Here is a 57,671-nt window from a genome sequence, read left to right on the forward strand (position 1 = left end):
GGACGTTGAGCTGGTGCCGGGGCACAAGACCGAAGCCTGGGCGTTCGGCCCGTCGGCGCCGGGTACCGAGTTGCGTGTGCGTCAGGGTGAATGGCTGCGGGTGCGCTTCATCAACCATCTGCCGGTGGCGACCACCATTCACTGGCACGGCATTCGCCTGCCGCTGGAAATGGACGGCGTGCCGTACGTGTCGCAACTGCCGGTGTTGCCGGGCGAATACTTCGATTACAAATTCCGCGTGCCCGACGCCGGCAGCTACTGGTATCACCCGCACGTCAGTAGCAGCGAAGAGCTGGGGCGCGGGCTGGTCGGGCCGTTGATCATCGAAGAGCGCGAGCCGACCGGTTTCAAATACGAAAAAACCCTTAGCCTGAAAAACTGGCACATCGACGAGGAAGGCAATTTCGTCGAGTTCAGCATTCCCCGTGAAGCCGCGCGCGGTGGTACGGCGGGACGCCTGTCGACCATCAATGGCGTGCCGTTGCCGGTGATTGATTTGCCGGCCGGGCAGATCACCCGCGTGCGTCTGCTCAATCTCGACAACACGCTGACCTATCGCATCAACATTCCCGGTGTCGAAGCGCAGATCTATGCGCTGGACGGCAACCCGGTCGAACCGCGGCCGCTGGGCAAGGAATACTGGCTCGGCCCGGGCATGCGTATTTGCCTGGCGATCAAGGCCCCGGCAGCGGGCGAAGAACTGTCGCTGCGCAACGGTCCGGTACGGCTGGGTACGCTACGTTCAGTGGCCAACTCCGATGCACCGACCGAGTGGCCGCCCGCGCTGCCGGCCAACCCGGTGGCCGAGCCCGATCTGGCCAATGCCGAGAAACTCAACTTCAATTTCGAATGGGTCGGTTCGGTGTCGGTCAACGTCGACAACGGCAGGCCGCCGAGCCTGTGGCAGATCAACGGCAAGGCCTGGGACATCACCGACAAGACGTGCGCCGATCGACCGATTGCCAGCCTGAAACTGGGCCAGAGCTATATTTTCGAACTGAAGAACATGACCCAGTACCAGCACCCGATCCACCTGCACGGCATGAGCTTCAAGGTGATTGCGTCGAACCGCCACAAGATCATTCCGTATTTCACCGACACGTATCTGCTGGGCAAGAACGAGCGTGCGCAAGTGGCGCTGGTGGCGGATAACCCGGGGGTATGGATGTTCCATTGCCACGTGATCGACCACATGGAAACCGGCCTGATGGCCGCCATCGAGGTGAAGTGATGCGCCAGATTCGCCCCGCGGCGATCATCGACCGCAGCCGTGATCGTGATTTCATGCGCGAAGCCCTGGCCCTCGCCGCGCAAGGCGCAGCCCTCGGCGAAGTGCCTGTGGGCGCGGTGCTGGTGCAGGATGGCGAGATTATCGGGCGTGGCTTCAACTGCCCGATCACCGGAAGCGACCCCAGCGCCCACGCAGAAATGGTCGCGATCCGCGCTGCTGCGCAAGCCGTGAACAACTATCGCCTGCCGGGCAGCACGCTGTACGTGACGCTGGAGCCGTGCAGCATGTGCGCGGGGTTGATCGTGCATTCTCGAGTGTCGCGCGTGGTGTACGGCGCGCTGGAGCCGAAGGCCGGGATTGTGCAGAGCCAGGGACAGTTTTTTACCCAGGGCTTTTTGAATCATCGGGTGTTGTATGAGGGCGGGGTGCTGGCGGAGGAGTGTGGCGCGGTGTTGACCGAGTTCTTCCGGGCTCGCCGAGCCAAAGCCACTGAATAAACACCAACCCCAAAGTGGGAGCGAGCAAGCCCGCTCCCACAGGAGGATCTCCTTTGTAGGGTAGATCGGACTACTTCTTCGCGACGATCACCGCCCGCATCGGCGCCGGCAGTCCTTCGATCGTCTTGCTGTGATCCTCAGGATCCAGGAAGTCACTCAGCGACTGATACTTCATCCACTCGGTGCCGCGCTGTTCCTCGACCGTTGTCGTGCTGACATCGACGCAACGAATGTCAGTGAAACCGGCGCGGCGCATCCACAACTCCAGCGCCGGCACCGACGGCAGGAACCACACGTTGCGCATTTGCGCGTAACGATCTTCCGGCACTAGCACTTGATGCTTGTCGCCTTCGACCACCAGGGTTTCCAGCACCAGTTCGCCGCCCTTGACCAGGCAATCCTTCAGCGCCAGTAAATGCTCGATCGGCGAGCGACGGTGGTAGAACACGCCCATGGAAAACACCGTGTCGAAACCTTCAAGGTTCGGTGGCAGGTCTTCAAACGGGAACGGCAGGTGCCAGGCATTCGGCTCCGACAGGTAACGCTGCACAGCCTGGAACTGGCAGAAGAACAGCCAGTTCGGATCGACACCGATCACGCTGTCCGCGCCGGCGCCGAGCATGCGCCACATGTAGTAACCATTGCCGCAACCGACATCGAGAATGCGTTTGCCTTTCAGATCCAGATGCGGGGCGACGCGCGACCACTTCCAGTCCGAACGCCATTCGGTGTCGACATGCACGCCAAACAGATCAAACGGCCCTTTGCGCCATGGCGACAGGCCCATCAGCGCGGTGTGCATTTGCGCACGGGTTGCGTCGTCGCAATCGGTGTCGAGCTTCAGACCGTCAAGCAGATCGACTTCGCTCGGCTGGATCTTCGGCAGCGCATCCAGTGCACTTTGCCAGCGCTCCAGATCGCCGTGGCCTTTCTCCATTTTTTTGTCGAGTTGCGCTTGCAGGGTGTTGGCCCAGTCGGCCAGCGGTGTACCGGCCAGACGGCGGGCGAGGGGGGACAGATCAATCATGGCAAGGCAATCAACGAGGCAAAGTTAAGACACTGGAACCACGGCACGACTTTCGAGAAACCGGCGGCCAGCAGGCGTTCGCGGTGTTCTTCGAGGCTGTCGGGCTTCATGACGTTTTCGATGGCGCTGCGCTTCTGGGCGATTTCCAGTTCGCTGTAGCCGTTGGCGCGTTTGAACGCGACGTGCAGATCGGTGAGCAGCGCGTGTTCTTCGGCATCGTTGAAGCGCAGCTTCTCCGACAGAATCAGCGCGCCACCCGGCAGCAACGATTGACGGATGCGCGAGAGCAACGCGGTGCGCTGATCCGGGGCGATGAATTGCAGGGTGAAGTTCAGCGCCACCACAGAAGCAGGCTGGAAGTCGAGCGCGAGGATATCGCCTTCGATCACTTCGACCGGCAGCAACTCCTGGAACATCGAATTCTGACCGTTAAGGTATTCGCGGCAACGCTCGACCATCGCCGCCGAGTTATCCACAGCGATCACCCGGCAACCGTCGGTGCGGACATGGCGGCGCAGCGCTTGGGTCACCGCACCGAGCGAGGCGCCGAGGTCGTAGAGCACGCTGTTTGGCTGGGCAAATTGCGCAGCGAGCACGCCGAGATTTTCAACGATGGTCGGGTAACCCGGCACCGAGCGCTTGATCATGTCCGGGAACACCCGCACCACGTCTTCGTTGAAGGCGAAGTCAGGCACCTGGGCCAAAGGCTGGGCGAAAATGCGATCGGGTTCTTTGCTCACGGCGGTGTCCGGCGGTGTCGGTGGAAAAGGCCGGCATTTTAGCCAAAGTGGCGCGGGGATGCGCGGGTTGTCTGATAAAGCGTTTTTTTGCCGGTGATCGTTCCCACGCTCTGCGTGGGAATGCCGCCCCGGACGCTCCGCGTCCCTGCGCAAATGACGCAGAGCGTCACAGGATGCATTCCCACGCGGAGCGTGGGAACGATCAGATCCGTTTAGTCTGGGAGAACGCCGAGGCCGCGATGCCCCATTGGCCCAGCCAGTAGCTGAGGATGATGACGTAAGGTGCGGCGTGGAAAGGGGCGACGAAACGGTCGATACCGATCACGCTATCCGAAAATACAAACGCCAGCGCACCACCCGCCGCGAGTAGCGCCGAACGTTTCGGCACATCGGTGCCGAGGCGAGCGAGGGCGCGCCAGAGCATCGCACTGATCGCGGTGCCATAAACAATCACTGGTATCAGCAACGGCCCGAGACCGCTGGAAATCAGAATCCCCAGTAAGACCGCGCCAACACCGAGCGCGAGCACTAAGGGCAGCACCGCCAGACGCTTGCAGTCACTCAGATAAGCCTTCAGATACGCCAGATGCGCGATCAGAAACGCGCCGAGGCCGAACACAAACAAGTCCCCCGGCCATGCCAGCAACACGTCGCCGAGCAGCGAGAAAATCAGACCCAGGCTGATCCAGCGGCGATAGTCACTGGGCGGGGCGTCGTGTAGCCAGCCGAGCAGCGCCAGCACCGGTAACGGTTTGACCAACAGGCAAAGCAGCGCCGCGTGGGTGCTCACACCGTAGAGAAAAGTCACCGCGCCCATCAGCGCCAGGATCAGCCAGCCCACGATCAGTTCACCGAAATGGCGCAGTCAAAGGTTTCCACCGGCAACACTTCCGGCGCCCACGGCTGTTGCGAGGTCAGGCGCAGACGCCCGGTGCCGGGGGCAAATGCTTGAAAGCGCCAGGTCGATACGCCCGCCGCGCCGACTACGCCAGCATCCTCCGGATTGCTATAGACCTCGGGGCTGAGGGCGCGCAATACACCGCCTGCCGAATCCTGAATGGCCCAGCGGTAGCCCGTGGTCGGGTTGCTTGGCAGCGTCACAATCAGGTTTTGCCCGTTGCTGAGCTGGACGGGGCATTCGCTTTGTTTTTCCACGGTCACGTTGTGTTTCGGCTGCGTGGCGCAAGCGGCCAGCAAGGAAAGGGCGAGGGGGACAAACAGGCGAGTGGGGGACATGGTGTCAGCGGCTCCGGCGTTTACGACGAACGGCGAGCATAACTGAAGATGAGACAAAGTGTGACAGTCAGGGGGGGTGGGTGTCAGGACTGACGCCTTCGCGAGCAGGCTCGCTCCCACAGTGGGCAACGGTGTTCACAATTTCTGTGTTCACTGCACAACCCTGTGGGAGCGAGCCTGCTCGCGAAAGCGGTAGACCCGGCGCTATCGAGTTATCAGAAGAGCACCTTCGCCACATCCGCAAATTTCTTCGCAAAGTGCACAGTAATCCCTTCCTTCAAATAATCCGGCAATTCCTCAAAATTACCCCGGTTCGGCTCCGGCAGAATCAGTTCGAAAATCTTCTGCCGACGCGCCGCAATCACCTTCTCGCGCACCCCGCCAATCGGCAGCACATGCCCGGTCAGCGTCAGTTCGCCGGTCATGGCCACGCCTTTTTTCGGCGCTTGATTGCGTGCGAGCGAGAGCAGGGCGCTGGCCATGGTCACACCGGCGCTTGGGCCGTCCTTCGGCGTTGCGCCTTCCGGCACGTGCAGGTGGACGAAGGCCTCGTCGAAGAACTTCGCGTCGCCGCCGAACTGTTTCAGGTGCGAGCTGACGTAGCTGTAGGCGATCTCTGCCGATTCCTTCATCACATCACCCAGTTGCCCGGTTAGTTTGAAACCGCGATTGAGTGTGTGAATCCGCGTGGCCTCGATCGGTAACGTCGCGCCGCCCATGCTGGTCCACGCAAGGCCGGTAATGACACCGGTGCCGGACAGCACTTGTTCGTTGCGGAACACCGGATGACCGAGCGAGGCCTCCAGGTCTTTCGGCCCGAGCTTGATTACCGCTTTCGGGTCGTCGATCAGCTTCATCACCGCTTTGCGTACCAGTTTGCCCATTTGCTTTTCGAGCTGGCGCACGCCGGCTTCACGGGCGTAACCGTCGATCAACGCCTTGAGCGCGCTATCGTTGATGCTCAGGCTGCCCTTGGATACGCCGGCCTTTTCCAGCAGTTTCGGCCACAAGTGACGCTTGGCGATGGCGACTTTTTCTTCGGTGATGTAGCCCGACAGACGAATCACTTCCATGCGGTCGAGCAGCGGGCCGGGGATGGAATCCAATGTGTTGGCGGTGCAGACAAAGAGGACTTTCGACAAGTCCATGCGCAGGTCGAGGTAGTGGTCGAGGAATTCGACGTTCTGCTCCGGGTCGAGGGTTTCCAGCAGTGCCGAGGCCGGGTCGCCCTGATAGCTTTGGCCCATCTTGTCGATCTCGTCGAGCATGATCACCGGGTTCATCACTTCGACGTCTTTCAGCGCCTGCACCAGTTTGCCCGGCTGCGCGCCGATGTAGGTGCGGCGGTGGCCCTTGATCTCGGCTTCGTCGCGCATGCCGCCGAGGCTGAAGCGGTAGAACGGCCGACCGAGGGATTCGGCGATGGATTTGCCGACGCTGGTTTTACCCACACCCGGCGGGCCGACCAGCAGCACGATGGAACCGCTGATCTCGCCTTTGTAGGCACCGACGGCGAGGAATTCGAGGATGCGATCCTTGATGTCATCAAGCCCAGCGTGGTGTTTGTCGAGGACTTTGCGCGCGTGCTTGAGGTCGAGTTTGTCTTCGCCGTATACGCCCCATGGCACGGACGTCGCCCAGTCGAGATAGTTGCGGGTGACTGCGTACTCGGGTGAGCCGGTTTCGAGGATCGACAGTTTGTGCATTTCTTCTTCGAGGCGTTTCTGCACCTGCGCCGGCAGGACTTTGCCTTCCAGGCGTTGCTCGAACTGTTCGATGTCCGCACTGCGGTCGTCCTTGGTCAGGCCGAGTTCCTGCTGAATGACTTTGAGTTGTTCCTTGAGGAAGAACTCGCGCTGATGCTCGCCGATCTTGCGGTTAACTTCTGCCGAGATCTCTTTTTGCAGGCGCGCGACTTCGACTTCCTTGCGCAGCATCGGCAGGACTTTTTCCATGCGCTTGAGCATGGGCACGCAGTCGAGCACTTCCTGCAATTCCAGGCCGGTGGCGGAGGTCAGGGCGGCGGCGAAGTCGGTCAGCGGCGACGGGTCGTTGGGGCTGAAGCGGTTGAGGTAGTTTTTCAGCTCTTCGCTGTACAGCGGGTTGAGCGGCAGCAGTTCCTTGATCGCGTTGATCAGCGCCATGCCGTAGGCCTTGACCTCGTCGGTCGGCTCGGTGGGCTGGTGCGGGTATTCGACTTCCACCAGATACGGCGGGCGATGGTGTTTGAGCCAGGTCTTGATGCGTACGCGGCTCAGGCCCTGGGCGACGAACTGGAGTTTGCCGTTTTCGCGGCTGGCGTGGTGGACTTTGACCAGGGTGCCGTATTGCGGCAGGGCGTCGGTGTTGAAGTGGCGCGGGTCTTCCTGAGGCGTGTCCATGAAGAACAGGGCCAGGGAGTGGTGTTCGGATTTGCTGACCAGTTCGAGGGTTTCGGCCCAGGGTTCTTCGTTGACGATGACCGGCAGGACTTGCGCCGGGAAGAACGGGCGGTTGTGGATCGGGATGATGTAGACCTTGTCCGGCAGGTTCTGGCCGGGCAGGGCGAGGCCTTTGCCGGAGGCGGTGTGTTCGATGTGGTCTTCGCTGGCTTCGGTGTAGTCGTCGGAATTATCGGGGAATTCTTGCTGGTCGCTCATGGGGCACCTGCGCAATGGGGTATGGGTCTTAGATGGGGCAGGGTTTGGGTGGTTTCAATGGGGGTGGGTGTTTCTGGTTGTGTGTTCAGGGTTTTGACAGGGGGCACGCTTTTGGGCTTGGCGGCCTTTGGGCCGACCAGGTTCTTGGGGGGGGTGAGAGTGTCAGATTTTTTGTGTGCGGGCCGGTAATGGCCTGCCGTCAGGCAGGCCGGGTTTTACCAGGTCGGCCTGATAAATCGATCTCCGTACAGAATCGCAAATTGGTTCATCGCACTCTTCCAGTCATGAGCCGCCGAGCCCCAGTTTGCCGTGATGTTACGCAGCCCAAGCCAGATCAGCTTGGTCGCTGCGTCATCCGTCGGGAAGTGGCCCCGGGTCTTGATGATCTTGCGTAGCTGAGCGTTGATGCTTTCGATAGCGTTGGTCGTATAGATCACTTTTCGAATGGCAGGCGGGAAGACAAAAAATGGAATCACTCGATCCCAGGCTCGTCTCCAGGCCGCCACCACCGTTGGGTATTGCTTACCCCAAGGGCCATTTTCAAAGGCATCCAGTGCTTCCTCAGCCGCTTCTGCGTTGATGGCTTGATAGATCGGTTTTAGCGCCTTGGCCAGCTCACGGCGCTTGTCCCACGCCGCGTAATCGAGGCTGTTGCGGATCAAGTGGACGATGCATGTTTGCAGCGTTGTTGCCGGAAATACTGCGCTTAGCGCCTCTGGCATGCCTTTGAGACCGTCAGTCACGGCGATCAGCACGTCCTCTACGCCGCGGGTCTTGAGGTCGTTGAAGACCTTCATCCAGAACTTCGCACCCTCGGTGTTTTCGATCCAGATACCAAGAATATCGCGCGTTCCATCGGGTAAAACACCCAGCGCCAAGTAAATCGCCTTGTTGCGGACAAGGCCTTCTTCTCGGATCTTGACCCGCAGCGCATCGAAGAAAATGACTGGGTACATCGGCTCAAGCGGTCGCTGTTGCCACGCACCAATTTCCTCCATCACCTCGTGCGTGACTGAGCTGATGAAGTCATGGGAAACGTCCGTCCCGTATTGCTCAGAGAGGAAAGCGCGGATTTCTCGAACGGTCATGCCTCGGGCATACATGGCGATGATCTTGTCATCAAAACCGGTGTAACGCCGCTCATGCTTGGGGATCAGAATGGGGGCAAAACTGCCATCCCGATCACGGGGAATCTCCAGCCGCAGCGGGCCATCCCCCGTCAAAATCGTCTTGCCCGTTTTGCCATTGCGCTGGTTGGTTTCATCCTCTGGGCGCTGCGCGCCCGGCGGATACCCCAGGTGGTGACCGAGCTCGGCACTCAATGCTCGCTCAATCAAGGCCTTCTTGAAGGCCGCAGAAGCGTCTTCAATAGCCTCTGCGGTAATCAGCCCCTCACCGAACTCTTCGAGCAGCTCCTTGGGGATTTTTGGTAGGTCACGCAGGGGTTTCTTTTTGGTTGGCATACATGCACCTCTTACTCATGTTATGCCCGAACACAAAATTTCTGACACCCCCAAGGTATCCCGCGTACAGCCACCATAAAACAAGCACTCGGGGTGCTGCTGTTAAGCGGCGGCAATTATGCCTCAGAAGTCGGGCCGCGACGCCCGTTCGCTGAATTTGCAGCGACCACCAGAGCCTATCCAGCCAATTTCCGAGGCACAACCGACGCGACTTGTCGGAAAACTCCGCGCCACTTTCAACGTCTGTAGGACGAGCACATTTCCCACAGATAAACACTTTTCAACCTGTGGGAGCGAGCCTGCTCGCGAAAGCGGTGTGTCAGGCACCGTAGATGTTGAATGTGCTGACGCCTTCGCGAGCAGGCTCGCTCCCACAGGGTTCCAGGTGTATGCAGAAATGGCGTGCACAAAAAAGGCGATGTCCCTCACGAGACATCGCCTTTGTTTTACCGCCGCTAAAGCTTATTCCGGCAGTTTGTACGCAATCACATAGTCACCCATCTTGGTGCCCAGCGAGCCGTGGCCGCCGACAACGAGCAGCACGTATTGTTTGCCGTCCTTGCCGGTGTAGGTCATCGGAGTCGCTTGACCACCTGCTGGCAGACGCGTTTTCCACAACTCTTTACCGGAGTTGACGTCGTAGGCGCGCAGGTACTGGTCGAGGGTGCCGCTGAGGAAGCCAACGCCACCGGCCGTCACGATCGAGCCGCCCATGCTAGGCACGCCCAGGTTGAAGCCGATCGGGATTGGCGAGCTGTCGCGGCTGGTGCCGTTCTTGCGTTTCCACACGACTTTGCTGGTGGTCAGGTCGATACCGGCGACGTAGCCCCAGGCCGGAGCCTGGCACGGTACGCCGAGTGGCGACATGAACGGGTGCATGATCACCGCGTAAGGCGCGCCGGTGTTCGGTTGCACGCCAGCGGTTTCGCTTTCGCGTTTGCTACCGGCGGCGACTTTCTCGCGCGGCACCATTTTCGAAACGAAGGCCATGTAGTTCGGGCTGGTGAACAGCATTTGGCGAACCGGGTCGACCGACACGCCGCCCCAGTTGAACACGCCAACGTTACCCGGGTAGATCAGGCTGCCCTGTTCCGACGGAGGGGTGTACTGACCTTCATAACGCAGTTCCTTGAACTGGATGCGGCACAGCATCTGGTCGAACGGGCTCGCGCCCCACATGGCTTTTTCGGTCAGTTCCGGGGCCAGCAGGTTGAGGTCCGAACGGGCCTGGGTCGGTGCGGTGAAGTCGCCTTTGACGGCGCCTTGCGGTACCGGGATTTCCTTGATCGGGATGATCGGCGTGCCGTCACGACGGTCGAGGACGTACAGGCTGCCCTGTTTGGTCGGGGCGATCAGCGCAGGTTTCACACCATCGGCGGTTTTCATGTCGAGCAGGGTTGGCTGGCTGCCAACGTCCATGTCCCACAGGTCGTGGTGGGTGAACTGGTAGTTCCAGCGCACTTTACCGGTGGCCAGGTCCAGCGCAACGACACCGGCGCTGAATTTCTCGGCGCCCGGGGTGCGGTCAGCGCCCCATTGGTCTGGGGTCTGGTTGCCCAGTGGCAGGTAAACCATGCCGAGTTTTTCGTCGACGCTGGCCAGCGACCACATGTTGGCCGAGTTGCGGCTGTAGGTTTCGCCCGGAGCCAATGGTTCGGTGGCGTCTGGCTTGTCGCTGTCCCAGTTCCACACGAGGTGGCCGTCGCGCACGTCGAAGGCGCGGATCACGCCCGATGGCTCGTTGGTCGACTCGTTGTCGGTAACGTGACCGCCCATGATCACCAGATCACGGGTAATCGCCGCTGGTGAGGTGGAGTAGTAACCACCGGCGGTGAACGGGCCGATGCCTTGGGTCAGGTCAACCACGCCGTTTTTGCCGAAGCCTTCGCAGATTTTGCCGGTGTCGGCGTTCAGTGCGATCAGGCGAGCATCAGCGGTTGGCAGGTACAGACGACGCGGGCAGGCCTGAGCAACGGCTTTGCCAGCTTCGGAAATTACGGCGGAGGCAGCGTTTTCAGACTTGGCGTAAGCGGCTTCGTCGTAGTACGACACGCCACGGCAGGTCATGTGGGCGAAGCCTTTGAAGCCGACCGGGCTCTTGATCTGCGGGTCGAAGCGCCACAGTTCCTTGCCGGTGTCCGGGTCCAGCGCCAGCACTTTGCTGTGCGCGGTGCAGGCATAGATCATGCCGTTGGCTTTGAGCGGGGTGTTTTCGTTGGTCAGCTCAACCGGGTCATCAGCGGTCGGCAGGTCGCCGGTCTGGATGCGCCAGGCTTCTTGCAGCTTGCCGACGTTTTCCGGGGTGATCTGCTTCAGTGGCGAGTAACGGTCGCCGAATTCGCTGCGGCCGTAGGCCTGCCAGTCGCCATCCGGCATGGCTGGCGCGGTGCTGGTCATGTCGGCAGTGTCGCGGCCCAGTTCGCCGAAGGTTTCGCCCGGGTGGGTGAACAGGCTGGCCAGAGCGGTGACGCCGGCCAGAACCACGGCCACGGTCAGACCGCCGGTGCCCATTGGCGCAGGGCCGGCGAGCAGCAGTGGACGACGGAACCACGGCAGCAACATCACGAAGCCGAGGACAAACCACAGCGCCAGACGTGGCACCAGTTGCCACCAGTCCAGACCGACTTCCCACAGCGCCCAAACGGTGCTGGCAAACAGCACGATGGCGTACAGGCCCAGCGCCGCACGACGGCGCAGCAGCATCAGAATGCCGGTCAGCGCGATGCCGATACCGGCCAGCAGGTAGTACAGCGAGCCGCCGAGCATGCTCAGCTTGACCCCACCGGCCAACATGGCCAGGCCCATCAGTAGAAGCAGAATGCCGAGCAGGCTCGGTAGCAGACGGCCCCGACTCGAAGCACTTTCGGTGCTCATAGTGTGATTCTCCGTGACGTTTATGTAGTCCCGCGCTGTAGTCACTTTAGATGACGATTTGGCGTGGGCATGGTTCAGATAAAACTTGTTTGGCTAACTAAATTCTTGCGTGGGAGGGGGCTTGCTCCCGAAAGCGGTGTGTCAGATGGCTGGTGTGTTGGCTGATACGACGCATTCGGGAGCAAGCCCCCTCCCACAGGGGTACAGCGGTGTCAGTTAGAACGAGGACTGGATCTTGATCCCGCCGATCAGCGCGTCATCGACCTTGTCCACGCCGCCCGGATGGCGGATGTATTGCAGGTTCGGGCGTACGGTCAGCCAGTTCGTGACGTGCACGCCGTAATAGAGCTCAGCGCTGTATTCGGTGTCTTGCGGCGGCAGGAACGACGGATCGTCGTAGTTGTACACGGCGTTGGCGCGGTTGCTCGCTTCGGCGTTTTTACGGAAGGCCGGGTTGACGTGGACGCGGGCGAGGGCGAAGCCGATGTCGTCCTTGGCGCGCGCATCGAACGGGCCTTTGTAGATGAGGCCGGCCTGCACATAGTTGTCGATGGCGTTGGTTTTCTTGTCGTGCATCGTGGCGTTGGCGAACACGCTCAGGCCACGGGAGTTGTCGCTGGCCATGCTGGTGATTTGCTGTTGCACACCGAGCCACACGCCGTGTTTGCTCGACGCACTGCGATAGGCTTCACCGCTCAGCGCTGCCGGTTGGCCGTGGCTGTCTTTATAGACGTCGTTGGCCTTGGCGTTGCTGTAGTAGTAACCGGCACGGTATTCGCCCGGCAGGCCATTGAGTTTCGGCGTCCATACCACTTCAATCGGCAGAATCGCGCCTTGGGTGCCGCTACCACTGAGTTTGAAGCCGTTGCCGCGATCGAGGTTCGACGGGTTCTGCTCGTAGGCGCCGACCTGTGCGTACAGCTCCGGCGTCAGGTGATATTTGACGCGCAGGGCCCACTGGCTGACCGGCCAGTTGTACCAGATGCCGCCGACCCAGTTGCCGACCTGCGAACCGCAGAACGCCAGGTTCTGGAAGTCGCAGGGGAAGCTGTTGAAGTCTTCGCCTTCGCCGAAACGGCCGACCTTGATGTCGAGTTTCTGATCGAAGAATTTCTGCTGATACCACATCTGCGTCAGACGCGTGGTCTGGCCACGGCCCCAGACTTCCTGGGCGGAGGTAAAGCCGCCAACGCGCGGATCGTTGATGCGGTCGTTGCTGATGTTGTTGCCGCTGCGCTTGGTGATGGTCAGTTGAAACTCGGCGTCGTCCCAGCCGAGGATCTTCTGCAAGTCCAGATGCGTGCCGAGGCCGAACTGGTCGCTGTAGCGTGCGGTGCGGTCGTGGTCGTAGCCACCGTGCAGGTTGCTGCCCATTTCGCCGGTGTAATCGAGCTTGAAGTCGTAGCCTTTTTCCGCGAGTTCGGTGCGCGTGCCGTTCCAGTCACCGAGCATGTACGGTGATTCACTGTCGAACGCGGGAGCCGCTTGGGCGCAGGTGGCGAGGCCAAGGGCGGTGCAGCCGCCGATCAGGCGCAGGGATGAGATAGCGCTGTCTCGGAAAAACGGAAAATCGGGCATAAAAAGGGTCTTTCTTGATCTTTTTTTGGGGGTGAGCTGAGCGCTACGATTTGACGCAGGCAGTGAAGCGATTCAGCGGAAAGGCGGCAGGATAATGATCTGTAACAAAAAGACAAAGGGGTTTTGCTGACATGAACCGTTTCGGATTCGGTAACAGTGCGGCAAACGGGCGCATTGTGGGACCGTTCGCAGGCTGCGATCTTCTCGGGTTGGCCTACATTTGCAGGAAGGCCTTCCACCCGATCACCCCCTCGGCTAAGGTGCGCGGCTTCTGCATTTCACTTCGCCCAAAGGCCTGGCATGAACGAACAATCCCCCGATCCGCTGCACGGCGTGACCCTCGAACAGATCCTCACCGCCTTGGTGGCCCACTACGAATGGTCGGGGCTGGCCGAGCGTATCGACATCCGTTGCTTCAAGAGCGATCCGAGCATCAAGTCGAGCCTGACGTTTTTGCGCAAGACCCCATGGGCGCGGGAGAAGGTCGAGCGTCTGTACGTGAAGCTTGCGCGCACCAAGCGACCGCTCTGAGATGGACGCCGTGTGGCGGCGCCGCCTGACTACCCTCGCCGCCGTGCTGGGCTGGGCGGGATTGGCGATTCAGCTGTACCTGATTTTTTTTGCGCGCTTGAGTGTCGGCGCCAGTCTGTTGGGCGGGCTGGTGAGTTTCTTCAGTTACTTCACGGTGTTGACCAATACGCTGGCGGCAACGGTGCTGACCTGCTTCGTCACGTTGCGTGAATCCGCCGCACGGCGCTGGCTCCTGCAGCCGTGGGTGAGCAGTGGCGTTGCTGTGAGCATTGCCGTGGTCGGCCTCGCCTATAGCGTTCTGCTGCGGCATTTGTGGCACCCCGAAGGCTGGCAATTTATCGCCGACGAATTGCTCCACGACGTAATGCCGCTGCTGTTTCTGGGCTATTGGTGGTTGTGCGTACCCAAAGGCACGTTGCGGTTGTGGCATCTGCCGTTGTGGCTGATTTATCCGCTGGTGTATTTCATCTACGCCTTGCTGCGCGGGCATTTGCTGGGCGCTTATGCGTATCCGTTCATTGATGTGGCGGTGCTGGGTTATCCACAGGTGTTTATCAATGCCGGGGGGATATTGGTGGGGTTTGTGGTGATTGGGTTAGCGGTGATTGGCATAGACCGCTGGCGATCTGTACGACGTTGAATTCCTGTGTGGGAGCGGGCTTGCTCGCGAAGGCGGTGGGTCAGTCAACCTTTTTCAACCTGACCCACGGGGGTGTCAGAAATTTTGTGTTCGGGCATAACATGAGTAAGAGGTGCATGTATGCCAACCAAAAAGAAACCCCTGCGTGACCTACCAAAAATCCCCAAGGAGCTGCTCGAAGAGTTCGGTGAGGGGCTGATTACCGCAGAGGCTATTGAAGACGCTTCTGCGGCCTTCAAGAAGGCCTTGATTGAGCGAGCATTGAGTGCCGAGCTCGGTCACCACCTGGGGTATCCGCCGGGCGCGCAGCGCCCAGAGGATGAAACCAACCAGCGCAATGGCAAAACGGGCAAGACGATTTTGACGGGGGATGGCCCGCTGCGGCTGGAGATTCCCCGTGATCGGGATGGCAGTTTTGCCCCCATTCTGATCCCCAAGCATGAGCGGCGTTACACCGGTTTTGATGACAAGATCATCGCCATGTATGCCCGAGGCATGACCGTTCGAGAAATCCGCGCTTTCCTCTCTGAGCAATACGGGACGGACGTTTCCCATGACTTCATCAGCTCAGTCACGCACGAGGTGATGGAGGAAATTGGTGCGTGGCAACAGCGACCGCTTGAGCCGATGTACCCAGTCATTTTCTTCGATGCGCTGCGGGTCAAGATCCGAGAAGAAGGCCTTGTCCGCAACAAGGCGATTTACTTGGCGCTGGGTGTTTTACCCGATGGAACGCGCGATATTCTTGGTATCTGGATCGAAAACACCGAGGGTGCGAAGTTCTGGATGAAGGTCTTCAACGACCTCAAGACCCGCGGCGTAGAGGACGTGCTGATCGCCGTGACTGACGGTCTCAAAGGCATGCCAGAGGCGCTAAGCGCAGTATTTCCGGCAACAACGCTGCAAACATGCATCGTCCACTTGATCCGCAACAGCCTCGATTACGCGGCGTGGGACAAGCGCCGTGAGCTGGCCAAGGCGCTAAAACCGATCTATCAAGCCATCAACGCAGAAGCGGCTGAGGAAGCACTGGATGCCTTTGAAAATGGCCCTTGGGGTAAGCAATACCCAACGGTGGTGGCGGCCTGGAGACGAGCCTGGGATCGAGTGATTCCATTTTTTGTCTTCCCGCCTGCCATTCGAAAAGTGATCTATACGACCAACGCTATCGAAAGCATCAACGCTCAGCTACGCAAGATCATCAAGACCCGGGGCCACTTCCCGACGGATGACGCAGCGACCAAGCTGATCTGGCTTGGGCTGCGTAACATCACGGCAAACTGGGGCTCGGCGGCTCATGACTGGAAGAGTGCGATGAACCAATTTGCGATTCTGTACGGAGATCGATTTATCAGGCCGACCTGGTAAAACCCGGCCTGCCTGACGGCAGGCCATTACCGGCCCGCACACAAAAAATCTGACACTCTCTGACCCACCGCATTCGCGAGCAAGCCCGCTCCCACAGGGATATCACTCTTCTTCGGATCCTTCGGCGCGCCAGTAGCCGACGGCTTTCACCAGCTTCTCGTCGAGGCCATGCTCATCGAGCAACACCCGCCGAACCTGCCGGGAAACCTTGGTCTCGGTGGCCACCCACGCATACAGATTGCCTTTAGGCACCTGCAACTGCTTGACGGTGGTCAGCAGGTTGTCCTTCCCGCCTTCGCGCAATACCCAGATCACATTGACCTGCGCTGCACTTTCCAGCACTTGCTGCTCGCCGCCGTTTGCCACTTCGATCACCACCAGCGCCTTGCGATTGGCCGCCAGGCCTTCGAGGCGGCGGGCGATGGCGGGCAGGGCGGTTTCGTCGCCGATCAGCAGGTAGCTGTCGAAGATGTCCGGCACGATCATCGAGCCACGCGGCCCGCCGATGTGCAGGAACTGCCCGGGTGTAGCCTGTTCGGCCCAGGTCGAGGCAGGCCCGTCACCGTGCAGGACGAAATCAATGTCCAGCTCAAGCGTGTCGAGGTCGTAGCGGCGCGGGGTGTAGTCGCGCATTTCGGGCATCGGGCCTTCGTTCTTGCCGCCGAGCACCATCGTCTCCAGGGCAGCGGTTTGTTCGGCGTTCTGCGGGAACAGCAGTTTGACGTGATCGTCGGTACCGAGGCTGATGAAGCCGGCCAGTTCGGGCCCGCCAAGGGTGATACGGCGCATGCGTGGGGTGATATCGACCACGCGCAGCACTTCGAGGCGACGGCGTTTGATTTCGTGCATCACACGGTGAATGGTTTGAGTATCGACTGCAGTCATTCGGCTTTCTCCGAGGCAAGTTGAACGGCGGGGCCGTCGACGATGGCTTTGGCGGTGTCGTTGAGCAGATCGCGTACACGCAGGATTTCTTCCGCGCTCCAGCGCCCGTGGTGCAGTTGCAGGGCATGGCGCAGGTTATGCACCGCCTCGTGAATTTCTGGCGGCCGGTCGTGGCCGCGCAGTGAACGTTTGCTGACGTCGATACGCATGCGCACGCCATCCAGCGCCACCGCTTGCTCGCCCAGGGACAGGCGCCCGGCGTCGGTCACGCTGTAGCGTTTTTTGCCGCCCTCGGCATCGCCCGTGATCAGTTCGCTTTCTTCCAGAAAGGTCAGGGTCGGGTAGATCACGCCGGGGCTCGGGCTGTAGGCGCCGTCGAACATGCCTTCGATCTGGCGGATCAGGTCGTAGCCGTGGCAGGGCTGCTCGGCGACCAGCGCCAGCAACAGCAATTTCAGATCGCCGGGGGCAAACACCCGCGGGCCACGGCCGCCGCGTTCGCGGCCGGGGCGTTTCTCGAAGCCGTCACGGCCGTCACCGTGTTCGCGGTGGGGGGAATGAGGGTCTCTCATTTTTGCTTTCTCTCTCTCGTCGTATTTAGATACAACTTAAGATATATCTTAAGGCGCAGGCAAGGCGTTTTTTGTCGGAACCTGCCTTCAGTCGACGAGCGGCGCCCGCGCTGAAAGCGGCGTAATGCCGTCGATGCACATTTTTTAACGCTAAATTTTCGCTGATAAAAACAATGTCCGGAAAGTTAAAGCTATCACTCTATTAATCACCGGCTTATATTCTTTAGCCGGTTTAAGTCCCGTATTAATTAGTTGTATTCGCTGTATGGTTTTATTACAGAAACTGTATGTAAGGCATAACTTACAGTCGCTGTTTTGTATTTTGATTTTTTGTTCTTTTTTCTTGCTGGTCGTGGGGTGGTTTAACTACGCGGTCATCGGAAGTTGCCTGCTTACTTTCAAGAACCAACAGCCGATCATGCCTCGGCGTTGAGAGTTCAAAGCAACACGGCTCCCCTTCAGGCAGACGTTGTTTGAACTTTCAATGACCTAACCACTATCAAGCAAACAGGTACTGAACGATGTTCAAGAAACTCGCAATCGGCGCTTCACTCGCTGGCCTGGCCATGAGCTCTTCCATGGCTTTCGCTGTCGATCCCATCAGCCAGAGCATCAGCATCAAGGCGTTCGTGCCGACGTCGCTGTTCGTGATCAAGCCCCAGGATCCGAACTTCGGTCGCGACGAAGTCATGAGCCAGCTCGACAGCGGTGAAATGAGCACCATCGACCACATTTTCAACCTCAAACACACCGATCCGAAGGGTGCGATCAACGCTTTGATTGAAGGCACTCCGGCGCTGTACAACGGCCGTGACAGCCTCCCGCTGACCGTTTCGGTCGGTGGTGTGGAACTGGGCAGCACCACCACTGAAATCGTTAACGAAACCGATTCGGTACCGGGGGTTCAACGTTCGCTGCGCATCAAGGCCGCGACCCCGTCAGCGACCCAGAGCGGTAACTACAGCGGCAGTTTCTCGGTGATCTTCGAGCCGGTCATCAAGTCCTGAGCCAGTACGCTTCTGAATAAGAAGTTATTTGTTCAATAGTCTTGCCCCACTGACCATCATTGATGGTCGGTGGGTGTCGGCTTCTTTAGTTACCTGGATATTACGATCATGTTTCCGATGACTCCCATCGCGGCTGCGCTCGCACTTTTTTTATGTGCCGGTGCCTGGGCTGCGCCCAATGACAATGCCACGACGCCCCGCAGTCTGCTCGCTCAGGCCAAAGGGTTGCCGGCGGATTTCGAAGAACACTTCTTCGATGTGCCATTAGCCGTTCGGGTGGAACGTGATCAACAATTTCTCGGTGAGGCGATGATCGTGCTGGGCAAAGATGATCGCGTCACCCTGCTGGAATTTACCGACACGGCCGAGAGCACGATTGCGGCCAGTGAGCGCGAAACGTGGGCGGCTTATTTACAACAAGGCGTGCTGTTGGGTGCCTGCCAGAGCAGTTGCCCGGCGCAGATGATCGCCGTGCATTACAACCTGCAGAGTTCGCTGCTGTCGATTGCCACGGAAAATGCCGAGCGCGACGCCGAAGCCAAGCGCTACTACGACGTTCCGGAGAACGGCAGCACCGGGCTGATCGTGCGTAATCAGTTGAACCTCAACGGTGGTCAGGATCAGGACCTGGGCGGACGTTATGGTCTGGAAGCCAGCAGCAGCCTGGGTAACTGGACGCAGCGGGTCAATTTGCAACTGGCCAAACTCGGCGATCCGGACGACAAGCTCTATCACGCCGTGCATGAGTTGTATGGCCAGCGTGAAATGCCGGGGACGTTTCTGCGCATGGGTTATTTCACGCCCAACTCCGAAGGCTTGAGCCGCCAGCTGCGCACCTTTGGCGCCAGCCCCGATACGGCGGTGGGCCTGATGTACGGCAGTTCCGACAGTCTGGCGATCAACAGCCCCCGGCCGAGTGTCTATCCGATCTACGTCACGGCCAATCGGCAGGCCTCGGTGGAGATCTACCGCAATGGCGTGCTGGTCAATACCCAAGCGGTCGCGGCCGGTTTGCAGACCCTCGATACCCGGCCGCTGCCGGGGGGCATTTACGAGGTCGAAGTGCGCCTGATCGAAGATGGCCAGATCACGTCGACCACGCAGGAGCTGGTGTACAAACCGACCAACTGGCGCAACCTCGATGAGCGCTGGCGCTACAGCCTGTTTGCCGGGCAGGAAAGCAAATTGCTCAGCAACTGGGATGAACAGTCCAGTGGCGACATGACGGCCGGGGCGGCGGTCAATTACCTGCTGCATCCGCGGGTGATTCTCGGGCTGTCGGCGCGGCAGATTCAGGGCAAGCAGCAATATGGATCGTCCATCGACTGGAGCGTGGTCGACAACGCCAGCCTGTACGCCAACGTCTATCAGACCGAGGAACACGGCACCGGCATGGACCTGCAGGGCATCTACAGCTATGGCTCCGGCAACCTGTTCGCCACGCACAACCGCAGTTGGCTGGACACCACCAACACCTACGAAACCCTGCCCGATGGCACTCGTGTGCGCCAACGCAACGTGTTCATTGGCCAGACCAGCAGTTCATCGCTGGCGATCAATCATCGCCTGAGCAGCAAGAACTCCATCAACGGCCGCGTCTCCTACAGCGAAGGCAATGTCAGCGGTACCGCGCTCGATCTGGGGTGGTCGCAACGCACCGTGCTGTTCGGCAGTGACGCCAACTGGCGCCTGTCGCTGTTCGACCGGCCGGGCAGCTACAGCAGCGGCGATGCACGCAATCGCGGGGTCGACCTGAGTGTCAGCGTGGCGCTGGGCGGGCCGGGTGAGCAATGGTCGGGCAGCATCGGCACGCGCACGGCGCGCGAGGGCGGGCGTGACAACAATGGCTCGCTGTCGTACCGCAAAACCCTTGAGAACCATGTGCTGCAAAGCGTCTCGGTCACCGCACTGGCGGATACCTATGGCGTCGGGTTATCCGGCCTCAGCAGTTTCGAGGCCGAGAGTTTCAATGGCGATGCATTCCTCCAGCGTTCTTCCTACAACGGTAATTACACCGGTGGCTTGAACCTCGACAGCATCGTGGCGGTGGGCGGCGAGCACATGGTCATGACCAGCCAGCAACATGGCGGTGGCGCCGGGATGATCGTTGATGTCGAAACCGATCTCGATGAGATAACCCTGCGCGCCGACGACCTCAGTGGCGGCAGCGCGACGCTGCGCCCAGGGCGCAATTACATACCGCTCACCGCTTATAAAAACAGTTCGGTCAGCTTCGACTTCGAAGGCAACCACGCGCCTTCGGCGAGCATCCAGCCGGCACGGGCGCGCTACCACTTGAACAAGGGCGGGGTCGACTACCGCAAGATCACCGTGAGCAAGACCCTGACCGTGCTCGGGCGTCTGCTCGACCCGCAGGGCAAGCCGCTCAAGGGCCATCACGTCATCAACCACGCCAGTCGTGGGGTGACCGAGGTGGACGGCTTCTTCTCGATGGAAATGAACGCCGGTGCTCCGACGCTGGAAGTGCGTCGCGGTGATCAGTTGCTCTGCCAGTTCCGCCTTGATCCTGCCAATGCGCGCAGTGAGAACAACGTGCTGATGATCGGTGATTTGCGTTGCTCGCCCGACACCCTGGCAGAGACCACCACGCAGCCGGCACTCGCAGGTTAATGGCATGATTTGGGATTACACGATGAAACGTTTGCGTTCGCTCAAGCCCGGCCTCGGGCGATACCTGTCAGCCCTGCTGCTGGCGACATTACCGCTGTGCTCAGAGGCTGGCATTGTTGAAGTCACCGCGGTGTTTCGCCCGGATCCGGGCAATCCGATGGTCAACAGATTCAAGAACACCAAGCCCAGCGAAGGTTACTGCGCGCATTTCGCCGCGTACTGCGAAAGCCGCGATCTGTTCAGCCTGACCTTGCCTTTGGGTGGTTTTCCGCAGACCACCGGGATGAGGGTGCAGGCCAACCATACCGATCCGCGCCAAGGCGCTTTTCTGAAGGTGCCCTCTGACTGGCGACGCCTGACGGTTACCAATGAGAACGGCGATACAGATGAGCTCGAAGTGCGTATTTCAGGTGTCGGTGGCCGCGCCGATCACGGTGGCGACGTGGTGGAGATGACCGGGGGCGGTAACTACGAGCACTTGTGGAGCACCGGCCGGTGGCACAAGGCGCCTTTTCCGTGCATTGCAGGCGGCGGGCTGAACGGCAACAGTTATTACGTCATTTTCATGTGGATGGTGCCGGAAAATGCCGGCGCCTGTGCCACAACGGCCTTGTTTGATCTGCCGCACTTCGAATACCGCTATCTGTTTTTCGGTTACGAACTGCGCACGCCCAACCCGCTGAAAATGCCCACCGGGACTTATCGCGGCAGTATCCATTACAGCGTCGGGCCGGGCATGGACTTTGACATTGGCGATGCGGTCCGGCCCCACGATTCGGCGGTCACCATCGATTTTGTCTTGAGCGTCGAACACACCCTCAAGGTTGAAGTGCCGCCGGGCGGCAACCGCATCGAATTGCTGCCGCAAGGTGGCTGGCAGGGCTGGTTGCAGCGCAATCAGCGTCCGGAGCGGTTGTTCCGCGACCAGACCTTCAATCTGTCGACGTCCAGCCGTTTCAAAATGCACCTGGAATGCGAGTACAGCAATGGCGGCAACGACTGCTCGTTGTATGAGCCATTGAGCGGCCACGGTGTGCCGTTGAGTGTCTTCGTCAGCCTTCCCGGCGGCCTTACCGATGCCTCGGGGCAACCGGTCACCCGCCGCCGACTGGCCCGTGATGGCAGCGGCACCGAGTTGTTCATGCCGGGCTACTACCTGGATCGCCAACCGGGAGCCCTGCACTTCGAAATCGCCAGCAAGGATGTCGAGCAAATGCTCACCGGGACCGGCAAAACCTACAGAGGCAATGTCACGGTGGTCTGGGACTCGGAAGTCTGAGGCGCCGACCGTTCACTGTTTATCCATCAGAGGGCAGAAAATGAAACTTCGCTGGGCACTGCTGTTTACCGCCGGGTTGCCGTTGTTGGGCAACGCCTCACCGGCGATCAATGTCGGGGTGGTGTACGACTATCTTGATGCCGACAAAAGCACCTACCTCAAGCGCGTGTTCAATGGCGGCGCCTCCACGGCTTTCGTCAAGGTCAACATTCTCGAGATCGTTTATGACGCCGATGGCAACCCGCAGGAAATCCCCTTGCTGTCGCAGAGCGAAAACGCCGCACGCAATGGCCTGATGGCCAGTCCGGCGCGTTTGATCGTCCCGGCCAATGGCATGCAGGGCACCCGTCTGGTGTACATGGGCAAGCGTGATCAGGAACGCTATTTCCGTGTGCGCTTCGTGCCGGTGGTGCCGGAAAAGGAAGACGAATTCGTGGTCTCCAGCGAGGAGCGCGAGGAATACAAAAAAGGCCTCTCCGCTGGCGTCAACGTGCTCGCCGGTTACGGCACGGTGTTCTTCGTCAGGCCTGCGCAGACGCAGTTCGACAGCGTGATCAATGACGGTGCCGGGCAATACCGGATCCGCAACCGCGGTAATTCGGTGGTGGTGATCGATGAGTTTCGCGACTGTTCGGTAAAGAATGAAAGCGACTGCCAGCCAACCACCAAGCACCACATTTTGCCGGGACGTACGTTCGAGTTCGACAAGCAGAACGGGCGTGAGTACAGCTTTACGCTGATCGAAGGCAAGGACAGCAAACCCCTGGAAGTCAAGGGATGAGCGCGCAACCAGAGCGTTTCAGGTGATCACCATGTTCAAGGCAAAACGTTTAATCCGATGGCTGCCGCTGCTGCTGGTCAGTGAAGGCGTGCAGGCCATCACCGAGCGCGAAACGTTCGAGGTCTCGGTGACCATTCCCACCGCACAGTTTTATGTGATCCCGTCAGAACCTGACTGGATTCATCTGGAGCAAAGCCTGCCGTTCAACACGCAGTCGGGGCAATTCACGCCGTTGCGCAAGTTCTTCGATGTGAAGAACAGCAATGGCGCGATTGCCGCGCGGATCAGTGCCGAGCCGTTTCTGAGCAACGGCCGTGACAGCGACAACATTGCGCTGATCGTGACCTTCAATCACAAACGCCTGACGGTCGACTCTGACCTTGTGGTCTCGGAACTCGATGCCCGCCCGGGCAAGCGTGTCGGCTTGCAAGTGGCTGCGGCGCCAGCGCCGGAGGGCTACAGGCCGGGCAACTACTTTGGCAGCGTACACATGATTTTCGAGGCGCTGGCGCCTTGATTCTCCAGAGGTTCAACATGTTCAATCGCAAGGTTTACACGCAAGTGTTACTTGCCGCAGCGTTGAGTTATAGCGGGGGAGGGGCTCAGGCGGCAGTCGATGAAATCAGCGCCGTGTTCAAGCCTGATCCCGCCAATCCGATGTCCAACAAGTTCGTAAACACGACCCCGGAAAGCGGTCTTTGCGCCTGGCACCCACCGGCTACGGTGCAGTGCAAAGCGCGCAATATTTTCAGCCTGCGCAACACCGCGATCAGATTCCGTAACAGTGGGTCGATCATCGGTGGGCACGCCACGCCGCAGGAAGGCACCATGTTTAAAGTGCCGTCCGAATTCAGGGATGTTCAGGTCACGCATACCGCGACTGGAAAAGTCGAGACGCTGCAGGTGCGGATCGCGGCGATCGGCACGCGTATGGATTTCCCCAGACCACCGGGGCAGGACGCTTGGGTGGGCGGCGGCAATATGTTCAGGGACGCGCCCAGCCCTTGCATTGGCGTGAACTACCTGGCAGCGGGCATCACGATGATGCTGTGGTTCTGGATCGTTCCGGAGAATGCCGGCCTGTGCTATCGGCAAGTCGGTCAGACGCTGGTTTCGCTGGTATATCAGCACATGGAATATGCCTACGAGTTGAAGACGCCCAACCCCTTGGGCATGGAGACCGGCGAGTACCGTGGAAACATCACTTACTCCATCGGTCCCGGCGCCGACTTCGATATGGGCAATTTTATGATCCCCAGTGACAATAGCCTGACGCTGAGCTTCACCCTTGACGTGCAGCATCAGCTCAAGGTTGAAGTCCCGCCCGGCGGCAACCGGGTGGAACTGTTGCCACAGGGTGGCTGGCAATCCTGGCTGAATAACAATCGCCAGCCGGCACGCCTGTTTCGTGATCAGACGTTCAATATTTCGGCCTCGTCGCGTTTCAAGATGAAGCTTGAATGCGGGCAGGAGATGGGCGACACCTGTGGCCTGCGCAATGCCGCCAATCATCAGGTGCCGATGCAGATCAGCGTGAGCCTGCCCAACGGGCTGACCCGCGCTGACGGCACGCCGGTCAATCGCCAGCCGTTGTTGCTCAGTGGCGCGGGCACGGAGTTGTTTCAACCGGGTTTTTATGTCGATCGCAAACCCGGCATCTTGCATTTCGAGGTGGGGCGCGAGGATACCAAAGAGATGCTCAAGCATGGCGGTAGCCAGTATTCCGGTACCGCCACGGTGGTCTGGGATTCGGAAGTCTGAAACAACACCCTGACGGCAGCACGGCTACCGTCAGGGCGTCTTTATTCCTTGGCCTTTTTCAGCGCTGCCCGGGTCAGTCGCCGACCCAGTTCCTGCTCGTTGTACCCCAGCTCGCTGATCAACCGTTCGTAGGTTTGTTCGGTCATGGCCGCACCGGTGAACACCTCGTTTTGCGGCAAGGGGAACGCGTCTGCCAGGGTTTTCAGCTGTTGTCGGATCGGTGCTTTTTGCGCCTCCGGCAAGGTTTTGGCGTCTGCCCAGGCCTTTTGTGCCTGACGCAACTGGTCGAGCAGATCGGCTTTGCCTTCGTAAGTGAGGGCGTTGTTCCTGAATGCGGCGGGCCAGGTTTCGCGCAAATAATGACTCCAGAACGACTGGTCGAGCATGCCATTGACCAAACCATCGCCCTGTTCCAGCTCGATGACCGTGTCGTAAGCCTGGGCGATCGCTGCGTTGGAAACCCCGGCCACCTGACGGGAAAGCATGCGTTGCGACTGCCAGGGCAAATTCAGGCGCACCGCCAGTCCGGTTTCATAGGCCAGATGCACTTCCACCTCATCCGGCGTGCCGTCGCGTGACGCAATGTCGGCCTCGGCGATGGCATTGACCCGTTCCAGGCGGGCGGCCCCCGTTGCCAGCTTCACCAGTTCGCCCTGCAGTTGTGCGTGGGTGGTCGAGGCAGAATAGGCCTCGGAGACGAGGACTTTGATGCCCATGTTGTTGAACAGTTGTGCACCGGCATCCGCGCAAGTCACGGGGGCGGTGGACATGATGTACAGCTCTTCGCGCAGTCCGGCGTCGAGATAGGCCGCATCGATCAACCGCCACACCCGGTCGGCCAGCTGTTGGCGTGCCTCACCGCCCCGTTGATAGTCCGCCGACAGGTGCAGTTTTTTAATGACTTTGAACAGGCCCTCGGATTCGACATCCATCTCCAGGTCGGACCAGGCTTCCGGTCTCAGCGCACCCAGACCCGGCGGTTGGCTGTTCCAGAGCACGTCATGGTCGGGTGTCCACCAGCGCATTTCCTCGCCAGCCGCTTTGGAGTAGTAAATATTCGGGTCGATACCGACTGATGTGCGGTAAGCGCGGTAAGCGATCCGGTTCGCGTCGGAAAGGCTTTCGGTGAAAATGCGGGTGCGGGCGATGATCAGCGCCTGATCCGAACCGGCCACCACTTGCGGCAAACGGCTGATGGGGTTTTGCTGCATATCGAGGAAAAAGCTTCGCGGCCGACGCTTGTCGAACAGGCCCTCCGGCCAGGTTTCGATGCCGGTGTTGTTCAGGCTCAGAACCCTGAGTCGCGGCATGCGCCCGACATTCACCGAACTCCCCAGCGGGTTGTTGTCCAGCCTGATGATTTCCAGGCGGGTCAGGTTGCGCAGGCGCTCGACATCCGCCGCGGCCAGGTGGATCTGGTTATCGCTCAGGCGCAGGGTTTCGAGCACATGCATGTTGCCGATGCTTTGCGGGATTTCGCTCAGCCCACATTGTCTGGCACTGAATTGACGCACATGGCGGAAGTCGTTCAACAAGCCCGTGGTGTCGGTGGAAAATCGTGTGTTGTCCAGATTCAGAGTGGTGACCTGCTCAAGGTATTGGCCCAGTTCGGGTAGCTTGTTCCACCACAGATCAAGATCGTTTTGCGCGATCTCGGTGGACAGGTCCAGCGCATAACCTTCTTCCAGATGGGCACTGCGCTTGCCAAAGACCGTGGATTTGCGCTCGAAGCATGTAATCAGCCGCTCGATGATGTGTTGGCCGTTATTTCGGATGGACACGGTGCCAGCCCAGCTGTCGAGCTGCTGAAATTGCCACTGCCTGAGCATGACGTGCAGGTCATCGATTTCCTTTTCCAGACGATCCAGGGTCGCGGCCGGATCGTCCGTCGTCCGCAGCGATTCGTTGAAGGTGCGCAGTTCCTGATCGCTGAAGTGCGGGTACAGGTCCGACACGCGTTCCTCCAGGGTCGCGGCCCATCTTGAGAGTGCGGGGCCGCGCACCAGCAAGAGGTTTTCCCGCGCCGGCGGCGGCAGTGGCCCGCGGTCGTCAAGCGCGATGCGGCGTGTGGCGGCCGACTCGGTCTTGACCATCACCCATTGCTTGAACATTTCCCCCTCGTGCGGCTGATAGCCAAGCGCTGCAAGCGTGTCCTTTGGCAGCGCTTGCAACACCGAGCGATAGAGATCTGCCGCCTCGTGCAGCGTGTTGCCCGCGGCGTCACACACTTCGTAGCGATTGCCGGAGTACCGGATCAGGATGCGCACGCGGCCAGCGTCGTCCGGACCTGCCTTGCAGCGCAATTCACCCTCAATGCTGTCGGTGCGAATCTCGATGCGCAGATCGCCCAGGGCATCGCTGTACAGACGCAAGGCGTTAAGGGTCAGGCGCTCGGTGTCGGCGGTGATCAGCGCGTCGCGGTAAAAGCCTTCATGGCTGCGCGCGGTGCGGGTTTCCAGTTGCAGGTCGCGAGCGATGGTTTTCAGGCGCAGGGGCAGGCGGCCTTCTTCGGTGATTATTTTGCGTTCGTTTTCCCCGGCGTTCGCCAAGAGGTTTTTCACCCCTTGCGGTGCAATCTCCGGGAATGTGCTCGTGACCTTTTGCGTCAGGGGTTCGGCGACTTGGGTACGGTTGGCGTAATCCTCATCGAACAGTTTCGCCCGTTCGCTCTCGGTCACCGCAACGAGCCGTTTACGCAGGGCGCGGGTACGTACGTCGAGCGAGGCCGGCAGCTGGTCGGCGGGCAAATCGAGAATGACCGAGGTGCCGTTTTCATCCAGCGTTTCCATGACGATTTTCAGCAGCTCACCGTTACGCAACTGCCGTTCCTGCAGTTGCACCACCAGCTTTTTGCCGGCTGGGGCTTCGGTGCCGGTGTGGGCCCAGATCGTTTGGTTGTGGCCATCGATGATGCGCATTGAAGCTTTTTCCGGCCACATGTTGTGGGCGGTAAGCCCCCGCAACTGAGTGACGGCATCGGCTTTGCCATAGACCAGCGGGTCGTCACTGCTCAGGTGCTCGATGAAGGTCTGAATGTCCTGATCGATGCTCAGGCGTTCGAGGGTGTCGGTCAGCAAGACGGGCGCATGCTGGTTGTCGATGTACATGGCGCGCAACTCGCCGGGATCGGTTGCGCTGATCAGGCGAGCCGTTTCCAGCTGTGCATCGCTCAAACGCTCCACCGACGGACCGATACGGCGTAGCAAAGTGGCGTTGTCCCAACTGCGCGGTTGCTCGAACGCAAGTACGTGAGCGCCTGCGCCATTGAGCTCGACACGCGGCTGGTAAGCGTCACTGCGGGTGGGATGCTGCAGGAAGTGTTCGCCGGTTTGTGTATTTCTTGCGACTTCGTAGTGCTTGTTCGCCTTGCGCAGAATCTGTTTGCCCTTGTGCGCATACAGGCCGTTTTGCGCCGGTTTGGCATCGAGGGGCAGATCTGTTTGCGGGTGTTGATAGGGGGCGAGATCGGGGTTCCACAGACGGGTTTTGCCCGTGGCTGACTTGACCGGGAGCATACCGTCGACGAAGGCGGAAAACTTCGCCGTGACAATTTGGCCGATGGCCATACCGGCGCCCAGAGCGGCCATTTGTGCCACCTCGTTCAACACGCCGATCAGGTGTTCGGTGGCCTCCACCCACTGTCCTTCGGCCAGGTCGACGACGCCCTCGATGACTTCGCAGCTCAACTGATAAGCCGTGTAGGCCAACATCATTTGGCCAATCACCGGCACAAACGGGGTGACGACCAGCAGCGCGACGTTGAACAGATCCGCAGCAATCTTTAGCACATTGTCCCACCAGGTTTTGCGGGCCTGGCTGTCGGCGTGGGCGGTAGACACGGCGATGTCACGGGCGTCCCTGAGCACTTTGTCGATCTTGCGCTGGTACAGCTGCTCGGCGAGGGGGCCACTGCGAAAAATCCGTCGGTGTTGCAGGTCAGGTTCGGCCACCGCTTCTTCACGCCAGTTCGGGCGTTGATCCAGCGGCTCGTTGCTGTGCCAGGCAAGACGGCTGAGCTGGCTTTGCAGGGCGGTGAAAAAATGCCCGCGCTGCTGATGGTCGACAAACTGACTGAAGAACTGCCGGTAGCTCATCCCGGACGCAGCCGACACCCGGTTTTCGCGCAACTGGCAGCTCAGCTCGCGCAGAAAGTCGAGGTGCGAGCGGTACAGCTTCAACGGGTGATCCGGGTCGTGAGGGACGTACGCGATGACCGGATAGAGATCGGGCAGCAGCTTGTCGGCGGTGCCGAAAATCACGATGCCGGTCAGGGTCGTCCCCAGCAGGGAAAGGGCGCTATGCCCCATGACTTTACCTTTCAGGACAGGCTTGTGCGCGCCCGCCAGCACTTGCGTCACCACCCGGTGCGCGTCTGCCGTGATGTCACCTTTGATCCGCGCCAGGGCGGCTGCGGCGGTCAGCGCCGCCGTTTCATTGGCGAGGAGTTTTGCCTTGAGTGATTCGCGGGCGACGATGCCCGGCGATTGTAAAGTTTCTTTCAGATGCGCCGTGTATTGCTGGCCGATGTCCAGTTCTCGACACAACACCTGGAACTGTTTGACGCTCATTCGGCTTTTGATCGGCTTGATCGTGAAGTGCCCGCGCACATCGGGTTGGCTGATGAAGGTGGAGTCGTCGGTGAAGGCTTCATTGCTGGCAAAGTTATGCAGCGCCGCATCCAGCAGCGAAACGGTGCGAGTCGTCACGCCGGCGGAGGTGTCGATGACCCACCAGTCGCTGTTTTTCGGAATATACAGGCGCAGAAAAGTGCTCTGGACATCATCCTCCACGCCGTACTTTTCCTTGAGTCTGGCTTGCAGAAGCGGGGCGGCAAAGGCCTGCACGTTCTGCACTTTGCTGAAGAACCGATCCACGCGGTTTTGCGTGATCCATGCCTGTTTGTTGGCTTCGCGAAGTTCGGCATCCCGGGTGTGCCAGTGCTCGAACTTCAGTTTCAGGCGCGTCAGGGCTTCGGTCCGCAGTGGCGGTGCGGACTGGAAACAATCACTGAAACTGGCTTTGATAAGCGCGTGGTGTTTGCCCTTGTTCAGGGGCGAGGCAAGCGGGGTTACGTCAGACATCGTGATCATCCTTGAATCTCGATAAGGATGATCAGGCTAGCGCTGCTGGCTCAGAATAAAAGCCTGAATATCAGTTGGTTAAGCGCCTTTAACGGCGCTTGAACATTGAAAAACCGCGACGAAAAAACAGCCGGCTACCACCACGCCGCGAACGTTCAGCGCTGGGCGACCTCAGCGGGGCGGCAGGCCGTGTCGCTGCCCGGTTGCAGATACGAGGTGAGGATCGGCGCCATGCCTTTGAGCACTTGCACCGGCAACGCCGAGGTGAACTTGAAGTTCTCCGCCGTACGCCCCGGGACGAACGCGGTGAGCGTGCCGAAGTGGTGATCGCCGATGTAGAACACGAACGTCGCCGTACGGTTGATCGACTTCGAACTGAGAATCCGTCCGCCCGAGCCGATCGCTTCGATACGGTTGTCACCGGTGCCGGTTTTACCGCCCATGGCCAGCGGGGTGCCGTCGGCCAGTTTGAAACTGCCGGACACCCGTTTCGCCGTGCCGGCATCCACCACCTGCGACAGCGCTTCGCGCAGGGCAGTCGCCACCTCTGACGGCATCACCCGTTTGCCGACGTGAGGATCGTTGACCAGGCGTGTTTCATAGGGCGTGCCGGCGGCAAAATGCAGGCTGTCGATGCGCAGGGTCGGCATGCGTACGCCGTCGTTGAGGATGGTGCCGATCAACTCGGCCAGCGCTGCCGGACGGTCGCCGGAACTGCCGATGGCGGTGGCCAGTGACGGCACCAGGTGATCGAACGGGTAGCCGACGCTCTTCCAGCGCTGATGAATGTCGAGGAATGCCTGGATCTCGAGCATCGTGCGGATCCGGCTGTCGCGAGCGCCCTTGTGTTTGCTCTTGAACAGCCAGCTGTAGACTTCCTGACGTTCAAATTGACTGGCTTTGACGATCTGGCTGAAGGTCGTGTCGGGGTTGTTGAGCAGGTAACCCATCAGCCACAGGTCCAGCGGGTGAACCTTGGCGATGAACCCCTGATCCGGCAAGTCGTAGGTGCCTGGACCGTAGGCGTCGTAGAGCCGGATCAGGCGGTCGTCGGTGAGTTTTTCAGTGAGCTTGGCGCCCTTGAGGTGCGAGCGCACGAAGCTGTTGAAGTCTTCCTGACTGGCGTTCGGCAGCAGATAACGATGCACGGCGGCCATGCGGATCGGCGTCGGGCGCATGCTGTCGAGGAAGGTGTCGAGGCGCGCCTGGGTGTCCTTGTTTTTGTACTTCTTCCAGAATTTGAGCAGAAACGACGTGCCTTCGCGGTCGGCGAAGTTCGCCAGGTATTCCTGACGCCGCGGGTCGCGGTCATCCTTGAGCAGTTCGGCGCTGTTGTTGGGGCCGGAGTAGGTGGTGTAACGCACCAGATCACGCATCAGACGAATGAACGGCAGGTTGATCGACTCGCGCAGCGCATCGCGCAGAGTCGGCATGCGGCCGTTGTCTTCCTTGCGAAAGTTATGGAACACATGCAGGCCGCCGCCGGTGAAAAACGCTTCTCCGGGGCTGGCCGAGTATTTGCGGTCCAGCGCTGCGCCGAGCATTTTCGACAAGTCGTGGTCCTTGTTCTGGATCAGGTAATCGATGACCCACTGACTCAAGCGATCCTGATCGGGCACCTCGACTTTCTTCAGTTCCGGCACGCTCATGGCGCCGTACTTGTCATGCAGTTCGGCAATGATCTGCAGGTAGGTGGTGAGCACACGCATCTTTGCGGTCGAGCCGAGTTCGAGTTTGCTGCCTTCGTTGATATCAAACGGCTGGTCGGTGCTGTCGGTCTGCACGCGCACTCGCGAACCGTCCGGCGTCAGTTCGAACAGGGTGAAGCTGTAACGCACCTGGGTGGTGCTGGTCGGTGTCAGCAGACGCTCACCGAGCAGGCCGATTTCGGCGGCATAAGCCGGGTCGGCGAGTTTCTTCAGGTATGCCGTGGCCTGGCTTTGCAACTCACCTTGCAGGGTGCTGGTGGCTGACAGGTCGAGACGATCGAGGTCGTACAGCGGACGATTGAGCATGCTGGCCAGACGGCTGCGGGCGACGCTGATGCCTTTGTTGGTTTCAATCGGTTGAAGGGTCGGCTGGGTCTGCCAGTCGCGGTAACTGACCTTGGCGGCGAGCGCGGCGTCGGCCAGGGCGGTGTCGATCACGCCGTTCTGCTTGAGCAGGCGCAAGTGGCTGTCGGTGAGGTTGGCGAGTTCATCGCGGCCCTTGGTCAGGTAATGCGACGGGCGCCGCTGGGCGATCATCAGCGAGAGCATTTCGCGCAAGACCAGGCCTTTGTCGGCCATGGTTTTCGGGTCGGTGGCCGGGCTGTTCAACTGTGCGTTGGCCGTGTTGAAATCACTGCCGTACCAGACGCGCAGGCCTTCGGCCATGCCATGCACTTCGCCATGCCCCGGGACCGCCGACAGCGGCACGCTGTTGAGGTAATCGCGCACGATGTTCTGCCGCGCCCCCAGTGTTTGTGCGCCGGGCTGATAGGCGCGGACACTGGCGGAAATCATCTGGCGGATCTTCTCCGCACCGGACACCGTCAAGCCATCGGGCGAATGGCGATACTTCTCCAGCTGCGTGGCCAGGGTACTGCCGCCAGCGGATTGCCCGGGCAGGTGCAGCAACTTGGCCACTTGCGACCACGCCGCCATGCCGAAGCGCGGCCAGTCCACAGCCGGGTTGGCCAAGGGTTGTCCGGGGTCGAGCAGAAAGCGGTTTTCGATGAACAGCAAGCTGCTGACCACCACCGGCGGTATCGCCGCGAAGCTCGCATACAGCTGTTGCGGGTAGTTGTACTTGTACAGCGGCGCGGCCCGGCAATCGGTGATCGACAGCCCGGCCTGAATCTTCTCCGCATAGGGCACGAACAAGCCCTTGTCGGTATAGCTGAGCAAGGCTGGCGAGAAGCGGGCCTGCTCGGTGATCACGTAATCGCGTTTGAGCAGGCGCGGCAGAAATTCATCAAGCGAGCTGTAGCCCAGACGCAGATCGAACGGCCCGTTGCCCGGATAGCGAATCGCTTCGCTGGGCCCGGGCTCCAGCTTGTAGGTCAACGATTGGGCGTACTGGCTCAGTTGCCGGGATTGAAAGCGCGAGGTGCGCATTTCCTTGCTCGCCGCCAGTCCCACGACAATCGCGATAATCAGCAGCAATAACCAGAAAGCCTTCCAGCCATGCCGGCTGCGGCGTGGTTTTTCAGGGATAGGCGCTTCATCCACACGTTCAGTCGGAACCACGGCTTTACTCGAATCGGTTTGCCACAAAGCGCCCATAGTCGATTGATCCATTCACGCAGATTGATCGGACTTGTCTGAAGCTTAGACGGTGGTTGGCGGTGGGGAAAAAAATGTGAGGGGATGGGGAGGGGGATTGCTGAAAATCTGGATTGAACGACGCTGTGGCGAGGGAGCTGTGTCGCCAAGACAATGGGTAGAGCCTTTTCGCGGTGAATACTGCTAAAGCAGGGGCATGACGATGCACCAATGCTGTGCAATACTCGGCACCTTTTTTGGCGGCGAGTATTCCTGCGAAAAACAGGTAATGCCTCTCCGTAAACCGGGCTTTTGCCGAGAGTTGTCGCTGAATGTTGTGGTTTATAGAGTGAAAAGACCTGCCCAAGGCTTTTTATACTGCACGCCCCGCTGATCTTGCAGGTTTTGTCCTACAAGACGCGTTTGCCCACGAAGCAGGCGCGGTTTTCTTACAAGCCAAGGCCTACCGGCCGAGGCTTCGACACTCGGCGGTCACATCCAATAACAAGACGAGGTTGTACCCCTATGCCAGTCGGCAATCACCTGCCTCACGGCGAAACCGCTCAGGGCGGTCCGCTTAAACGCGAACTCGGCGAACGGCATATTCGCCTGATGGCGCTCGGTGCCTGCATCGGCGTCGGTCTGTTTCTGGGCTCGGCCAAGGCCATCGAAATGGCCGGCCCGGCGATCATGCTCTCGTATATTCTCGGCGGTCTGGCGATCCTGGTGATCATGCGCGCCCTCGGCGAGATGGCCGTACACAACCCGGTGGCCGGTTCGTTCAGCCGCTACGCACAAGACTATCTCGGGCCGTTGGCGGGCTTCCTCACCGGTTGGAACTACTGGTTCCTGTGGCTGGTGACCTGCGTCGCGGAAATCACCGCCGTTGCCGTGTACATGGGCATCTGGTTCCCGGACGTACCGCGCTGGATCTGGGCCCTCGCCGCGCTGATCAGCATGGGCTCGATCAACCTGATCGCGGTCAAGGCCTTCGGTGAGTTCGAATTCTGGTTCGCCCTGATCAAGATCGTCACCATCATCGCCATGGTGATCGGCGGTATCGGCATCATCGCTTTCGGTTTCGGCAACGACGGCGTGGCACTGGGGATTTCCAACCTGTGGAGCCACGGCGGGTTCATGCCTAACGGCGTGACGGGGGTGCTGATGTCGCTACAAATGGTCATGTTCGCCTACCTCGGTGTCGAGATGATCGGCCTGACCGCCGGTGAAGCGAAGAACCCGCAGAAGACCATTCCGAATGCGATCGGCTCGGTGTTCTGGCGGATTCTGCTGTTCTACGTCGGCGCCTTGTTCGTGATTCTGTCGATCTACCCGTGGAACGAAATCGGCACCCAGGGCAGCCCGTTCGTGATGACCTTCGAGCGTCTGGGCATCAAGACGGCGGCCGGCATCATCAACTTCGTGGTGATCACTGCTGCATTGTCTTCCTGCAACGGCGGCATCTTCAGCACCGGGCGCATGCTCTACAGCCTGGCGCAGAACGGCCAGGCTCCGGCCGGTTTCGCCAAGACCTCGAATAACGGCGTACCGCGTCGCGCATTGCTGCTGTCGATTTTTGCGCTGCTGCTGGGCGTGCTGCTCAACTACCTGGTACCGGAAAAAGTCTTCGTCTGGGTGACCTCGATTGCTACCTTCGGCGCGATCTGGACCTGGGTAATGATCCTGCTGGCGCAACTGAAATTCCGCAAAGGCCTGAGCGCCAGCGAGCGTGCCGGCCTGAAATACAAGATGTGGCTGTACCCGGCCAGTTCGTACTGTGCACTGGCATTCCTGGTGCTGGTGGTCGGCCTGATGGCGTACTTCCCGGACACGCGCGTGGCGCTGTATGTCGGCCCCGCGTTCCTGGTGTTGCTGACCGTGTTGTTCTACGTGTTCAAGCTGCAACCGACCAATGCGTCGCAAGGCGCGGTGCATTCGGCTTCGTAGTTTGCAGAGGCTGAAAAGACAAAGCCCCGGTCGAGAGATCGGGGCTTTTGTATTTTTGGGTAAGGCCAACCGGCCAGGCACTGAAAGGATTTACGCTGCCGCGACGTCCTGCGGCTCAAAACTGTCCGCCCGCGCCATTTGCCACATCCGCGAATAGAACTCGCCGTTCACTTCCCCGGTGAGCAATTCCCCCGGTTTCAAAAACACATGCAACTGCGAGAACAGCTTGATCTCGGTCGCCGACATGCGTCGTACCAGATGCTTGGCCGACAGTTGCGAGGGATGGTCCAGCCCGGCCGCGGCGAGCATTTCAGCCAAAGCCTTCAAGGTGTTGCGATGGAAATTGAACACACGCTGCGCCTTGTCCGGCACGACGAGGGCACGTTGGCGCAAGGCATCTTGAGTCGCCACACCGGTCGGACATTTGTTGGTGTGGCACGACTGCGACTGGATGCAGCCGATGGCGAACATGAAGCCGCGTGCGGAGTTGGCCCAGTCGGCGCCGATGGCCAGCACGCTGGCAATGTCGAAGGCGCTGACGATCTTGCCGCTGGCGCCAAGTTTGATCTTGTCGCGCAGGTTCAGACCGACCAGCGTGTTGTGTACGAACAGCAAGCCTTCGCGCATCGGTACGCCGATGTGGTCGGTGAACTCCACGGGTGCGGCGCCGGTGCCGCCTTCCTTGCCGTCGACGACGATGAAGTCCGGGAGAATGCCGGTCTCCAGCATGGCCTTGGCGATGCCCATGAACTCCCACGGATGACCGAGGCAGAACTTGAAACCCACCGGTTTGCCACCGGACAGTTCACGCAGTTGCTGGATGAACTGCATCATTTCCAGCGGCGTGGAAAAGGCGCTGTGACGTGACGGCGAGACGCAGTCTTCACCCATCATGATGCCGCGGGTTTCAGCGATTTCCCGGGTGACTTTGTGCTTGGGCAGAATGCCGCCGTGACCGGGTTTGGCGCCCTGGCTCATCTTGATTTCGATCATTCGCACTTGCGGGTTTTGCGCCTGTACGGCGAAGCGTTCCGGGTCGAAGCGGCCATCGCTGGTGCGGCAGCCGAAATAGCCGCTGCCCAGCTCCCAAGTCAGGTCGCCGCCGTGTTCGCGGTGATACGGGCTGATGCTGCCTTCGCCGGTGTCGTGGGCGAAGTTGCCGAGTTTCGCACCCTGGTTCAACGCACGGATGGCGTTGGCGCTGAGCGAGCCGAAGCTCATCGCCGAGATATTGAACACCGAGGCCGAGTACGGCTGGGTGCACTGCGGGCCGCCAACGGTGACGCGGAAACTGCTCGGGTCGCTCAATGGCGCCGGGCGCATCGAATGGCCGATGAACTCAAATCCGGATTGGTAGACATCGATCAGCGTGCCGAACGGTTTGTCGGCGCTTTCATTCTTCGCCCGCGAATACACCAGCGAGCGCTGGGCACGGGAGAAGGGCAGGGCATCGCTGTCGGATTCGAGCAGGTATTGGCGGATCTCCGGGCGGATGCCTTCGACCAGATAACGGATGTTGCCCAGGATCGGGTAATTGCGCCGCACCGCGTGGGGGCTCTGCAGCAGGTCGAACACACCGATCAGGCTCAACACGCCGGTCACCGCGGTGATTGGCCACAGCCAGTCGTGTTCGAGAAAAGGCAGGCTGGCGAGGGTGAACATCACGCAGACGGCAAAGAAGGCGTAGCGGCTCAGGAGTGACAGGCTCATACGGTTTCCTTGGTTCGGACTCAGTTGTTTTCAGCGAGGGACCAGGGGATGGGCAAAATCCCTGTGGGAGCGAGCCTGCTCGCGATAGCGGCCTGTCAGTAGAGAAATTATTGTCTGATACGACGCCATCGCGAGCAGGCTCGCTCCCACAAAAAGCCTCTCCACTAAATGTTCAGGCGGTTTGTGCCTGGAGAAAAATCGAAAACAGCTCGGACTGGGACTTGATCCCCAGCTTGCTGTACATGTGTTTCTTATGAACTTTCACGGTTTCTACGGAGATTTCCAGCTTACGGGCGATTTCTTTGCTGGAGCAACCGCTGAGCATCAAGCGGCCGACGTCCAGTTCCCGGGCGGTCAGTTGCGCGCCCTTGAGTTGTTGCACCGAGGCCTCCAGTTGCACGCGCCAATCCGTGGGGGCGGGTGACGCCGCGAGGGCCACGGTTTCGTTGATCTCGTACGGCAGGCGCTGGCGCAACAGGCCCAAGACCCACGGCTGGATCAATGACAGCAAAGCGATCTGCTCGCCAGTGAAAGGTTTTTCACTGCCCAGTGACAGGCACAACGTGCGCTCGCCTTCGAGTTGGCAATTGAACTGGATTTCGTCGGCGACCACATTCAGACGAAAGTATCGCTGGTAATACTCGGTCAGCTCGAAATGCTCCGGTGCCACTTCCCAGAGGCGATACAGCCCGGTGCGCGATTGCTCGCGGCAGGCGATGTAGAACGGGTCGAGCAGGTACAGGCCGCGCAGGTAATCCTGAAACAACGGGTCAGGACTGCCGTCTTCGCCGGGGCATTCGGCAAAGACCTGCGGGTGTTGGTCGGCGCTGAACAGCAGCGCGACCCAGCTATCGAACGGCACGTACTGGTCGAGCAGGCGCACCAGTTGCGCCCAGAAATTGGGCTTGTCCAGCGCATCGATCAGTTGCCCGACGGCGCGGTGCCAGGTGATGTCGTCCAACGAAAGTGTCATCGATCTACCCCTATCGGGTTACCCCGGCCGCGTGATTCCCCGACCGGTCGCAGCTGAGCATACTGGCCCACAGACAGCCACCGGGCAATCCTTCAGCGCCCGACCAAGAGAACAAGGACTCCTGATGAAAGTCGAACTCGCCCAACTGGCGGGCCGTGACAATGGCACCGCGTACAACCTTCAGCGCGCCCTCGCCGCGATTGCCGCGTGCGCGGCCGACACGCAACTGATCGTGTTCCCGGAAACCCACCTGATGGGCTTCCCCACCGCCGACACTGTTGCGCAGACATCCGAAGCGGTGGACGGCCCGACCGTCAGCGCTGTGCTGGCAGCGGCTCGCGAACGCAACATCGCCGTGGTGATCGGCATGGCCGAAAACGACAACGGCCGGTTCTACAACACCACGCTGCTGATCACCCCCGACGGCATCGCCCTGAAATACCGCAAGACGCATTTGTGGGCTTCGGATCGAGGTGTGTTCGAGGCGGGCGACCGTTTTGCCACTTGCCTGTGGAACGGTGTGCGGGTGGGGCTGCTGATCTGCTACGACATCGAGTTCCCGGAAACTGCCCGCGCCTTGGCGCAACTGGGCGCCGAGTTGCTGATCGTCACCAACGGCAACATGGACCCCTACGCATCGACTCATCGCACGGCGATCACCGCACGTGCCCAGGAGAATCAGGCGTTTGCGCTGATGGTCAATCGCGTGGAGGCGGGGGATGACGGCTTGATGTTTGCCGGCGGCAGCGCGCTGGTCGATCCGCTGGGGACTTTGCTGTTCGAGGCGGGGCGTGAGGAAGGGCAGTTCACGGTTGAGCTGGATTTCAGCCAGTTGGAGATAGCGCGCAAGGATTACCGCTATCTGGATGATCAGCGCCTGACGTTGCCGGGGGAAGTGGTGGACCACGTCTGTGGATTGCGCGAGTTGCTGATTCCTGCGCGCTGATCCGGATGTTGCGTCGCTCGGGCTGACGCCTTCGCGGGCAAGCCCGCTCCCACAGTGTCCGTGGTGGATACAAATGTGATGTACACCCCAAATCCCTGTGGGAGCGGGCTTGCCCGCGAAGAGGCCCGTCTAGACGACGCACATCGTTGAACACAAAAAAACAACGAAACACGGCTTCCGTCGCCAGCCACCGGAAATGGATTTCCAGGAAGCCACCTGATTCGCTTTCCTGCACGGGGTTGGCGTTCGGCTTGGCGCGTGTGATGCTTGCGGCTTTTGCGCCAAGGGTTTTTCGTATGCTAGGTTCTTCCACCCTCCGTATCGCCGCCGCCCTGTTGCTCAACGCCGATGGCCAGACCTTGTTGGTGCGCAAGCGCGGCACCACAGCGTTCATGCAACCGGGCGGCAAGATCGAGGCGCATGAGTTGCCGGTGCAGGCGCTGGCCCGTGAGCTGGAGGAAGAGCTGGGGCTGGAGATCGACCCCACGCAGGCGACTTTCCTCGGGCAGTTCTGCGCGCCTGCTGCCAACGAACCGGGATTCATTGTTCAGGCTGAAATCTTTCAACTGAGCATCGACAGCCGCGTCTCCCCGGCGGCTGAAATCGAAGAAGTGATCTGGATCGACCCGGTCACCGACGGCGATGTCGAACTGGCGCCATTGACACGCGACCTGATCCTGCCGTTTTATCGAGCCTCGCTCACCGCCATCGCTTGATCATCCACGCAAAGGACTTTGCCATGATCCCGCTTCAAGACCTGCTGATCTTCGCCGCCGCCGCGTTGCTGATGGTGCTGACGCCGGGGCCGAACATGATCTACCTGATCTCGCGTTCGATCTGTCAGGGGCGCAAGGCCGGGGTGACATCCTTGCTCGGCGTGGTGGCCGGTTTCTTTGTGCATATGTTCGCGGCGGCGGCCGGTTTGACTGCGGTGTTTCTCGCCGTGCCGATGGCTTATGAAGTGTTGAAGTGGGCCGGTGCGCTGTACCTGCTGTGGCTGGCCTGGCAAGCGGTGAAACCCGGCGCACGTTCGCCGTTCGAAGCGCAGCAATTGCCGCCGGATTCATCACGCAAACTGATCACCATGGGCTTTCTTACCAGCGCCCTGAACCCGAAAATTGCCGTGTTCTACCTCTCGGTGTTTCCGCAATTCATCACACCCGAACATGGCTCGGTGTTCACCCAAAGCATCATCCTTGGCCTGACCCAGATCAGCGTCAGTTTTTGCGTCAATTTGCTGATTGCGCTGTTCGCGGCAGGCATTGCTTCGTGGTTCGTGCGCAACCCGACGTGGCTGGCGCTGCAGCGTTATTTCATGGGCATGGTGCTCGGCGGTCTGGCCGTGCGGTTGATGCTTGAACAGCGGCGAGGCGCTTGAGATGTGGAGCGAACGGCTGGACGCCAGCCATGCCCTGGCCTACCGCGAGCTGATGCTCGAAGCGTACGACCGTCATCCCCAGGCGTTCACCTCCAGCGTGCGTGAGCGGGCAGTGATGCCGCTGAGTTGGTGGGAAGGCCGATTGACCAGCAAACTCGACGTGGTGCTCGGCGCGTTTGCAGACGGCAGATTGGCAGGCATCGTCGGCCTGGCGTTCGAACCGCGAGAGAAGGCCAGGCACAAGGCAACGCTGTTTGGCATGTACGTGTCGGCTGATTTTCGTCAGCACGGATTGGGCTTCGAGCTGGTGCAGGCAGCTGTGAGCGAAGCTCAAAACCACCCGGAGCTGAAACTCATCCAGTTGACCGTCACGGCCGGCAACGACGCCGCGCTCAAGCTCTACCAACGCTGCGGCTTCATCCAGTTCGGCCTCGAACCTTTGGCCGTGCGGGTGGGTGAAGATTACTTCGACAAGATCCACATGTGGCGTGAACTCTGACATCCACCACGAGTGAAGCACCCGTCGGGGTAAGGGGATTGAACCCCTCACCCCTACGCCCGACTCGGTTAGGGGCAGCTTAATAAACTCGCAGTGTCGGTAGAGGTTGGCCACCGGGTGAGTGTTGAAACCCGCTTCCGTTGTTCAAGTTGAACGCCCACGCCACATCGTAGACATAGTCGTTGTTGGTGGAAGTCCAGTAGATCGATTGCGGCCAGCCAAAATACGCCGGGATGTTTCCTACCGAGGCGTAGGTCTGCCAGAACGTCTGAAACTGCGACAGCGTCAGGCAATAGGGGCGCCATTGATGTTGCAGGTGTCCGTGCCAGGTGACATACCCCCAGAACGTGACGTTTTTTATGCCGTAGATGGTCAGGATATAGGACGCGCGCTGCCCTGACTGGTCTGTCACGGTAATAGTCGCCGTGCCGTTGCCGATGGCGGCAACCCTGCCATTGGCATCGAGGATCTTTGCGATGCCGGTGTTGGACGAGCTGTACGAATAAGGACCGCTGCCTCCCGAGGCCGGTTGCGAATGAATACTGCCCGGTGGAGTGTGCAAAGGGGGGCGCCCCGGCACCAGGTAAAGGTAGGGCAGATACAACGAGGCGTTATTGCCAGCACTCAGGTCGTTTGCAACCGTCACAATCCATGTGTTGGACACGAATTGGTTATTGGGCAGTTTCGCGACAAGGTTGTGGCGACCGAACCCGATATTGACGATGGCCTGCCAAATGCCATCCTTATCTGCCTTTGCAATCCCTATTCTCCCTTTGTCGTTGTACAGCTCGACATCGGTTCCCGGCGCGGCGGTTCCCACCAGTTCGGGAGCGGGGTCATCGCAGGTACCGCCGTTGGCAACGGGTCCGGTCTTTGGCCCTTTCCGGTCGTTAACTTGGGTGATGACCGGAGGAGCCAGCATCAGCGTCTTTATTGTCAGCTCTTTCACCGGGAAGAAGGTATCGACCCCCCCCTTGTTACTGAAATTGGAGATAGCCAGGCAATAAACCAGCGTGCCGTCTTTGAACAAGGCGAGGTCGTCGCGTTTGATGACTCCGCTCAGCCCGGTATTAACGTGGTTTGCAGTGATCACACCGTCAAATAGCATGAGGACGTATTCGTTGTCTTCGTTCGTGACGCCGCTCAAGGCCACCCGCATCCGCGTGCCGATGGCAATGAACAACCAGGCCATCAGCGCCCAGTGTGCGTCGCCCTTGAAGTTGTTGAGGTTGAGTACCTCGTGATCCACAGCCTCGGTGATGCTCATGCCGGGGTAGTGCAGGTTCGGCTCGGGAATGTCAGTGACACGGTATTTAGTGGCAGGGGAGGTTTGGTCCGGAATACCTTCCTGGGACACGACATACCAAATACTCAAGAAGGTGCCAATATTGGCTGCGACTACGGTGCGTGGCAGCACAAAGCGCAACGTCCCGTTTTTGCTCCCGGCAACCGAGTCAATCGCAGGGCTACCAAAACCTTCGCGCCCCTTTATGAAGAGTGTGATGCGCTGTTTGGGATCCATCCCGGTGAAGGCAAGCGTGACGGTCGCATTGATCCTGGTATCCATCGGATTTATGACATCGCCAGGCCCGGCCTCCAAGAGTACCGGGGCCGACAATGACAGTGCCTTGGCGCCGATTCGCAATATCAGTGGGGGAGCCGTGAGCGGCAGTTCCCTTGGGCGCTCGATATGCCAGATCACATGGATCACATGATGAAGCTGCGACTGGATCAATTCCAGGTCCAGCCAGAACTCAAGGTCCCTGCCAACGTTGTGGGCGGTGATGGGCAATGAATCGGCAAAAATGAGGGTGTCAGGCGTCTCAAGATTATCGCCTTGGCGCCAGACTTCGAAGCGCACAATATCATTGAGCTGGGTACGACCCGCGGACGGACAAGTCGCAGGCGTGCCAAAGGGAATATCCTTCGGATCCAGTATGCCCTTGTCATCTTTTGCTACGTCGACGATGTCCAGCACGTTGCTCACAGGGCCGATACGCAGCCTGCGGATGTGGGACTCCAGCGCTGGGATATGCCCTTCGCCAGAGATCTCATAGGAAAGATTGATCGTGGCGCCTGGAAAACTGCCAAAGTGATCGGTATCGACTATAAAGGGTATCACGAACCCTATTTGAGGGATGTCCATTGACTCAGTGACATATCGTCCAGCAGTTTGCAGTCGAGTCGTCCCTCCGGCACTGGTGGTTATGATTGTCAGTGTTACATAGTCACTGATTTTGATGCCTTTGATATCCGGCCCGGCATAGACGACTATTTCCTTGAGCTCTGGCGCCAATACCGCGCCTTGTGCCTGAGGGACCGAGGGGGCGGGAGCACGGTATTTTTCGGCGATCAGTCTTGGGCAATAAGGGAAGGAGGGAGTGTGCGTTGTCGTTTCACCCTCCACTCTGATTCTGTTGTATTTGAGTGTGATCGTCGATGGGGCGATTCTTTGCAGGAGCGCATAAGCAATCGGGAACGTTACGACGCCTGTCTTGTACGGTACCGGGCCATAGGTTTCGGTGAACCCGCTGGCTTTATCGGAAAAAATCAACTCCACCTGGTCTGCGGGGATGGCGTCCGAGCGCCTCACCGATATGTGACATTGCGCCTGTTCACCGTGCAAATCGTCGAGGTCGAGTACATCGTCCTGAGCCAAACCCAATGACGGTGCCTCTAACCAGTTCTGCTTCGGATCAAGTGTGCCCACGCCGATGGCAGAGTTCCGACTGATGTTGGATACCTGGTCCTGGATTATGTAGCTCACGAGCAATGGGTCGGCGGTCTGGATCGCCTTGAGTACCTCTGACGGAACAGGGACTTTGATTTCCTGACCTTCTTGTTCGGCGGTGATGGTGTATAAGACGTCCTGATCGCCGATGGTCAGCTTGATCACGTCCCCGCGGGTCATGATCGACCACTTGGGAACGATGACATCAATACCGTCTTCGACCATTTGCTTATCAATCGAGCGGGGGAAGACAGGGGGAAGTAGCGCAACCCGTTCGCCACTTTTTCCGGTCGGATCGAGACTGTCCGGGTACGTGGTTTTGACCCATATATTGATGCGCTCGGAGGGTTCAGGACCTTGTCCGCTCGGACGTTCTATGGTGTACCAGAACGGGTAAATGCCTGGCCTGTCGAAGAAAATATCCAGGATGGTGGTGAGCATGTTTCTATCTTTGTGATCCTCTGGGACAACTTCGGTTTTGATCAGCGTGCCGGGCTCTGCAGGGTCTGGATTCTGGCCAGGTTCCAGTCGGTTGCCACGGTACATGCGGAGCGTGTCCCCCGTTTGCTGGTTGATATAGGCGTGAATGGTTGCGAACCACCCCACCACAGCGGTTTTGTCAGCACTTATCCCATACGTCGCGGGCAAGAACACAACGGACTTCTTACCCGGGATATCAATGGGAACAAGCCGCGTTGCACCGTTTTCCATAAAAAGACTGGGCCTCAGGTATTCCGCGAAAGGGTCGAGCTCCTCCTGAGGACTTTCGACTGCCATCTTTTTCAATTCCAGCAGCGTAAAGAGGGTGTATATGCTCATGTTGTTCTCCCAATGTGGCCCGAGTACGTGAACCGGACTGGTGTCGTGCTGGCCAGAAGGGGATTGGATTCGCTATCGCACAGGCTGACAACTGTCAGAAATTACAGGTAAAGGTGTTTTTCCGACCACCGGTAGTCGGTGACCGTTACTGAATAAACGAATGTCTTTGCAACAATCATGGTTCTTGGGCGGCGCATCTCACGCATGGAGCTGTTTGATGCGTTGCACGTCGAGCAGCTCCATGCGCGGGGAAACGAGTCAGCGCACCGCGCTGACGCCATCCAGGGTCGAGAACGATGTGTCCTTGGCCGTCAGCAGGAAATCGCGCATGTACGGCGCATCGAGCATGTCCGCCCGAATCGCCGCGTACAACGTCGCAAACAGGCCTTTTTCACCCAGCCGCTTGGCTTTGACGTAACCGCGCGAGCTGTATTCATGCAGTGCCCAGTGCGGCATGCCGCAGACGCCACGGCCGCTGGCGACCAGTTGCATCATCATCACTGTCAGTTCCGAGGTGCGTACTTGTGCCGGTTCGATGTCGGCCGGTTCGAGGAAGCGCGTGAAGATGTCCAGCCGATCCCGTTCCACCGGGTAGGTGATCAGGGTTTCGGCCAGCAAGTCTTCCGGGACGATGTACGGTTTGCTCGCCAGCGCATGCTGGTTGGCGACCGCAAGCATGGCTTCGTAGGTGAACAGCGGCACATACGTGATGCCGGCAATTTCCAGTGGATCAGAGGTGACCACCAGGTCCAGATCGCCACGGGCCAGCGCCGGCAGTGGCGCAAACGAAAAGCCTGAAGCGAGGTCGAGTTCGACTTCCGGCCAGGCATCGCGGAACTGGTCGATGGTCGGCATCAGCCACTGGAAGCAACTGTGGCACTCGATCGCCATGTGCAGACGCCCGGCCGTCCCACCCGCGAGACGGCTGATGTCACGCTCGGCGGCGCGCAGCAGCGGCAGGGTCGCGTCGGCCAGTTGCAGCAGGCGCAGGCCGGCGCTGGTGAAGCGCACCGGTTTGGTCTTGCGCACGAACAACGGCATCCCCAGCCGCTCTTCGAGCTCCTTGAATTGGTGGGACAGCGCCGATTGGGTCAGGTGCAGGCGGTCGGCGGCATCCACCAGGCTGTCGGCTTCGCGCAGGGCGTGCAGGGTTTTCAGGTGACGGATCTCAAGCACCGCAGGCTCCATGAGTAAAATTTGTGGATAAGGCAATACTGGTGAGTTTGTCTCATGTTGCGCGACCTGTCGACCGTGGCCCGTCACGACCGCTCGGCACTCTTCATCAAACTGTCATGCAACTGTGGCAGCGCGCTTGAACAAAGTTCATCAGACTCGCGCTCTACTGGGGTTCTGCGTTTCGGTGTTTTTCATGCATAAGGCTTTTTTATCAATCGCGGCCATGTTGGCCGCGCTTTTGTTCGCGGCGCCGTCATTCTCCGCGCCGCGCTGCGATGTCAATGTGCCGACCGAGCACGTCGATCTGCAGCAAGTCAGCATCGCTTACCAGAGCATCGGTCGGGCTTCGGACCCGGCGTTGTTGCTGGTGATGGGCCTGGGCGGGCAATTGATTCACTGGCCGGACGAAGTGGTGGTCGCGCTGTGTCAGCAAGGCTTCCGGGTGATTCGTTACGACAATCGCGATGTCGGTTTGTCGACCTGGCGTCAGGCGCCGGTCGAGGCCAACCTGACGTTTGAAGTGCTGCGCTACAAACTTGGTTTACCGGTATCGGCGCCGTACAGCCTGACGGACATGGCCGATGACGCATTGGGGTTGATGAGTGCGCTGCACGTCGAACAGTTCCATGTACTGGGTGCCAGCATGGGCGGGATGATCGCCCAGCACATGGCGGCCATGGCGCCGCAACGGGTCGAGAGCCTGACCCTGATCATGACCACTTCCGGGGCCGAAGGCTTGCCGGCGCCGAGTGCGGCGTTGGTGCAATTGTTGTCGCGCCGTGGCGCGCCGAACCGTCAAGTGGCGCTGGAACAGCAGGCCGATCTGCTGGCAGCGCTGGGCAGCCCGGCGGTCAGCGATGATCGCCAGGCGTTGCTGCAACAGGCTGCTGCCTCCTATGACCGGGCCTTCAATCCCGAAGGCGTGAAACGCCAGATCATGGCCATCCTCGCCGAACCGAGCCGGGTGGCGTTGCTCAACCAGTTGCGCGTGCCGACGCTGGTGGTGCACGGCACGGCCGATCCGTTACTGCCGGTGATGCATGGCGTGCATCTGGCGGCACATATTCGTGGCAGTCAGTTGAAACTGATCCCGGGGCTGGCGCACCGTTTTCAGGAAGCGTTCAAGGAACCGTTGCTGGCGGCGGTGTTGCCGTACTTGCAGGCGCATCGTGAGGACACTTCGCACTGGGCGCAGATTGAGCCGGTGGCGGGCGGGAATCTCTTGTAGCTGAGGTTTCGCGGTGTCTGTACTGGCCCCTTCGGGAGCAAGCCCCCTCCCACAGGGGAACGCATTGCCAATGTGGGAGGGGGCTTGCTCCCGAAGGGGTCATCACTGTCGCCGCAAGACCGGACAGGTGTATCGTCTGGGTTTTGCGGCGCGAGGTGGTTCATGAATTCCACTCTGAAAATCGACTTTGTCAGCGACGTCTCCTGCCCCTGGTGCGTGGTGGGGCTGCGTGGCTTGCAGCAGGCACTGGAAATCCTGCGTAACGAGGTGCAGGCCGAGATCCATTTTCAACCGTTCGAGTTGAATCCGAAGATGGGCGCCGAGGGCCAGAACATCGCTGAACACATTCAAGAGAAGTACGGCTCGACGCCGGAGCAATCGCAGAAGAATCGCGAGGCCATTCGCGCCCGTGGCGCCGAACTCGGATTTGCCTTTCGCACCGATGGCAACAGCCGCATCTACAACACCTTCGATGCGCACCGTTTGCTGCATTGGGCGGGGCTGGAAGGTGTGCAATTGCCGCTGAAGGAGGCGCTGTTCAAAGCGTATTTCACCGATGGCGGCAACCCCTCGGATCACGCGCAGTTGGTGCAGATAGCTGAAAGCGTCGGGCTGGATCGCCAGCGGGCCGCGGCGATTCTGGCCTCGGACGAATTTACTGATGAGGTGCGTGAAGAAGAGCAGGTGTGGCTGCAACGCGGGGTGAGTTCAGTGCCGACGGTGGTCTTCAACGGTCAATACGCGGTGACTGGGGGCCAACCGGTGGAGACGTTTGTCGGGGCGATTCGGCAGATCATGGCCGAAGCCAAGGGCGGCACTGTCAGTCGCTAATCGCCCGCCGTGTGGTTTTGATCTTGATCGTTCCCACGCTTTGCGTGGGAATGCAGCCCCGGACGCTCTGCGTCCCATTAAAACGCGGAGCATGATCAAGACAAGATCAAAAGATCGCCGCCTGCGGCAGCTCCAGGGGGAGTGGTCACGAGTGAATGCGGACCCAAACCGTCACCAGTACGGTCGCCGCCATCAACCACGCCACCGCCGCCACCGCCAGCGAAGCCTCCAGGCTCATTCGATCGACCATCACATACAACGTCGCCAGGTACACAAAATACGGAATGATCGACCACATCCCGAACACGATGGTGGTCTTCAAATCGTCAATCGAACGCCCCTTGCCGACGATGTAATGCGCGATCAAGGCAAAGGTCGGAAACAGCGGCACCAAACCTGCGATGTAGTAGTTTTTGGTCTTGGCCAGCGCCGCCAGTATCACCACCACGGCGGCGCCGAGTGCAGCTTTCAGTAGCAGATCCATCAGTGGCTCAACCCGTATTTTTTAACTTTGTCGAACAGTGTGGTTTTGGCCATACCCAGTTCCAGGCTGGCCTGGGTCAGGTTGCCGCCGCTGCGTTGCAGGGCATCGCTGAGCAGGTTGCGCTCGAAGGCTTCCACCGCTTCGGCAAACGCCAGGCCCTGGCCCGCGCTGCCCGCGCCGGATTTTTTGAAGGCTGGCAGGCCGAGGGCGAAGCGCTCGGCGACGTTGCGCAGTTCACGCACGTTGCCCGGCCAGTCGTGGCTCATCAGGTGTGACAGCGTCTGGTTATCCAGTTCCGGCATTGCACGGTCAAAGCGCAGCGCCGACTGCTGGGTGAAGTGTTCGAACAGTTGCAGGATATCTTCGCGGCGTTCGCGCAATGGCGGCAATTCCAGCGTTACCACGTTGAGGCGGTAATACAGGTCGCTACGGAATTCGCCGGCCTTGCTCGACTCGTCGAGATCGGATTTGGTCGCCGCAATCACCCGGCAATCCACCGCCACGCTCTGGTTCGAACCGAGGCGTTCGAGGGTGCGTTCCTGCAACACCCGCAGCAATTTGATCTGCAATGGCAGCGGCATGCTTTCCACTTCGTCGAGGAACAGCGTGCCACCGTCGGCGTGTTCGATCTTGCCGATGCGGCGTTTGCCTGCGCCGGTGAAGGCGTTGGCTTCGTGGCCGAAAATCTCGCTTTCAAAAAGGTTTTCCGGCAGGCCGCCGCAGTTCAGCGCAACGAATTGTTTGCTGTGACGGCGGCTGAAATCGTGCAGACAACGGGCGACCAGTTCTTTACCGGTACCGGTCTCGCCTTCGATCAACACGTTGGCCGAGGTGTCGGCGACGTTGGCGATCAGTTCGCGCAGCTTCTGCATGGCCGGCGAGCGCCCGATGATCCGCCCTTCAAGGGAATCACGCTCAGCCAGTTGCCGACGCAACGACGAGACTTCGCGCGCCAGGCTGCGTTGCTCCAGCGCGCGGCGTGCAACGTCCACCAGACGCTCCGGCGAGAACGGTTTTTCCATGAAGTCGTAGGCGCCTTTCTGCATTGCGCCGACGGCCATGGAGATGTCGCCGTGGCCGGTGATCAACACCACGGGCAAGCTGCGGTCGCGTTGCTTGAGGCGGGTCAGCAGTTCCAGGCCATCGATGCCGGGCAGGCGAATGTCGCTGATGACGATGCCGGCAAAGTTGTCGCCGACGCGCTCCAGCGCTTCTTCGGCACTGCCGACGCCGATGCAGGGAATGTCTTCCAGCGTCAGCGCTTGCTGGCAGCCGAGCAACACATGGGGGTCGTCTTCGACGATCAGCACACTAAGGTCGTGATTCATATTGGCTCGGCAGGAGTAGGGCTTACCAACGGTAAACTGAGGACGAAGGTGGTGCCACCACCGCCAGGGTGTTCGACACCCAGGTGGCCGCCGGTGGCAGCGGCGAGGCTGGCCGAGAGGGTCAGGCCCAGACCCAGGCCTTGCTCGCCGGGCTTGGTGGTGAAGAACGGTTCGAACAGATGCTTACGTGCTTCGGCGTCGACACCATGGCCGTTGTCGCGCACCCGCAGGCGATATTTGCCGTTGAATTCCTCACCCTCCAGCCACAGTTGCGGCAGCGGTTGTGCCTGCATGGCGTCGAGGGCATTACCGATCAGGTTGACCAGAATCTGTTCGAGGCGGGTCTGGTCGATGTGCAACTGCACATCGATGAATTGCCGGTGCAGTTGCAGTGCCGGGTTTTCCAGACGGGCGCCGAGCAATTGCAGTGCGGCGTCCACGGCTTTGCCGAGGCTGGCCTGGCCCTGATTGTCACCGCGCCGGGCAAACGAACGCAGGCTCGCGGTGATCCGGCCCATGCGGTCGATCAGGTCGTTGATGGTCTTGAGGTTGGTGCTGGCGACATCCAGTTGACCACGCTCCAGAAAGCGCACGGTATTGCCCGACAGCGTGCGCATCGCCGCCAGTGGCTGGTTCAATTCGTGGGCGATGCTGGTCGACATTTGGCCGATGGCGGCGAGTTTGCCGGCCTGCACCAGTTCATCCTGAGCGCGGCGCAAGGTTTCTTCGGCCTGCCGGCGTTCGCGGATCTGGCTCTTGAGGCGCTCATTGCTCGCGCGCAGGTCGGCGGTGCGTTCGGTAATCCGACGCTCCAGTTGATTGTTGGCTTCCTGCAAGGCTTCGCGGGCGGCGAGGCGCGTGGCGATGACCTTGCGTCGCTCGTTCCAGGCGATCAGCAGGAACGCCACCAGCGCAAACGCCACGGCCACCAGAATCCCCTGATTGATGGCCTCGCGACGCAGATCCTGCAACGGCGTCAGCAGGGTGAAATTCCACGGCGTATCGCTCAACGGCCGGGTCTGCGCCAGATAGCTGATGTCGTCTTCGCCGGACTGCACTTCGCTGTTGGCCGGGAAGGTGAGTTTTTCTACGCCTTCGGAGAGTGTTTCTCGGGCCAGCGGTTGCAGTTCATTGAGCGGGAACCAGTAGTACTGCAGGCTGCGGGCGAGTTTTTCCTTGATCTCGTCACTCAACGCAATCACCGATTTCAGGCGCCGGGCCGGATCGCTGGAGAGAATGATGATGCCGTTTTCGTCGCTGACGAAGGCTTCGAGGCGCGCCCGCTGCCAGCGTTCTTCCATGGCTTCCAGACGCACTTTGACCACGGCGACGCCGACGATCTTGCCGTGTTCTTCCAGGCCATGGGCCAGGTAGTAACCAGGTTCGCCGTTGGTGCTGCCGATCCCGTAGAACCGGCCCGGTTCGCCACGCACGGCTTTTTGAAAGTAGGCGCGGAAGGACAGGTCTTCCCCCAGGTAACTGTCGACATCGCGCCAGTTGCTGGTGGCCATGACGCGGCCGGTGGTGTCCATCACGTAGATGGCCCGACTGCGGCTGCGCCGGTTCAGGCCTTCAAGGTATTCGTTGACCGTTTGCCGGTGTTCCGGGGTCGGGTCGGTCAGCAGTTGCGGGACACTGGTTTCCAGTTCCAGCAGGCTGGGCAGATAGGTGTATTTGCTGATCTCGCTCTCGACCGCACGGGCGTGCAGTTCCAGCTGGCGCTGGCCGTTCTCGCCGAGGCTGCGGATACCGAAATGTTCACTGGTCCAGAAGCCGACAAAACCCAGACCGATCATCAGGGCGATGACCAGCGGCGGCAGGAACAGATGGCGAATCAGACGGGGCTTCACGGCAAGTGATGGCGGCGCTGCGCGATAGAGATTGGGGTCGCATTTCATCACAGATGCCTTGGGTCAACCACCACACTTGTTGCGAGGGCAACGCCGGCCCTTGTGGGAGCGAGCCTGCTCGCGAAAGCGGACTGACATTCAACATCCAGGCTGAATGTAATGGCCTCTTCGCGAGCAGGCTCGCTCCCACAGGGAAGGAGCAATGCCCCGGCGGGTGTGTTGCTTTTAGTGCTGCAGGATTTTCTCGAGGAAGTGCTGCGCGCGTTCGGAGCGGGCGCTGATGTCGCCGAAGAACTCCTCTTTCGGGCAGTCTTCGATGATCTTGCCGGCGTCCATGAAGATCACCCGGTCCGCCACTTTGCGGGCGAAGCCCATTTCGTGGGTCACGCACATCATGGTCATGCCTTCGTGGGCCAGTTGCACCATCACGTCGAGCACTTCGTTGACCATTTCCGGGTCGAGCGCCGAGGTCGGTTCGTCGAACAGCATGACGATCGGGTCCATCGCCAGCGCACGGGCAATCGCCACACGCTGTTGCTGACCGCCGGACAATTGGCCCGGGTGCTTGTGGGCGTGAGCAGACAGACCTACACGCTCAAGCAGTTGCAGACCTTTGTTGGTCGCCTCTTCCTTGCTGCGGCCCAACACCTTGATCTGCGCGATGGTCAGGTTTTCGGTGATGGTCAGGTGCGGGAACAGTTCGAAATGCTGGAACACCATGCCCACGCGCGAACGCAGTTTCGGCAGGTTGGTCTTCGGGTCGGCAATCGAAGTGCCGTCGACGACGATGTCGCCTTTCTGGAACGGCTCCAGCGCGTTGACGCACTTGATCAGGGTCGATTTGCCGGAACCCGACGGGCCGCAGACCACGATCACTTCGCCTTTTTTGACCTCGGTGCTGCAATCAGTCAGCACCTGGAAGTCCCCATACCACTTGTTGATGTTTTTGATAGAGATCATACGGCGAACCTTTTTTGCAGACGCTTGACCAGCAGCGAGGCGGCAAAGCTGATGATGAAGTACACGACACCGGCGAAAATCAGGAACTCATTGGAACGACCAATGATGTCGCCGCTGGCGCGGGAGGCGTTGAGGAAATCCACCAGGCCCACGGTGTAAACCAGCGAGGTGTCCTGGAACAGAATGATGCTCTGCTGCAGCAGCAGCGGGGTCATCTTGCGAAAGGCCTGCGGCAGGATGATCAGACGCATCATCTGGCCGTAGCTCATGCCCAGCGCTTGCGCAGCACCCATCTGGCCTTTGGGAATCGACTGCACGCCGGCCCGGACGATTTCGCAGAAGTACGCCGCTTCGAACATCATGAACGCCACGATGCACGAGGTGAACGCACCGATCGGGGTGTCTTCGCCGGTGATCCAGCGCAGCACGAACGGCACCGCCAGATAGAACCAGGTGATCACCAGCAGCAGCGGGATCGAACGGAAATAGTTGACGTACGCGCCGGCAACGTTGGACAGCAGTTTGTTATGCGACAGCCGGCACAGTGCAAGGATGGTGCCGAGAATGATCCCGCCGACCACGCCCATGGCCATCAGCTTGAGGGTCATCACCATGCCGTTCCACAAACCGGGAATGGCCGGGACGATGCCACTGAAATCGAATTCCATTATTTACCCCCCACGGAGATCAGGCCGGGCACGGCGACTTTCTTCTCGACCACGCGCATCAGCAGCATGAGGCTCATGTTCAGGGTGAAATAGATCAGCGTCGCCAGGGTGAACGCTTCGAACAGGTTGGCCGAGAACTCGGCGGTCTGTTTGGTCTGCGCGAGCAGCTCCATCAAACCGATCAGCGAAGCCACGGAGGAGTTCTTGAAGACGTTCAGGAATTCCGAGGTAAGCGGCGGAATGATGATCCGGTAGGCCTGGGGCAGCAGCACGTTCCAGTAGATCTGCGGCAGCTTGAAACCCATGGCGCGGGCCGCCGATTCCTGGCCGCGTGGCAGCGCCTGGATACCGGTGCGTACCTGTTCGCAGACACGGGCGGCGGTGAACAGACCCAGGCACACGACAACACTCAGGTAAGCCGAGGTGGTCGGGTTAAGATCCTGCTTGTACCACTCCTGCAGATCCGCCGGCAGCAAGTCGGGCACCAGGAAGTACCAGATGAACAGTTGAACCAGCAGCGGCACGTTACGGAAGAGTTCGACGTAGCAGGTGGCGATGCCCGACACGATGCGGTTCGGCACAGTACGCATGACGCCCAGTATCGAGCCCAGCAGCAGGGCGATGATCCAGGCCACGATGGCGATGGCGATGGTCCAGCCCAGCCCGGAGATGAACCAGTCGAGATAGGTCTCGCTGCCCACGCCGGTGGACTTGAAGAACACGCCCCAGTCCCAGTTGTAATTCATTAGGGTCTCCCCTCGATTCGATCAATGTACAAGTGCCCGCCCGGGAAACTCCGTTCCCTCTGATCGTGTAGATCAGGCACACGCGATCGGCTCGACAGCCACCGGTTCGAGTGTTTCCAAAAAGTGCAGCAGGGAGTGACAAACTCCTGAAAGGGCGGCGCCCCTTCAGGAGATAAGGTTAGTCAGAAATCAGGATTTCTTGTCGTCAGCCGCTTTGTCGGTCGGATTGGCGATCAGGGCCTTGAGCTCGTCGCTCATCGGGAAGTTCAGGTTCAGGCCTTTTGGCGGAATCGGCTGCATGAACCACTTCTCGTAGATCTTGTTGATCGCGCCCGACTTGTAGGTCGCCACGATGGCGTCATCGACAGCCTTTTTGAACGGCTCGTCGCCTTTGCGCATCATGCAGCCGTAGATTTCGTACGACTGTGGTGTGCCGGTGACGGCCCAGTCGGTGGCTTTCTTGGCCTTGGCGGCTTCGCCGGCCAGCAGGGCGTCGTCCATCATGAACGCAACGGCACGGCCCGATTCCAGCATCTGGAAGGATTCGCCGTGGTCTTTGGCGGAGATGACGTTCATGCCCATCTGCTTGTCGGCGTTCATCGCCTTGAGGATGCGCTCGGACGTGGTGCCAGCGGTGGTCACGACGTTCTTGCCTTTGAGGTCGTCGAAATCCTTGTACTTGGAGTCAGCCTTGGACAGCAGACGGGTACCGATTTCGAAGATGCCGACGGAGAAGTCAACTTGCTGCTGACGCTCGACGTTGTTGGTGGTGGAACCGCACTCGACGTCCACGGTGCCGTTCTGCACCAGCGGGATACGGGTTTGCGAGGTCACCAGGTTGTATTTGACTTGCAGGTTCGGCAGGTCGAGGTCTTTCTTGATGGCTTCGACGATGGCCAGCTGGATGTCGTGGGAGTAGCCCACTGGTTTGCCGGAAGCGTCAGCGATGTAGGAAAACGGGATGGAGGCGTCGCGGTGACCCAGAGTGATCACACCCGACTCTTTGATCTTCTTCAGGGTGCCGGTGAGCTCGGCGGCGAAAACTGGCGTGCTGATCAGAGCGGCAGCAATGGCTGCGCCCAGGATATGGGGAACGATGCGCATCAAATTTTCCTCGAATTGTTTTTTTTATGGAGCCAGTTTGTCGGCCCTTTTGTGCTTCGAATGCCTGACGGCTCCTGAAGTGTTGGCTCACAGGCATTCGTCGAGAGAGTGTAGAGCATGAGTCGTGCCAGACCAGTCGACAAGACTTAACTCTTTGATCTGTATAGTGATTAATTTTTTGTGGCGATATTTTTTGCCACGGATGATCCGGTTAACCGAACCGACCGGAAAGTCGCGTTCGGAAAACCGAATGAACGGTCAGCCGCTGTTCGCGCTGAGCGCCGTTTCATGCAGGTACTGCCATTCGACGTGACCTGCCTGAGCCTGAAGGATCGCCACAGAAAGTCGAGCGTGGACGGTGTCGCCCTGGTAATGCGTTTCGATATAACTCAACGCAATGGTCTCGCCTTCTTGCCAGACCGTATGCAGGTCGCTGATCTCGATCTTCAGGCCAGGCCTGCCTCCCACTGTTGCTTTGAACAATTGCTCCACTTGCGCGCGATCAACCTTCATGCCCGAGGTGGTGACCATGGCGAAGTCGTTGGCGAAGACGCTCATCAGTGGCGCGATGGCGGCTTCGCCGCTGCCGTCGCTATCGGTAAATACGCGATGAATCAGTTCATGCACGTGGTGAATGCTGTATTGCGCTTGTTCAATCAGGTTGTCGTTCATGGGGTGCCTTTGCAGGGTTCAATTGACTCATCGAAAAAAGCGGGAGCAGTCCGGCCAGCGCCGCTATCACAAACGTCGCGTGGTAGGCATCGGTCGTGCCGAACGGCTTGAGCAGCAGGTTGAAGATCATCAGCAACAGCGCCGCACCGAAGCTGAACGACAGCTGCCGACTGATGTTCCAGATCACACTGGCCTTGTGCGTGTCGCTGCCGCTGAAATCCAGCAGCGCAGTGGCTTGCGCGGTGTTCGCGCCGAGGCCACCGCCAATGCCCATCAAGCCATAGGCGATGACAATTACCCCGATACTGGCTGGCGCATTCACCAGCGTCAGTGTGGCGATGCCGGCGCTGTGTAGCAGCAGGCCAAGCGTGAACAGGCGTTTGGCGCCGACCTGGTTATAGACCCGGCCACCGATCAGCATCGCGATGAACGCGCCGATGGCGTAGACGATCATGAACATCCCGGTCAGTCGGGCGCTGAAGTGCAGGATGTTCTGCAGAAAGAACATGCTCAGCAGATTGACCCCGGTGAACACACCCGGAATGGCGTAATAGATGAAGATCGAAGTGCTGAGCCTGGTGCTTTTGAGCAGGCCCAGATCGATGATCGGCTGGTTAGCTTGGCGGTAATGGCGCAGGTACAGAACAATAAACAGCAGGCCCACCGTCACCCAGGCAAGTGCCATCAACGGCGGATAGTCGCCGCCATACAACGACATGCCCATCAGCAGAGTGGCGAGTGCTGCGCTCACCAGCAGCAGACCTTTAATGTCTGGGCGCGGCAGGCTGGCCGGTCTGGCTTCCTTGATCCACCACCACGACAATCCGGCGGCAATCAACGAGAACGGAATATTGCTGTAGAACACCCAGCGCCACGAGCTGCTGTCGACGATGGCCCCGCCGAGGGTCGGCGAAATCGCCGGAGCAATCAGTGCTACAGCCATCACCAGAGTAGAGATTTTTGTCCGTTGCTCGCCGTGAAACAGATTGAAGGTCAGCGCCTGTCCGACCGGAATCAGCAAGCCGCCGCCGATGCCCTGCACGAAGCGCCAGAACACCAGTGCCGGGAACTGCTCGGCCAGACCACACATCCACACCGATCCGCTGAACACCAGCATGGACACCGTGAGAATCTTCCGGCTACCGAAACGAGCCGCCAGCCAGGTGCTCAGCGGAATGATCAACGTCAGCCCGAGAATGTAAGCGTTGGCCACCCAGGCAACCGAGGAAGTACTGACTTGTAAACTCACCGACAAACTGGGCAATGCCACCGCCGACATGAAGATGTTGATGCAGTCGATAAAGAACCCGAGCAGAAAGATTGACGCAACTTTGTAGCGGTAACTCATGGTGTTTCCCCTTTGTCGACGAGGATAGGGGCGATAGACTCCGACCGTCGATGCAATGGGGCTGAACACAATGTTTGACAGGATTTGACAGTGAATCACGGCGCCATGCATACGCATATGAATCGGGTGCAGACGTTCCTCGCGATCGTCGATCTGGGTTCGTTCACCAAGGCTGCGGATTACCTGAACATCAGCCGGGCCATGGCCAGCCTGCACGTCAAGGCGCTGGAACAGGCGCTGGCCACCACGCTGCTGATCCGTAATACCCGCACGATAGCGCTGACTGAAACCGGGCAGAGTTTTTATGCCGAGTTCAAAGGCATTGTCGCGGACATCGACAGTGCCTTTGAGAACGTCTTGAAGGGCAGTAATCGGGTTTCGGGAAAGTTGCGGATCAGTTCGACCAGTGAGTACGGCGAGAAATACATCCTGCCGCTGCTACCGTTGTTTTCGCAGACGTATCCGGAGATCCGGCTGAGTTACCACGTCAATTCTTCACTCAATGACTTGGTCGCCGAGAAACTCGATCTGGTGATTCGTCTGGGCAGCCTGGCCGACTCGGCGTTCAAGAGTCGCAAAATTGCTGACTATGAAATCGTGCTGGTGGCCACCGAGCAATTTCTCTCGCGTCATCCGGTGCGTGATCCACTGGATCTTAATGGCGTGCCATGGATCGCCAACAGCAATCTGCAGACACCGACGCAGTGGTTGTTGCGTGATCGGCAAGGGCAGGGCATGGAAGTCAGCGGCGCGCATTACTTCGAATCGAATTCTTCGGCGGCCATGCGTGCGATGACACTGTCGTCGCTTGGTGTATCGGTGTTACCGCAGTGGCTGATCGAGGATGACCTTGCCAGCGGACGCCTGATCCGTTTGTTGCCGGAATATTCGTTGCCGTCGCGATCGATCAATGTGGTTTTCCCCAGCAGCCCGCACCTGCCGCACAAGTCGCGGGTGTTTATTGATTTTCTGTTGTTGCATCTGGCGAATTGAGGTCGGTCCAACCGCCCCTCGCTCCAGCCCTCCCCGAGGGAGAGGGGCGGATTTCATTGGCGCAACAAAAAGCCCCTGAACCTCACGATTCAGGGGCTTTTTCATTCAAGCGATGATCCGAAGATCAGGCCGCTTCAATCTTGCGGTTCTGCTCAACCTGGCCCAGATACGCCGCCAGTTTCTCCTGCTCAGCCGGGGTGGTGAACAACCCCAG

45 protein-coding genes (2 of these 45 only partly in view) are annotated in these 57,671 nt (G+C 59.7%); 19 read left to right on the forward strand and 26 right to left on the reverse strand.

Annotation, left to right across the window (positions count from 1 at the left end):
* Together ATI02_RS00805 and tadA are read left to right on the forward strand one after the other, a co-directional pair.
* Nucleotides 1-1,231, forward strand: partial view of a multicopper oxidase family protein gene (locus tag ATI02_RS00805; protein WP_100845177.1) — the 3' portion only. It extends 146 nt beyond the left edge of the window; 1,231 of the gene's 1,377 nt are visible here — the last part of the coding sequence; its start codon lies off the left edge, out of view; it ends in the stop codon at nucleotides 1,229-1,231.
* The gene (gene tadA, locus ATI02_RS00810) at nucleotides 1,231-1,728 is read left to right on the forward strand and encodes a tRNA adenosine(34) deaminase TadA (protein WP_095190510.1); all 498 of its coding nucleotides are present in this window, start codon (nucleotides 1,231-1,233) and stop codon (nucleotides 1,726-1,728) included. The genes ATI02_RS00805 and tadA overlap by 1 nt, the downstream gene beginning before the upstream one ends.
* Before the next feature lie 70 nt (nucleotides 1,729-1,798).
* On the opposite strand, the gene cmoB is transcribed toward tadA, so the two are convergent.
* The 8 genes from cmoB to ATI02_RS00855 all read right to left on the reverse strand — a co-directional run bounded on the left by cmoB (nucleotide 1,799) and on the right by ATI02_RS00855 (nucleotide 13,285).
* On the reverse strand, nucleotides 1,799-2,755 hold the full coding sequence (gene cmoB, locus ATI02_RS00815; protein WP_100845178.1) for a tRNA 5-methoxyuridine(34)/uridine 5-oxyacetic acid(34) synthase CmoB: 957 nt from the start codon (nucleotides 2,753-2,755) through the stop codon (nucleotides 1,799-1,801).
* Nucleotides 2,752-3,495: a carboxy-S-adenosyl-L-methionine synthase CmoA gene (cmoA, locus tag ATI02_RS00820; RefSeq protein WP_095190508.1), complete on the reverse strand. Its 744-nt coding sequence runs from the start codon at nucleotides 3,493-3,495 to the stop codon at nucleotides 2,752-2,754. Before cmoA ends, cmoB begins: the two co-directional genes overlap by 4 nt.
* Before the next feature lie 202 nt (nucleotides 3,496-3,697).
* Nucleotides 3,698-4,336, reverse strand: a complete 639-nt coding sequence (locus ATI02_RS00825) for a lysoplasmalogenase (protein ID WP_170947295.1) — start codon at nucleotides 4,334-4,336, stop codon at nucleotides 3,698-3,700.
* A 2-nt stretch (nucleotides 4,337-4,338) separates the two neighbouring features.
* Entirely contained in the window at nucleotides 4,339-4,731 is a 393-nt protein-coding gene (locus ATI02_RS00830) for a protease inhibitor I42 family protein (RefSeq protein WP_095190506.1), read from the reverse strand.
* 215 nt (nucleotides 4,732-4,946) lie between these two features.
* Complete coding sequence (gene lon / locus ATI02_RS00835) at nucleotides 4,947-7,370, reverse strand: endopeptidase La (RefSeq protein ID WP_100845179.1); 2,424 nt, start codon at nucleotides 7,368-7,370, stop codon at nucleotides 4,947-4,949.
* A 215-nt stretch (nucleotides 7,371-7,585) separates the two neighbouring features.
* Nucleotides 7,586-8,833 (reverse strand): IS256 family transposase, encoded by a 1,248-nt coding sequence (locus tag ATI02_RS00840; protein WP_095191982.1) that lies wholly within the window; start codon nucleotides 8,831-8,833, stop codon nucleotides 7,586-7,588.
* Between the two features lie 462 nt (nucleotides 8,834-9,295).
* On the reverse strand, nucleotides 9,296-11,707 hold the full coding sequence (locus tag ATI02_RS00850; RefSeq protein ID WP_100845180.1) for a glucose/quinate/shikimate family membrane-bound PQQ-dependent dehydrogenase: 2,412 nt from the start codon (nucleotides 11,705-11,707) through the stop codon (nucleotides 9,296-9,298).
* Between the two features lie 216 nt (nucleotides 11,708-11,923).
* The gene (locus ATI02_RS00855) at nucleotides 11,924-13,285 is read right to left on the reverse strand and encodes a carbohydrate porin (RefSeq protein WP_100845181.1); all 1,362 of its coding nucleotides are present in this window, start codon (nucleotides 13,283-13,285) and stop codon (nucleotides 11,924-11,926) included.
* Between the two features lie 300 nt (nucleotides 13,286-13,585).
* Here ATI02_RS00855 and ATI02_RS00860 point away from each other — a divergent pair, with 300 nt between their 5' ends.
* The 3 genes from ATI02_RS00860 (at nucleotide 13,586) to ATI02_RS00870 (ending at nucleotide 15,824) form a co-directional block, all read left to right on the forward strand.
* Nucleotides 13,586-13,816 carry a VF530 family protein gene (locus tag ATI02_RS00860; RefSeq protein ID WP_095190500.1) on the forward strand — a complete coding sequence of 77 codons (231 nt, stop codon included), beginning with the start codon at nucleotides 13,586-13,588 and terminating at the stop codon, nucleotides 13,814-13,816.
* A gap of 1 nt (nucleotide 13,817) precedes the next feature.
* Complete coding sequence (locus ATI02_RS00865) at nucleotides 13,818-14,456, forward strand: Pr6Pr family membrane protein (protein ID WP_100845182.1); 639 nt, start codon at nucleotides 13,818-13,820, stop codon at nucleotides 14,454-14,456.
* Nucleotides 14,457-14,576: 120 nt separating this feature from the next.
* Complete coding sequence (locus tag ATI02_RS00870) at nucleotides 14,577-15,824, forward strand: IS256 family transposase (protein ID WP_095191982.1); 1,248 nt, start codon at nucleotides 14,577-14,579, stop codon at nucleotides 15,822-15,824.
* A gap of 102 nt (nucleotides 15,825-15,926) precedes the next feature.
* On the opposite strand, the gene ATI02_RS00875 is transcribed toward ATI02_RS00870, so the two are convergent.
* Nucleotides 15,927-16,709, reverse strand: coding sequence for a siderophore-interacting protein (locus ATI02_RS00875; protein WP_100845183.1), 783 nt, complete (start codon nucleotides 16,707-16,709; stop codon nucleotides 15,927-15,929).
* Complete coding sequence (locus ATI02_RS00880) at nucleotides 16,706-17,281, reverse strand: PadR family transcriptional regulator (protein ID WP_100845184.1); 576 nt, start codon at nucleotides 17,279-17,281, stop codon at nucleotides 16,706-16,708. Before ATI02_RS00880 ends, ATI02_RS00875 begins: the two co-directional genes overlap by 4 nt.
* A gap of 521 nt (nucleotides 17,282-17,802) precedes the next feature.
* Between ATI02_RS00880 and ATI02_RS00885 the strand changes: the two genes are divergently transcribed.
* From ATI02_RS00885 to ATI02_RS00910, 6 genes are all read left to right on the forward strand, one after another.
* Nucleotides 17,803-18,288: a CS1 type fimbrial major subunit gene (locus ATI02_RS00885; RefSeq protein WP_095190496.1), complete on the forward strand. Its 486-nt coding sequence runs from the start codon at nucleotides 17,803-17,805 to the stop codon at nucleotides 18,286-18,288.
* A gap of 108 nt (nucleotides 18,289-18,396) precedes the next feature.
* Entirely contained in the window at nucleotides 18,397-20,919 is a 2,523-nt protein-coding gene (locus tag ATI02_RS00890) for a TcfC E-set like domain-containing protein (RefSeq protein ID WP_100845185.1), read from the forward strand.
* Nucleotides 20,920-20,941: 22 nt separating this feature from the next.
* Nucleotides 20,942-22,198 (forward strand): hypothetical protein, encoded by a 1,257-nt coding sequence (locus ATI02_RS00895; protein ID WP_167394861.1) that lies wholly within the window; start codon nucleotides 20,942-20,944, stop codon nucleotides 22,196-22,198.
* 40 nt (nucleotides 22,199-22,238) lie between these two features.
* The gene (locus tag ATI02_RS00900; RefSeq protein ID WP_100845186.1) at nucleotides 22,239-22,979 is read left to right on the forward strand and encodes a pilus assembly protein; all 741 of its coding nucleotides are present in this window, start codon (nucleotides 22,239-22,241) and stop codon (nucleotides 22,977-22,979) included.
* A 31-nt stretch (nucleotides 22,980-23,010) separates the two neighbouring features.
* Entirely contained in the window at nucleotides 23,011-23,496 is a 486-nt protein-coding gene (locus ATI02_RS00905) for a CS1 type fimbrial major subunit (RefSeq protein ID WP_095190493.1), read from the forward strand.
* Nucleotides 23,497-23,513: 17 nt separating this feature from the next.
* Nucleotides 23,514-24,740 (forward strand): hypothetical protein, encoded by a 1,227-nt coding sequence (locus ATI02_RS00910; protein ID WP_238156272.1) that lies wholly within the window; start codon nucleotides 23,514-23,516, stop codon nucleotides 24,738-24,740.
* Between the two features lie 41 nt (nucleotides 24,741-24,781).
* On the opposite strand, the gene ATI02_RS00915 is transcribed toward ATI02_RS00910, so the two are convergent.
* Nucleotides 24,782-29,821, reverse strand: coding sequence for an NEL-type E3 ubiquitin ligase domain-containing protein (locus tag ATI02_RS00915; protein WP_157815120.1), 5,040 nt, complete (start codon nucleotides 29,819-29,821; stop codon nucleotides 24,782-24,784).
* A 155-nt stretch (nucleotides 29,822-29,976) separates the two neighbouring features.
* Nucleotides 29,977-33,087, reverse strand: a complete 3,111-nt coding sequence (locus ATI02_RS00920) for a transglycosylase domain-containing protein (RefSeq protein WP_100845188.1) — start codon at nucleotides 33,085-33,087, stop codon at nucleotides 29,977-29,979.
* A 504-nt stretch (nucleotides 33,088-33,591) separates the two neighbouring features.
* Between ATI02_RS00920 and ATI02_RS00925 the strand changes: the two genes are divergently transcribed.
* Nucleotides 33,592-35,013: an amino acid permease gene (locus tag ATI02_RS00925; protein ID WP_095190490.1), complete on the forward strand. Its 1,422-nt coding sequence runs from the start codon at nucleotides 33,592-33,594 to the stop codon at nucleotides 35,011-35,013.
* 90 nt (nucleotides 35,014-35,103) lie between these two features.
* On the opposite strand, the gene ATI02_RS00930 is transcribed toward ATI02_RS00925, so the two are convergent.
* Both ATI02_RS00930 and ATI02_RS00935 read right to left on the reverse strand, forming a co-directional pair.
* On the reverse strand, nucleotides 35,104-36,723 hold the full coding sequence (locus ATI02_RS00930; RefSeq protein WP_100845189.1) for an FMN-binding glutamate synthase family protein: 1,620 nt from the start codon (nucleotides 36,721-36,723) through the stop codon (nucleotides 35,104-35,106).
* A gap of 172 nt (nucleotides 36,724-36,895) precedes the next feature.
* On the reverse strand, nucleotides 36,896-37,696 hold the full coding sequence (locus ATI02_RS00935; protein ID WP_100845190.1) for a helix-turn-helix transcriptional regulator: 801 nt from the start codon (nucleotides 37,694-37,696) through the stop codon (nucleotides 36,896-36,898).
* A 124-nt stretch (nucleotides 37,697-37,820) separates the two neighbouring features.
* Between ATI02_RS00935 and ATI02_RS00940 the strand changes: the two genes are divergently transcribed.
* The 4 genes from ATI02_RS00940 (at nucleotide 37,821) to ATI02_RS00955 (ending at nucleotide 40,519) form a co-directional block, all read left to right on the forward strand.
* A complete protein-coding gene (locus ATI02_RS00940; protein WP_100845191.1) occupies nucleotides 37,821-38,642 on the forward strand; it encodes a carbon-nitrogen hydrolase family protein in 822 nt (273 codons plus the stop codon).
* 296 nt (nucleotides 38,643-38,938) lie between these two features.
* A complete protein-coding gene (locus tag ATI02_RS00945) occupies nucleotides 38,939-39,358 on the forward strand; it encodes an NUDIX hydrolase (protein ID WP_100848411.1) in 420 nt (139 codons plus the stop codon).
* A gap of 23 nt (nucleotides 39,359-39,381) precedes the next feature.
* Complete coding sequence (locus ATI02_RS00950; RefSeq protein WP_100845192.1) at nucleotides 39,382-40,020, forward strand: LysE family translocator; 639 nt, start codon at nucleotides 39,382-39,384, stop codon at nucleotides 40,018-40,020.
* Nucleotide 40,021: 1 nt separating this feature from the next.
* Nucleotides 40,022-40,519 (forward strand): GNAT family N-acetyltransferase, encoded by a 498-nt coding sequence (locus tag ATI02_RS00955; protein WP_100845193.1) that lies wholly within the window; start codon nucleotides 40,022-40,024, stop codon nucleotides 40,517-40,519.
* A 79-nt stretch (nucleotides 40,520-40,598) separates the two neighbouring features.
* Here the strand turns inward: ATI02_RS00955 and ATI02_RS00960 are convergent, their stop codons facing one another.
* Nucleotides 40,599-44,069 (reverse strand): immunoglobulin-like domain-containing protein, encoded by a 3,471-nt coding sequence (locus ATI02_RS00960; protein ID WP_100845194.1) that lies wholly within the window; start codon nucleotides 44,067-44,069, stop codon nucleotides 40,599-40,601.
* Nucleotides 44,070-44,327: 258 nt separating this feature from the next.
* Complete coding sequence (gene metR / locus ATI02_RS00965; RefSeq protein ID WP_100845195.1) at nucleotides 44,328-45,245, reverse strand: transcriptional regulator MetR; 918 nt, start codon at nucleotides 45,243-45,245, stop codon at nucleotides 44,328-44,330.
* 193 nt (nucleotides 45,246-45,438) lie between these two features.
* On the opposite strand from metR, the gene ATI02_RS00970 reads away from it, so the two are divergent.
* Both ATI02_RS00970 and ATI02_RS00975 read left to right on the forward strand, forming a co-directional pair.
* Nucleotides 45,439-46,473 (forward strand): alpha/beta fold hydrolase, encoded by a 1,035-nt coding sequence (locus ATI02_RS00970; RefSeq protein WP_095190472.1) that lies wholly within the window; start codon nucleotides 45,439-45,441, stop codon nucleotides 46,471-46,473.
* Nucleotides 46,474-46,635: 162 nt separating this feature from the next.
* On the forward strand, nucleotides 46,636-47,304 hold the full coding sequence (locus tag ATI02_RS00975) for a DsbA family oxidoreductase (RefSeq protein WP_095190471.1): 669 nt from the start codon (nucleotides 46,636-46,638) through the stop codon (nucleotides 47,302-47,304).
* Between the two features lie 145 nt (nucleotides 47,305-47,449).
* Here the strand turns inward: ATI02_RS00975 and ATI02_RS00980 are convergent, their stop codons facing one another.
* The 9 genes from ATI02_RS00980 to ATI02_RS01020 form a co-directional block, all read right to left on the reverse strand.
* Nucleotides 47,450-47,788 (reverse strand): GlpM family protein, encoded by a 339-nt coding sequence (locus tag ATI02_RS00980; RefSeq protein WP_100845196.1) that lies wholly within the window; start codon nucleotides 47,786-47,788, stop codon nucleotides 47,450-47,452.
* Nucleotides 47,788-49,116: a two-component response regulator AauR gene (aauR, locus tag ATI02_RS00985; protein WP_095190469.1), complete on the reverse strand. Its 1,329-nt coding sequence runs from the start codon at nucleotides 49,114-49,116 to the stop codon at nucleotides 47,788-47,790. The genes ATI02_RS00980 and aauR overlap by 1 nt, the downstream gene beginning before the upstream one ends.
* The gene (gene aauS / locus ATI02_RS00990; RefSeq protein WP_100845197.1) at nucleotides 49,113-51,014 is read right to left on the reverse strand and encodes a two-component sensor histidine kinase AauS; all 1,902 of its coding nucleotides are present in this window, start codon (nucleotides 51,012-51,014) and stop codon (nucleotides 49,113-49,115) included. The genes aauR and aauS overlap by 4 nt, the downstream gene beginning before the upstream one ends.
* 177 nt (nucleotides 51,015-51,191) lie before the next feature.
* On the reverse strand, nucleotides 51,192-51,926 hold the full coding sequence (locus tag ATI02_RS00995) for an amino acid ABC transporter ATP-binding protein (protein WP_100845198.1): 735 nt from the start codon (nucleotides 51,924-51,926) through the stop codon (nucleotides 51,192-51,194).
* Nucleotides 51,923-52,594 (reverse strand): amino acid ABC transporter permease, encoded by a 672-nt coding sequence (locus ATI02_RS01000; RefSeq protein WP_095190467.1) that lies wholly within the window; start codon nucleotides 52,592-52,594, stop codon nucleotides 51,923-51,925. The genes ATI02_RS00995 and ATI02_RS01000 overlap by 4 nt, the downstream gene beginning before the upstream one ends.
* A complete protein-coding gene (locus ATI02_RS01005) occupies nucleotides 52,594-53,340 on the reverse strand; it encodes an amino acid ABC transporter permease (RefSeq protein ID WP_095190466.1) in 747 nt (248 codons plus the stop codon). Before ATI02_RS01005 ends, ATI02_RS01000 begins: the two co-directional genes overlap by 1 nt.
* Before the next feature lie 189 nt (nucleotides 53,341-53,529).
* A complete protein-coding gene (locus tag ATI02_RS01010) occupies nucleotides 53,530-54,444 on the reverse strand; it encodes a glutamate/aspartate ABC transporter substrate-binding protein (RefSeq protein WP_100845199.1) in 915 nt (304 codons plus the stop codon).
* A 258-nt stretch (nucleotides 54,445-54,702) separates the two neighbouring features.
* Nucleotides 54,703-55,116: a DUF4440 domain-containing protein gene (locus ATI02_RS01015; protein WP_100845200.1), complete on the reverse strand. Its 414-nt coding sequence runs from the start codon at nucleotides 55,114-55,116 to the stop codon at nucleotides 54,703-54,705.
* The gene (locus tag ATI02_RS01020; RefSeq protein ID WP_100845201.1) at nucleotides 55,097-56,464 is read right to left on the reverse strand and encodes an MFS transporter; all 1,368 of its coding nucleotides are present in this window, start codon (nucleotides 56,462-56,464) and stop codon (nucleotides 55,097-55,099) included. The genes ATI02_RS01015 and ATI02_RS01020 overlap by 20 nt, the downstream gene beginning before the upstream one ends.
* Before the next feature lie 105 nt (nucleotides 56,465-56,569).
* Here ATI02_RS01020 and ATI02_RS01025 point away from each other — a divergent pair, with 105 nt between their 5' ends.
* Nucleotides 56,570-57,457 carry a LysR family transcriptional regulator gene (locus tag ATI02_RS01025; RefSeq protein ID WP_100848412.1) on the forward strand — a complete coding sequence of 296 codons (888 nt, stop codon included), beginning with the start codon at nucleotides 56,570-56,572 and terminating at the stop codon, nucleotides 57,455-57,457.
* A gap of 124 nt (nucleotides 57,458-57,581) precedes the next feature.
* Here the strand turns inward: ATI02_RS01025 and glpD are convergent, their stop codons facing one another.
* Nucleotides 57,582-57,671: the 3' end of a glycerol-3-phosphate dehydrogenase gene (gene glpD, locus ATI02_RS01030; protein WP_100845202.1), read on the reverse strand. It continues 1,446 nt past the right edge of the window; the window shows 90 of its 1,536 coding nt (coding positions 1,447-1,536); the start codon falls outside the window, past its right edge — the gene reads right to left on this strand; the stop codon is at nucleotides 57,582-57,584.

The organism is Pseudomonas baetica (assembly GCF_002813455.1).
GTDB lineage: Bacteria > Pseudomonadota > Gammaproteobacteria > Pseudomonadales > Pseudomonadaceae > Aquipseudomonas > Aquipseudomonas baetica.

What these genes read in the sequence shown, in the direction of transcription:
- tadA (WP_095190510.1), top strand. Translation starts at nt 1,231, where the DNA reads ATGCGCCAGATTCGCCCCGCGGCGATCATCGACCGCAGCCGTGATCGT.
- cmoB (WP_100845178.1), bottom strand. Translation starts at nt 2,755, where the DNA reads ATGATTGATCTGTCCCCCCTCGCCCGCCGTCTGGCCGGTACACCGCTG.
- ATI02_RS00830 (WP_095190506.1), bottom strand. Translation starts at nt 4,731, where the DNA reads ATGTCCCCCACTCGCCTGTTTGTCCCCCTCGCCCTTTCCTTGCTGGCC.
- lon (WP_100845179.1), bottom strand. Translation starts at nt 7,370, where the DNA reads ATGAGCGACCAGCAAGAATTCCCCGATAATTCCGACGACTACACCGAA.
- ATI02_RS00840 (WP_095191982.1), bottom strand. Translation starts at nt 8,833, where the DNA reads ATGCCAACCAAAAAGAAACCCCTGCGTGACCTACCAAAAATCCCCAAG.
- ATI02_RS00850 (WP_100845180.1), bottom strand. Translation starts at nt 11,707, where the DNA reads ATGAGCACCGAAAGTGCTTCGAGTCGGGGCCGTCTGCTACCGAGCCTG.
- ATI02_RS00855 (WP_100845181.1), bottom strand. Translation starts at nt 13,285, where the DNA reads ATGCCCGATTTTCCGTTTTTCCGAGACAGCGCTATCTCATCCCTGCGC.
- ATI02_RS00860 (WP_095190500.1), top strand. Translation starts at nt 13,586, where the DNA reads ATGAACGAACAATCCCCCGATCCGCTGCACGGCGTGACCCTCGAACAG.
- ATI02_RS00865 (WP_100845182.1), top strand. Translation starts at nt 13,818, where the DNA reads ATGGACGCCGTGTGGCGGCGCCGCCTGACTACCCTCGCCGCCGTGCTG.
- ATI02_RS00870 (WP_095191982.1), top strand. Translation starts at nt 14,577, where the DNA reads ATGCCAACCAAAAAGAAACCCCTGCGTGACCTACCAAAAATCCCCAAG.
- ATI02_RS00875 (WP_100845183.1), bottom strand. Translation starts at nt 16,709, where the DNA reads ATGACTGCAGTCGATACTCAAACCATTCACCGTGTGATGCACGAAATC.
- ATI02_RS00880 (WP_100845184.1), bottom strand. Translation starts at nt 17,281, where the DNA reads ATGAGAGACCCTCATTCCCCCCACCGCGAACACGGTGACGGCCGTGAC.
- ATI02_RS00885 (WP_095190496.1), top strand. Translation starts at nt 17,803, where the DNA reads ATGTTCAAGAAACTCGCAATCGGCGCTTCACTCGCTGGCCTGGCCATG.
- ATI02_RS00890 (WP_100845185.1), top strand. Translation starts at nt 18,397, where the DNA reads ATGTTTCCGATGACTCCCATCGCGGCTGCGCTCGCACTTTTTTTATGT.
- ATI02_RS00895 (WP_167394861.1), top strand. Translation starts at nt 20,942, where the DNA reads ATGAAACGTTTGCGTTCGCTCAAGCCCGGCCTCGGGCGATACCTGTCA.
- ATI02_RS00900 (WP_100845186.1), top strand. Translation starts at nt 22,239, where the DNA reads ATGAAACTTCGCTGGGCACTGCTGTTTACCGCCGGGTTGCCGTTGTTG.
- ATI02_RS00905 (WP_095190493.1), top strand. Translation starts at nt 23,011, where the DNA reads ATGTTCAAGGCAAAACGTTTAATCCGATGGCTGCCGCTGCTGCTGGTC.
- ATI02_RS00910 (WP_238156272.1), top strand. Translation starts at nt 23,514, where the DNA reads ATGTTCAATCGCAAGGTTTACACGCAAGTGTTACTTGCCGCAGCGTTG.
- ATI02_RS00915 (WP_157815120.1), bottom strand. Translation starts at nt 29,821, where the DNA reads ATGTCTGACGTAACCCCGCTTGCCTCGCCCCTGAACAAGGGCAAACAC.
- ATI02_RS00920 (WP_100845188.1), bottom strand. Translation starts at nt 33,087, where the DNA reads ATGGGCGCTTTGTGGCAAACCGATTCGAGTAAAGCCGTGGTTCCGACT.
- ATI02_RS00925 (WP_095190490.1), top strand. Translation starts at nt 33,592, where the DNA reads ATGCCAGTCGGCAATCACCTGCCTCACGGCGAAACCGCTCAGGGCGGT.
- ATI02_RS00930 (WP_100845189.1), bottom strand. Translation starts at nt 36,723, where the DNA reads ATGAGCCTGTCACTCCTGAGCCGCTACGCCTTCTTTGCCGTCTGCGTG.
- ATI02_RS00935 (WP_100845190.1), bottom strand. Translation starts at nt 37,696, where the DNA reads ATGACACTTTCGTTGGACGACATCACCTGGCACCGCGCCGTCGGGCAA.
- ATI02_RS00940 (WP_100845191.1), top strand. Translation starts at nt 37,821, where the DNA reads ATGAAAGTCGAACTCGCCCAACTGGCGGGCCGTGACAATGGCACCGCG.
- ATI02_RS00945 (WP_100848411.1), top strand. Translation starts at nt 38,939, where the DNA reads ATGCTAGGTTCTTCCACCCTCCGTATCGCCGCCGCCCTGTTGCTCAAC.
- ATI02_RS00950 (WP_100845192.1), top strand. Translation starts at nt 39,382, where the DNA reads ATGATCCCGCTTCAAGACCTGCTGATCTTCGCCGCCGCCGCGTTGCTG.
- ATI02_RS00955 (WP_100845193.1), top strand. Translation starts at nt 40,022, where the DNA reads ATGTGGAGCGAACGGCTGGACGCCAGCCATGCCCTGGCCTACCGCGAG.
- ATI02_RS00960 (WP_100845194.1), bottom strand. Translation starts at nt 44,069, where the DNA reads ATGAGCATATACACCCTCTTTACGCTGCTGGAATTGAAAAAGATGGCA.
- ATI02_RS00970 (WP_095190472.1), top strand. Translation starts at nt 45,439, where the DNA reads ATGCATAAGGCTTTTTTATCAATCGCGGCCATGTTGGCCGCGCTTTTG.
- ATI02_RS00975 (WP_095190471.1), top strand. Translation starts at nt 46,636, where the DNA reads ATGAATTCCACTCTGAAAATCGACTTTGTCAGCGACGTCTCCTGCCCC.
- ATI02_RS00980 (WP_100845196.1), bottom strand. Translation starts at nt 47,788, where the DNA reads ATGGATCTGCTACTGAAAGCTGCACTCGGCGCCGCCGTGGTGGTGATA.
- aauR (WP_095190469.1), bottom strand. Translation starts at nt 49,116, where the DNA reads ATGAATCACGACCTTAGTGTGCTGATCGTCGAAGACGACCCCCATGTG.
- aauS (WP_100845197.1), bottom strand. Translation starts at nt 51,014, where the DNA reads ATGAAATGCGACCCCAATCTCTATCGCGCAGCGCCGCCATCACTTGCC.
- ATI02_RS00995 (WP_100845198.1), bottom strand. Translation starts at nt 51,926, where the DNA reads ATGATCTCTATCAAAAACATCAACAAGTGGTATGGGGACTTCCAGGTG.
- ATI02_RS01000 (WP_095190467.1), bottom strand. Translation starts at nt 52,594, where the DNA reads ATGGAATTCGATTTCAGTGGCATCGTCCCGGCCATTCCCGGTTTGTGG.
- ATI02_RS01005 (WP_095190466.1), bottom strand. Translation starts at nt 53,340, where the DNA reads ATGAATTACAACTGGGACTGGGGCGTGTTCTTCAAGTCCACCGGCGTG.
- ATI02_RS01010 (WP_100845199.1), bottom strand. Translation starts at nt 54,444, where the DNA reads ATGCGCATCGTTCCCCATATCCTGGGCGCAGCCATTGCTGCCGCTCTG.
- ATI02_RS01015 (WP_100845200.1), bottom strand. Translation starts at nt 55,116, where the DNA reads ATGAACGACAACCTGATTGAACAAGCGCAATACAGCATTCACCACGTG.
- ATI02_RS01020 (WP_100845201.1), bottom strand. Translation starts at nt 56,464, where the DNA reads ATGAGTTACCGCTACAAAGTTGCGTCAATCTTTCTGCTCGGGTTCTTT.
- ATI02_RS01025 (WP_100848412.1), top strand. Translation starts at nt 56,570, where the DNA reads ATGCATACGCATATGAATCGGGTGCAGACGTTCCTCGCGATCGTCGAT.